The sequence below is a fragment of the Methanobrevibacter thaueri genome (genome assembly GCF_015062915.1).
GTDB classification, from domain to species: Archaea; Methanobacteriota; Methanobacteria; order Methanobacteriales; family Methanobacteriaceae; genus Methanocatella; species Methanocatella thaueri_B.
This window is the reverse complement of the sequence record NZ_SUTJ01000010.1, coordinates 1-55,966: the sequence shown is the minus strand read 5'-3', so window position 1 is coordinate 55,966 and position 55,966 is coordinate 1. Positions and strand designations below refer to the sequence as shown.

Genomic DNA, 55,966 nt, shown 5'->3' with positions numbered 1-55,966 from the left:
CTTTATTATTAGAATCTTCTTTAATCAGTCTATTTTTTGTTTCTTCATCAATTATGAAAGCTTTATTAAAACCTGTTAAAACACCTCTATTGATTTTAACATCTAAATCCTTTAAAGGAATTCCTAAACTTAGAATTTTATCTCTTAAATTAAGCACTTCTGGACTTTTAAATGTGAAACTATTTTTATTAAGTAATTTTTGTTTCAAATAATAATTATTATCAACATAAATTTCATTATCATTTTTAAAATCTTTTTTGATTTGAATCACACATGTATCTACAGATGCTTCCTTAAAAACTTTAACTCCTGTAAAATCATAGTAAATTTTCAATTGATTTTCTAAAATTAATTTCCTTAATTTTTCACCATATTTTGCTTTTGCAAATTTGTTAGAACAAATAAAAGCAAAAATACCTTTTTCTTTCAATACATTCAAACCTTTCTCAAAGAAATATTATTTATGAATTATTATTATGTTATCATGATTGCTCAAGATATAAAATTATTAGATGAAATATCACAAACTAGAAATTTGGCTTTTAAAACAAAACAAAGTTATAAAAATGCTTTAAAATTATATGTTTCTTTACAAAATAAATCGTTTATAGATTTATTAAAAGAAGCAGATATTGAAGAAGAAATGGGAGTTCGTTGGAAAAATAGGAAACTAAAATATAGATTAATTAATTTCAGATTGTTTCTTCAAAAGAATTATCTTGTGACTACCTCAAAAGTTTATTTTCAAAGAATTTTAACTCTATATAGACATTTTGAAATTGAAATTCATGATCTGCCTCCTACTAGTAATAAATCTGTAAAAATGTCAAAACCAATTACTTTTCAAGATCTTCCAACTAAAAAAATTATTAGAGATGCTGTTGAAATAGCAAATCCTATAATGAAGGCAATAATTCTTTTTATTTCTAGTAGTGGTTGTGCTAGAAGAGAAACATTGAATTTAACTGTTGGGGATTTTATTGATGCAACCTATGAATATCATAGAACAGATAATATTAAAGAAGCATTGGATTCTTTAAAAGAATTAGATTTTATAATTCCAATTTTTAAAATTAGAAGACAAAAAACCAATAAATTTTATTTCACTTTTTGTTCTCATGAGGCTTCAAAATTTATTGTAGATTACTTAATTAATTTAGATTATGAATTAACTCTTGAGGATAAACTTTTTAATTTGAATTTGTATTATTGGAATAAGTATTTCAATAACATTAACACGCAATTAAATTTAGGTAAAGTTGGTGAATATAATAAATTTAGAAGCCACATGCTTAGGAAATTTCATGCATCTTCATTATATAATGTTAATGGAGGATTAACATTATCTGAAATCGATGCTCTTCAAGGAAGGGGTAAAAATAGTACTCATGCTTCTTATTTTATGGAGAATCCTCAAAATCTTAAAGAGAAATATATTAATTCTTTAAAAGCAATAACTATTTTTAGTTAAGAATAGTTTATTTTTCATGAGTTGATATAATGACAAAAATGTGGATGGTTAGATCTGGTTATGAATCATTTTTAATAGATGATTTTTTAGAAAATAATCTAGTTGCAATTGGTTGGGATGTTGGAGATTTAACAGGTAAATCACAAGAGGATATAAAAAGTTTAATTAGAAAAAAAATTAAGAATAAATCAAAGAGTATTAGTGCATCATCACAGCTAAATAGATTTATTTTTGATATAAATATTGGAGATTATGTTATTTCACATAATTATGGAGATAAAACTTATTATTTAGGTAAGATTATTTCTGATTATGAATATTCAGATATAATTACTAAAGTTGATAAATTTGGTGATCATTATTGGGATGTTCGAAAAGTCGAGTGGTTAGCTGAAATTCCAAAAACTAAACTTAAAAAATCTACTCAAGGAACTTTAAATACTTCTATAACAGTTTTTCATATTAATGAAAATGCAAAAAATGATATTTTAAATAATTATCACGAAACTTATAGTGCTAATGGAAAAATTTGGTCGATGAATATTTCAAAAAATAAAGATTATGATGAAGCTTGGAGGCTTTTTAAAGAAAAATCATGTGTAAGTATTGATTATTTCTTGAATAATAAAGAAGAAGATTATAGTAATTTTTCATCAACCGATGAGCTTAGAAAATATTTAAATGATGAAAAATCTATTCAACCTGAATTAATTAATCGATTTGTTAATAAAATCGATAAAGGAGATATTTTTATAGCTCATAAAGGTAAATCTACTTTAGCGGGTGTTGGAATTATTTCAAGTGATTATATTTATCAACAAAATGATGATTTAAAACATATTAGAAAAATTGATTGGATTTACACTCCTGATAATATGGAACTTAAAAAGGGTTCTTTTTTCAAAACAAATAATATTGTTAGATTAGATGAATTATATTCAAAATTTGTTAATGAAATATTTGCAAGAATTGCGGGTAAAGATGAAAATGTGAGAAATAATCTTTTTAATTACCTTTTTAACCAATATTTTGATAATTATCATTCCACAGATGAAGGAGAATGGCATTTTAATGAATATTCTATTGAAAGAGAACATATTCAAAAATATTGGAATATTATTAAAGAAAAAGATTCAAAAAATGAATTTTTTGCAGATATTATTTGGGATGAAATTTTTGGACGAGATGTGGGTATTATACATGTTGGGGCTAAAAATTTACGTAACATGATTCAAAAAAGTTATGGATTTAATGATCAGGAAATGAATGAGTCTGCAATCTTATTTTATAATACTATAACTGACATGTTAAAGCATACAGGTTCGGAAGATGAGCAAAAAAGAATACTTGAACACTATTCACAAAATAAATTAAGTAAAGGCATAAGTTTAGGTCGTTTTACTCCAGTATTATTTTATTTAAATGATTTTTATGCTCCAATGAATAATAAAACTTTAAAAACTTTTAGATTTTTATCTTTAGTATTGGGTAGTGAAGAAGAATTATCAAATAATCTTGATGATTATACTGAAAATAATTTTAAATATAAAAAATTATTAAAAGAATTATCTAACTCATTTGCTTTTGATAAATTTGATATTTCGGATGTAAAAACTTTTGATGAATTTAGTCATTGGGTATGTGCTGTTGATGATTATCTTTGGTCAAAAAAAGTTAAAATGTTGCCCGTAAGTTTGTTAAGGTATGAAGTAAAAACTAAATTCGAATCAAATAAAAAACGTAATAAAATTTACTTTGGAGCTCCTGGAACTGGAAAATCTTATAATTTAAATCAAGATAAAGATAACTTATTAAAAGATTTCCCAGAAAACTATGAAAGAGTAACCTTCCATCCAGATTACTCTTATGCAAACTTTGTTGGAACTTATAAACCTGTCCCAGAAGGTACTTCAATTACTTATAAGTATGTTCCAGGACCGTTTATGAGAATTCTTAAAAAGGCAGTTAATAATCCAAGTGAGCCTTATATTTTAATCATTGAAGAAATTAATAGGGCTAATGTTGCAGCTGTTTTTGGAGATGTCTTCCAATTATTAGATAGGAATGAGGATTATGAATCTGAATATTCAATTGAAGCTTCAGAAGACATGAAAACATATATACACAAATCAAAAATTAGTCTACCATCAAATTTATTCATTTGGGCAACAATGAACTCTGCAGATCAAGGTGTTTTCCCAATGGATACTGCATTTAAACGTAGGTGGGATTTTAAATATTTCAGTATAAACAATAATGAAAATAAAATTGAAAACACACATGTCAATATCAACAACAAAGTGCTAAAATGGAACGACCTCAGAAAACAAATAAATCTTGAATTATTATCATACAAACTCAATGAAGATAAACTACTTGGACCTTTCTTTGCATTTAATCAATTCATGAATGAAGAAATACCTAAAGAAACTTTCAAAGATATATTCAAAAACAAAATAATTATGTATTTGTTCGAAGATGCTGCTCGCTCAAGAAGAAATGAATTATTTAGAGGGGGCTTGTAATATTAAAGACACAAAAAATATCACCTACTCTGAAATTTGTGAGTTAATCGATGAAGATGAAATACTAGAAATTTTCCCTGATAGCTTCCAGGATGATGAAGAGTAATGAAGGAAATATTTATTAAAGAGTTAGAAGAATATTCTAGGGAATATATTCTTCAATTAATGAAAAAAGATTCATTTAACAAACTCCTAGAGTATGAAATCATCAAAAGAGATAATAATATTTTCAAATTTAATTTCGTAGGAGTGATAATAGTTGATAATTACATAATTAATTGTTATCCTAAATATATTCCTAATGAAGATAACATTGAAAAGGATTTCAAACAGATTATAAAAGTTATTAAAAAATATAAAAACCTTAATGATGATTTCAGTTGGGAAAATGAAAATTTAGATGACGTTTCATTTAATAAGTTATCTATGATGATTTTCTTTTTAGAAGATTACTATCAAAATGGAATATACACCAAAATTCAGAATATTCGAGAAATTAATGGAAGTGGTGAAATTGACTGGGATAGAACAATAAATAATATTGATCCTATCATAAAAGATAATAAACCATATTATGGGGAATTATACACCAAGTACAATATCAATGATTTATATAATTATTTTAGAATGCTTCATGAATACATTATTACTGAATGCTCAAAAATCCTTGATGAAGCTGGTTTAATTGAATTATTTGATTTAACTCCAATTGAATTATCTGATAAATCTTTGTTTGATTTTGGCCAAAAAGAAGTTATTCTGGAAAAGCTGGAAAAACAATTAAAAGTTGAGTTTAACTCCCACAAACAAAAACTTCTAAAATCAATGCATGCATATATTTCTAATAAAAATTCATTTACAAATGAAGACTTTTTGACAATCTATGGAACAAGCACTTATCATGTAATTTGGGAAGAAATGTGTAGGAAAGTATTTGGAAATAAATTAAATAAACTTAAAAATGTTATTAAAAAACCAGTTTGGTATTTAGATGAGGGAACCTTTCAAGTTGACACTTTCAGGCCCGATTTGATAACTTTTTGGAGAAATTATTTTATTATTTTAGATGCTAAGTATTATAAATTAAAAATAACTTCTAAACTTGAAAAACAACCGGGATTAAGTGATGTAACAAAACAATATTTATATCAACTTGCTTTTAAAGATTTTATTGAGAAAAATGAATTTAAAGGAGTTAAAAATGCATTTTTACTTCCAAAATACAATGGAAAAGTTGAAAATAAAGGATATGTTGAAATAGGAATATTACATGATTTGGGATTGGAAAATATTCAAATAGTGATGCTTCCAGCGGGAGAGATAAATAAATTATATTTAGATAATAAGAAAATAAATATTTCTAGGTTAAATCTTTAGTTTAGCTATAATAAACACAATTTTAATATACATTTAATTTTAGTATTATTAATAATTTATTCTCAATTAGTGATTAAAATGCAATTTAAAAAATATTCTGAAGGGAAATTAGATTTTATTTCAGTTAATGTAGATATGAAAAAAGGTGATAAATCAAAACAGATCTTTATTGAAAAATTAAATAATTTGTAGTAACCTTGTTGTAATATTAAAATATTTTAAATAAGTTGTTTTAATCGAGTAATTGATATTTAATTAATGAAGATTCTCATAATTAATTAAAAAAACATGCAAATGGTGATTTTATGGAAAAATTAGTAATGGAAATTAATGATTATAACTCAATTGAAAATGCTGAAATTGAAATAAACAAAATCAATGTAATTGGTGGAGTAAATGGTAGTGGTAAATCTACAGCAAGTAAAATTTTATATTCTTTTTTAAAGGGAAATTCTATTAAACGAAGAGAATATGCTCTTCAACATGTAGCAGATGATATTAATAGAATTATAGATAATTTAGATTATGAAGGTAATGATTATAATCTTCCCGAACATCTTAATTTTGAAGATGAAGATACAGTTTTTATTGAAAAATATAATGCAATGTTGGAAATATCTAAAAAACATGATGAATTGGCTAAAGTTAAAATCAAAGAGTTAGGTGATGAAATCACACGATTTATTGATGAAACTTCTCAAAAATTAATTGAAATGGGAATTAGTTTAGAGGGGTTGGAATTAAGTGATGATATTTCAAGTAATGCTATTGATTTTGAATATTTTCTCTCTCAACTTGATTCTTATGATTTTACTGATGAAGAGTATACAATTAGTGAGTTAAACAATGAATATATGTATTTTTATAATTTTAATAATATTCACTTTTTATGTTCACTTGATAATAATATAATGAATTATCTTTTCATAGAAGATTCTTATAAATTAAGTACAGCTAGTGAAATGTACATCCATAAAAAGGAATATCTTAGAGATATTAATTTCGAACACGCTAGATTTTATATAAAGTCTTCTGATACAAAATATGATCCATATAGCTACTTTAATATGACTGATTTAATAAATAGTGTGTATTATGTTGACAATGTGTCTATTTTAGATTTACTGATTCCCGATGATTTTTTCTCTAAACAATTATTCCACATGACTGAGATAATTGAGGATTTATTTGAAGTTGATGAGGATATTGAGCTTGAAGATGATGTTAAAATCATTTTAGATAAAATTGAGAAAATCATTAAAGGAAAATATAAAAAGAATAGGCCTGTTTTTGAATCTAATAAAATTGATAAAAATGATTTTAGAAAATATATTAATTTGGATGATTTAGAAGATAATTCTTTTTTAAGAAAAATTTATGAACAGAGGTCCCGTGTAAATACATATAATTTCAATACTCCTTCTGGAATTAAACAAATTGGTGTAATTCAATTGTTATTACTCAATAATAAACTCAAAAAAGGAGGGTATTTGATAATTGATGAGCCTGAGGTTAACCTTCATCCTGAATGGCAAATTAAATTTGCAGAAATTTTAGTACTAATCGCAAAGGAATTAAACATCACATTATACCTGAACTCCCATAGTCCAATGTTTATTGAGGCAATGTCTCTTTACACCCAATATTATGATTTAATTGAGGATACTAATGTTTATCTCACACAGGAAGTTGCTGATGATAAATATATCTTCAAAAAAATTGATTCCAAGAATATGGGCGAAGTTTATGAAAACTTAACAAAACCATATGATGAACTAGATAAACTCAAAGCTAAAATTATTTTTAAGGAGTAATTTCCATGACTTATACAAAAGAGGAAAGTCAATTTATTGAATTCTTAAATTCATTTCCTCAGTTTTACAAGGAATCTCATAAAATTGCAGAAAATAAAAATGGAATTTCCATCCTTCCCAAAGGTAAAGGTAGAAATGAGTTTAAAATGTATTCCTTAGATGATATTTGCCATTCCTGTAGTATTTTTAAAGAAGGAGGATTATTATTCACTCCTAAAACTACTGATGCAATTTGGTATAAAAAAGAAAATAATAATTTTTACATATTTTTAATAGAATTTAAAGGAGATTATTTGTGTAAAAATTCAAGTAAATGTAAATTAGTTGATCTTGCAGATACTTTAAAAATTAAAAATGAACATTACAATAATGAATTTCAGCATGAAATTAAAGATTTGGATAAGATTATTTTAAAATATTCAGATAAAATGCTCAATGGTCTTGCCGCAAAACCTCTTGAAACAGTTACAATTGCGCTTCCTTTAATTTATGAAGAATACTATCAAAAAAATAAAGATAATATTGAATATTTGGATATTAGAAACTTTTTATCTAACTCTAGAATAATTTACCGTGTTGTATCCATTTCAGAGGATTATGAACCTAATCGTCAAAGAACACGGGGAAGATCATATAGATGTTCAACAATGATTCCAACTTCTTGTAAAAAACTTGCTCGTGAAAAACATGACCGTGAACTTGAAGCATCGTATGAATCCAGTTTACAAACTTATCATAAAAGATATGAAAAAGCAGGAATAGTTTATAGTGCAGGTTTTGTTGATAATACTGCTTTTAATAATTTTATTGATAATTATTTAAAATAAATTTATTCAAAATATTAAATATTAATAATAATATTTACAAAATATAATTATTGTAATTTCTTTGTATTGAAATGGTGAGATTCATGTCTATAAATTGGAAAGTATGTGCTGATTGTGGTAAAAAAGTTAATGAAGTTGCTGAAAAATGTCCTTATTGTAGTTGTTCTTCCTTTGAGGATTATGAAAATATCAAAGAGGATAATTTGAAAAATGATGATTCTCCTATGAAAGATGATAATGCTAGTAATAATGATTCTTTGGAAAAAATTAAAGGAGATATAGATAAATTTTCAAATGATGCTAAAAAAATGGGTAATGATTTTATTTATGATAATTTACCTGAAGAATATGCTGATAAATTAACAGAAGACATTTCAAATTTTTCCAAGACTGCCCAACAAAAAACAAATGAATTTTTCAATGAAAATGAACAAGTAATCAATATTAAAAAAGGAATTAGTGATTTTTCAGAATCTACAATTGCTGCTGGTGAAAATTTCTTAAATGAAAATATTTCACAGGAATCTCAAGAAAAGATTAAAGAAAGTGCAGTTAATTTTTCAAAATCCACTAAAAAATTTGTAGGCGATGCAAGTTCTGTTTTAGGTAATATCCATTCTCACAGGAAAAACAAACGTGAAATAAAGAAAGTTCAAAAGAAAAAAGAAAAAGAAGAGAAAAAACGGAAAAAAGAAGCTGAAAGAAAAATTAAACAGGAGCAGCGTGAAAAAGACTGGGAAAAAAAGAGGATTGAACGTGAAAAACGTAAAAAAGAACTGCATCAAAGGACATTAGAAAAATTAAGGCAAACAAAATCCACTCAAATAAGGTTGCCCGTTAAGAATCCTCATTCAAAAGACATGATGACTGGTGCAATTGAAGGTCAAATGATGGGTGCTGGTCTTGGAATGGCAATTGATGGTTTAAAAGGTTCTGATTCTCTTTCACATACTGCAAATTCAGGTTTGATTTGGGGTGGAGCTGGTGCTGTTCTTGGAGGTCTTGCTGCTGCTAGTGATGATGGAATTAGATGGAAAAGTGAATTGTTGCACATTGGTGAATCTGAATTGATTGTTGCTGGGAAATTTGTTATTCCATATGATCAAATTAAACTTATTAGTTTAGGTAAATATAGTTTTAGGGATTTGATTATCATTACATTACCATCTCAGGGGATTGAATTTAGCCATGATGATGTAAAGGCTTTAAAAATAGTTATTGAGGAAAGTATTGAAGAATATAAAAATAAATTTTGATAAATTTATCTTTAAATTTTTTATTTACATTTTTTCTAACGTATAATACATTGAGGATTATACGTTATTCTTTCTTATTTTCAAAATAATTGACATCCTAAACTTATTTTTATATTTAAGAAGTTTAAGATATAAAATAGAATATTTGACTATCATGGTCTTAAAATGAGAGAAGATATTCATATTTTAGGCTCCAGAAATAACAAATATTTTAACTATAAAATTAAAAAGTATAATTCAGGTGTGAGGTTATGGATTCCTGGAGAAAACATTTTGAAGCCAAAATCCTTGATAGGGGTCTTGACTATTACGAGTCAAAAGCGGTTAGCATATACTCATCATCACATGATCATGTTGAGGCGCAGGTTGCCGGATCAATAATTTACGATGTCCGAATTAACTTTGACGATGGTAAAATCACTTCCATGTACTGTGACTGTCCATATTACGATAACTGCAAGCACATGGCAGCGACACTATACCATATCGAGGAGCATCCTGAACTTTTAAAAAAACAGGAGGATGTTTTTGATATGGTGCTGGCAATGACTCCAGATGAGTTAAGGGCTTTCCTATTAGAGGAAACTATTCACAATCCGGATTTGGCCAATAGGCTGAAACTGTTCAAAAAAATGGATGTTGATGAGGAGTATTATATCAGCCGTCTGAACGCTTCGTTTTCAAGTTCCTTTGAAATATTGAAGTTCATGGATGAGGGTTTTGAGGAATTGATTAGATATGGCCGCTATGATTTGCTTTTCAAATTATCCAAACTGCTGATTGACCATATCAATGAGGAGTTGAGGTATGGGGAGTTTTCCCATTTGGAGGATATAGTCTATAGGCTGGATGACATCACCACCCAGCTGAGGGATGTTGATGAGGCCCATGAGGGAATCTGTGATTTTTTAGAGTATTCCATAACAAGCAGTGACGATTATCTTATATTGGATGTTTTAACCGATGCGATGTCTCGAAACGGGGATATGAGTCGATTGTTTGACGGTCATGATGATGAGCTTTCTTGTTAGTGATGTCATTGGGCAATATTATTTATCACTTTAAATAAAAATTTCTTTTACAAAAAATAGTAGAATAATCCATATTCCAAACGAAGGGGCGCTTAAAGGAATATGGATTAGTCGTGGAGATCTAGTTCTACCTTAAATGGTTTTCAACATCATTAGCCAGATTTCCAGTGTAGATATAGAAGAGGCCATATCATCATATGATTGTATTTAATATTGATGGCGGTGCAAAACAGCTGTCACCTTTTCACCGTTTTGCGCTACAAGGTTGCTTCATTAATCGTATCAAACGGGTCCGCCATCAATCACATTTAGGGTAATAAGAGTACTGACTCTTATTGTACTTGATTATAATCCCATCGCTTATAAACTGGCCCTTTCGCCTGACTGTTGAGTCTTATTCAAATTGTCTTTGCCGGCCTTGACAGTTTTGTTAAAATCGACTATTATTTATATGACCTGAAGTGTAAAGTAACTATTAAAGAATACTCATGGGGGGTTTTAGGATGACAGGCTACAGGACACAACTCATCGAGGCCAAGAGGGCCTATAAGGACAAGGACTATGAGAAGGCATATGAAATCTACACTAGCTTATATGGCAATGCTCCGTTCGACAATTCGGCCAAGTACTCATATGCATGGGCAATCTACCAGTCAAGAATCAAGGATTACACCTCAAAGGAGCAATTATTAAAGGATGCTGAACTGGTCAGTGAGCTCACCAAGCAGCATAACCTGAACTATTCTAAAATGTGCGTCTACACCATGAGCGTGATGAAGGTCATAAGGCTTCTTTACTATGACAGGGACTATGATGACCTGCCCCATTGGCTTAAAAAGATCAACCCCGACTATCTTGACCAGGCAAGGTACAGGAAGGATGATGAGGTCTACCCTTCCAATATGGAGCATTATTACGTGTGGGCGTCAGTCACCTACCTGAACCTCGGTGAGTATGAAAAATGCATCAAAACCACAAGAGCAGCATTATCAAAGCTCAACAAGTTCACAGGAAACAATGGCGACTTTTTCATGTGGAGACTTGCAAAGTCTTTAAGGCAAATCGGTGACTATGAGCAGGCATTGAAGTTTTTAAACATTCTCCAGCTGGATGAATGGTACGTTCAAAAGGAAATCGCCGAGAACTACTATTACCTGGGTGATGATGAGAATTGTTTAAAACATGCATTAAATGCTGCGATTAAGGACGGTCCGATGGACATGAAGTTCAATCTCTACACCCTTTTAAGCGAATTGTTATTTAAGGATTATCCTGATTGGGCCGAAAAGCACGAGGACCTGTGTGAGATGATTCGAGAAGAGGATAATGAGGGTAAAGGTGAACTGGAATATGAGCTTAACGAGTTCTGGAAGGAACTTTCAGCCAAGCTCTCCTGATTTTCAAAAACTTTTTTAATAACCTCAACCCTATGAATTAATTACTTATAACGTGAGGCATTAACCATGACCGTAAAATATATTTCAAACACAACCAGGCAACCTAACCGTCGAATTTACCAAAAAAGAGGTGAAGCATTATGATTTGCGCCAACTGCGGAGGAACCATCCACATCAATGAGAACTGTGAGGACTGCGGAATCGAATATGATGAGATGCTAGAAAACATCACTCCCCCGGAGATGAAAAGCCTCTTTAGGAAAATCGAGAAAATCCAATCCGAGAAGGGTGACCTGTCCATTGAGGAGTCCCTCATGGCCTGTGAGCTTGTAAACTCATCATTCATCATCCCCGCCAATGTCAAGGATGAGTCAATCAGCTTTCTCAGGCTCCCCGGACCTGATGATAAGCTCTATTATGTTGTATTCACTGACATGAACGAGTACAATGAGGCCATTGAGGAGATTGGAGTGATGCTTAATGGATTTGAGGAATGCGACATCTTCATCAAGAACTCAACACCCCTGACCAATTCATGGAAAATACTGTTGACATTGCTTGAATATGACAGTGACGGTTTTTTTATCAACATGGCAAGCGACGGAGTCTTTCTTGGAAGACCATTCATTGAGCAGTACTTCCAGGAAGACATTGAAAGCTGAAAAACAATAATTCATTTTTTTTATACACAACTTTTATATTTTTTGACCAATAATACATTTACATATGGAGACTAATTATTGCCCTGAATGTGGGAATAAGTTAAGTGAAAACACTGTTTTTTGCCCTGAATGCGGCACTAGAATAAGCGAAACAGAAAAGAAAACAAAATTCTGCAGCCACTGTGGTGAAAAAATTGATGCAAATGCTGAAATTTGTCCAAATTGTGGAGTTAGGCTCTTAAATCCAATAGCTAATTCTGCAGGTAAGGCATTAACTCAAGGCGTGGCTAAAACTGATGATTTCATTCATAAGTATGTGACTGCAAGAAATATCATAATAATCTTTCTGATTTTAATCATCATAGGATTGGTGGTTTCTGCCCCGTCAATCATTGAGCAGTTGACACCTTACAAGCAAGTTGACGAATCATACATCTCAAATCCTGTTGCCGGTGAAAAGGTGCAGTTCGATGCTGAATACGTTGGTCCAACAACCTGGGGCGGCGGATATTATTACTTTGTATATTCATATATCACCAACAATGACATTGTTCGAGTGGGGGATGAGTATGTGATCCTTCAAGGGGATTATTTGGACCATGACTTATACGGCAATGAGGGAAAAACAGTTCATCTTGAAGGCAGATTTGCCAATGGAGGCAAATCCAAGGAACCATTAGGTGACGATTATATTTACGGTCATTGGTTTGGAGCCGAAAGCATTGAAATTATAGGTTAGTGATGCAGATGTATCAATGTCCAAGCTGCGGTGAAATCGTGATGGAGGGAGACCCCTACTGCCAGCACTGCGGATCACACCTCAACTGGCCCGGAAAAACCGAAAACACTTATGAAAGAAATGATGTCCTGAGCGTTGATGATATTATAGACGGCATGTACATCAACAATGCCCAAAAACAGCTTTTAAAGTTGAAGGTCAATGAGTATCTAGCTTCCAGGGACTGCAATTCACTTGAAGTGATAAATCATGATAACTATAGGGACTACACTTTCGTCTTCACACGTGAAAACGAGTATGTAAGGACGGTTGACGAGTTCGACTATGATGCGAAGTATGTGAACTTGACAAGGGTTTTCAGGGAATGCTACCAGTCACACTATCATGACAGGCTCGAGGCAAACCCCAGATTCCAAAAAATGATTGAAAAGATCGGCTTGGATTTTCTCGGATGCAGTGGTGGGTACGGCATCGACTACAGCACTGCAGATGATAGGTTCCGGATGACCGGTGAAATCAGGATAACCGTTAGCTTTAAATCAGGCTCCAAGAAGAGAATATATGACCTTGACTTGGACAGGATGGAGCTTGGCAGGGATTATAGGGAATGGGACTTGTAATCCTCATCAACACGTTTTTATATTATAGTCTCATATATACTAACTAGATGCGTTTAATGCAATTCACGCCAACAATTTTCAAAAATTCCCGTTAGACGCTATATAAGGTGATTTAATGGATAATGAGAAGATTGTTTTAAGTGTGATTTGCCCCGTAAGCGTTTTTCTATTCACTTTTTTTGTTCTTGGATTTCTAATGCTCGGCAATGTTCCGGGAGTCGTGTTTTTCATTCTTGGCTTAATCTTAGCATATGCCTATTATCATGTCATCAAAAACGAGCTTGACTCAAGAGTTCCGGCAATAATCATGAGCATATACCTGATAATCGCATTTCAGGCACTGATTCTAATTGCAATATCCATTGCATATGCTGCATTTCCAATTAATGCAATCATATACATGATATTATGGCTGATACTGGCATTCATAGGATTTTATGGTGGTGCAAGATTCTATGAGACTGTCAAGTCAAAACAACTTGAAACAAACATTAGAGTCTCCAAGCAAAAAAGATCTGACAAGTACCTGAGTGAATTAAAGCAATATTCCAGTGAATATCAGTTCAAATACTATCCAGTCGTATTTCTCACAATCCTTTTGATATTCTGGATTTTATATCATTTCAACCTCACACTTGGCCTGGACATGTGGGATTTGGCGAGGGCGGATATCATGATCACCCTATGGATTGGAGTGTATTTCAAAAATAAGTTGGCCTTCAAATGGATAAGCATGTTCATCACTGCATTGGTCTTAATTCTTTTTTCAGTGGACTATCTTGAAAGGAACATGTATTTCGGATTGGGATCACCCAACACCCTTCGCGCCATCATTCTAATCGGAGGAACCACATTGGCTCTTGTTTTAAGCATGATGTGGTACAAGTGGAAAATGGGTGAGTTCTAGGAATTTCCTTTTGAAGTCAATATTGTTTTCAACGCATAATATTGCATTGACAATATACAGTGTAATGATTATTCCAATATGAATATTAACATTGCATCATCGCTAGATTTATATATGAATAAAATATACTTGTAATTGTGGCAGGCGAAACATTTTCCATAATGGAAAATTTAGATTTTATATGAACGAAAAACGGTGATTACATGGTAACAAGATTGGATTTATTTAAAAAGGAAATGGAACCCGCTAAGGAGTTATATACTCGTGAAATTGTTAATTTCACTAAAAAATATGATTCCTTGGGGAAAATGACTCTTGTGGAAGAGCCTGATATTGATACTCAGGAATACATCTATTCATTCGAAAAACTGAATGGAACTTCCCAAAAGGAACTTGATGAAATCTTTTTAGAAATCTCTGATCATATGGAAGAGTTTTCTAAAATCCATGGAATCGAAAGATTTTGTAGATTGGCTTGCATTTGGTTGTAACTGAGGTACTATGGACATTTCTAAATATCCTCAAATTCAATTATGCCTGTTGACTTTACATCATTTGATGTTGAAAAATCAAATGTTTCAATGTTCATCAAGGTGCTAATACTTAAAATTATATATAATGAAAAATACATTATACTACAATATATAATGAAAAATTAATTATATAATGAAAAATACATTATACTACAATATATAATGAAAAATTAATTATATAATGAAAAATACATTATATAACAATACATAATGCAAATTACATTACATGAGGTTTTCATATGGATGAAATTGCAAGCATTACAGATACAAATTTGACTGAAACACAATTCTACAATAGGACAGATGAAATAAATATGCTGTCAAGCTTATTGAGAAGTACAGAATTCAATTCCTCTCCCACTATTCTATTAACTGGAATAAGGGGAGTGGGAAAGACTGCACTCATCAAAAAAATCAAGGATAACTTTGACAAGGAATATCTTGTCGTGGATATTGATTTGTCAAGAAGTAATGCATACCAACAAAAAAATATAACTCAAGGCAGTATAATCAAGATAATCTATGATGAAATTATGAAAGCTTCGAAGAAATTCGGTTTAAGGACAGTTGACAAGAAAATAGAAAAATTCTTTAAAACAAATAACTTCAAGATAGATAATATTTTATCCTATGAACATATTCCCGTACCGATTTTTGAAAGTGAGGAGAATTATTCAAAATTAGCGGATTTTGTAATGGAATTGCCCCAAAAAATTTATGAAGACAATAAAAACAAATTAAAAGGAGTATTTATTTTCATTGATGAAATCCAATTGATTAAGGAATTGGATAATGTCGACAAATTTTTATGGTATATGCGTAGCTTCATTCAAAACCAAAAGAATGTTGCATATTTATTTTGTGGAAGTATGAGTTTGAAGGATAGTTTAATAAATGATTTAAATGGAAGGGATGGAGCATTTGGAGGAAGAATGCTGACTATTGAAATACATCCATTTTCAAAGCAAACCACAAGAGATTATATTGAATCAATGCCTAGAGACATATTAATGGATGATAATGGTTTTGAAAGGTTTTACAAATGCACCCGAGGCATACCATATTATATTAATATATTTGCAAAAATTCTTCCAGAAAACATTACATTAACAGAACCTGACATTATTGGATTATTCAAGGATTCGATTGATTATCTTGCAGTGCATTTTATATTCATGTGGTCTAAATTAACATTTCAAGAGCAAAAAATAATAATTTCTTTGCTTGACAATCCTAAAAAAAGAATTGAAATAGCTAACTCATTAGGAGTCACTAGTGGGTCACTTAACAGGCCATTGAACCGCCTTCTTGACTTTGACTTAATTGAATATGTAAATGACAAATATCAAATCACTGATCCGATACTTTCTTACTGGCTAAATAACAGTTATGAAAAGAATGGAATATATCCTTTTAGAAGCATTTAGGATTGCATGATTATGTTGAGGGAAATTTGGAGTAAAGCTTGAAGTTTAAATCTAAACAGGAATTGTAAAAATATATAAATAAGGATAACATGGCAACAGGATTGGACATGTTTAAAAAGGAGATGGAACCTGCAAGGCAATTATATACTCGTGAAATCATCAGGTTCACTAAAAAATATGATGCCATAGGGGAAATGTCTGTGAGGGAGTTTCCGGATATCGACACTCAGGAATACATTTTTTCCTTCAAGAGATTGGATGGAACTTCCCAAAAGGAACTGGATGAAATCCTTTTGGAAATCGCTGATCATATGGAAGAGTTTTCTAAAACTCAGGGAATTGAAAAGTTCTATCAGTTCACCTGTATCTGGCTGTAACTGGATATTTTTTGGTTTTTAATATATAATGCCGACGTATATTATGTTAAGGATTATACGCTTAAAAATTATTCATTATTTTTCCCATAATTCTATAGGATTGTTCATGAAAAAATGGCAAAAAATTGAAATTATTATCATATTATTTTGGCAATTTTGTTTTTTAAGGCACCATTTTGTAGAGTCTGAACACTTTTAACCCGATGAAATTCACTTTTTACAATCGTTTTATATATACTCCAGTTTAAAATCTAATCTAATTTTCAAAAACCTTTCCGTTAATGTAAAATACAATCAATTAAATCAAAGTTTGGAATATAACTATCAATTATATTGGGCATTAATTATTGTAAATAACCATTGGATGACAAGTCGATTCCAGTCACGAGATGATATGAAAAAAATTAACCCATATCAGATGCTGTTAATTTCCAACCAACCACATGTTTCAATATAAAAAAATCGTAGTGATAAATATGTACTAATTTTATTCAATTATTTGTTAATTTTCTGAATTATTTAATAATTATATATATTTGTTTTTACATAATTATGAATGTAGAAAATATTTGGTGTTATAATGAATTTGAGAAAAAAGATTTTTATCGTCAGTTTGATCATGTTCATTTTAATGAGCCTAACGTTTGTTAGTGCTTCTGAAAATGAAACGGCATTGACTGATGATGCAAGTGATGTTTTAACCGTAGATGAAAATGTTGAGGTTGAAACACAAGTAAATGACGAGGATACCTTGTCTGAGGAATATGAGAAAGGAACTTTTGGGTATTTGAATGAAAAATTTAATGGGGCTGATAAATTTGAATTTGATATGAATTATACAGCTCAAAGTGGGGATTCTCAAATAAATATATTCAATACTATCACTATTGATGGAAAAGGTTACACAATCGATGCAAAGGGCCATACTGGAATTTTCCAAACAGATAATGATAGGTCTAACTACATTCATGTTACAATCAAAAACCTGATATTCAAGAATGCAAATTCTAATAAGAATGGTGGGGCCATTTTGGTAGAATCAGAAGCACGTAATATCCATTATACATTAATCAACTGTACTTTTGAATCCAACACTGCCGATTGTAAGGGTGGAGCAATATATTTTGACCCAGATGAAAAAAACGGTGAATTGGAAATCATCAACTGTACATTCATTAAAAACAGTGTGTGGGCTGACAATACCTGGAAGGATGATGACGGTGGAGCAATTTGGGTCGGTGATGACTCCAAATTAAGTATTGTAGGATCTAATTTTGAAAGGAATAAGGCAAAACATTATGGTGGTGCGATATATTCCAAAGCCAAGGAATTCACTATTGTCAACTGTACTTTTGATCACAATGAAGCCTTTAACAAGTATGGTGGTGCGATATATGTTGATAAGAATTTAAAAAAGATTGAAAATACAGATTTCACTGGCAATTTTGGAAGAAGTGGTGGTGCAATCTATATTAATAATAATGATAATAAGTTAGATATTACAAGCTGCAATTTCAAGAATAATAATGCACAGGGACCATATTCAAACGCTATGGGCGGTGCCATCTACAATGTGGGCAGTGAATTATATGTCTCTGATTCAAATTTCACAGCAAACCATGCGGGTAGTTTAGATGATGATGAGCAAACCTCCAAACCATTTAGAGGTGGAGCAATCTACACCACCAAGGAAATTTATGTCGACGGGTCCAGATTCCAGGACAATTTCGCTTATGATGATGGAGGAGCAATTTACGCAAACGACGGAATACAAATGGGTTACGATCCTTGCTATTTCCTAGGCAACTATGTTTATGACTCAAATCCCACATATGCAAACAAGGGTGGAGCAATATATACCACTAAATTCATCAATGATTGTAAGGGAGCCGTTTTCATTTGGAATAGGGCTCAGTATGGTGGTGCAATCTACATCAACAATAAGGTCGACATGACTTTCGACACATGTTACTTCACAGACAACCGTGCAATGCATAAGGACGGCAAAACCGGTTGTGGAGGTGCAATATACGTTGACTCATCCAGTTCCAAAATATCATTAATCAATAATGTTTTCAGTAATAACCAAGCTCATGAGGGTCAGGATGTGTATAACTGCGGTTATTACCAGACAGTGAAAAACAACTGGTGGGCAACCAACAACCCTGACTTCAGCCAGGACCGTCTTATCGAATGGCACAAGATTGGAAGTAACTCCAAGATTTCAGATTCAGATCCTTTAAAAATCGTATTTGAAACAATGGACAGGGATAATCCTCCTAAATTTTATGATGCTACTTTGATTTTGAAATTTGTAGATGGTGCAGGTTATCCAGCAGGTAAAATAATCAACTGGAATGCAACCTTTAAGGCAAATAAGGCTGCTAATTTCACTTTCCATAAGTTAGGAGACAATAATGCTACAATTGTATTCACACCTACCGATTCAGGGGACTATGAAATTACTGCAAAAGTGATTTTATTTGAAATAAAACTTAATATTCGTGTACAAGGCGATTTCGGTACATTACAGGAATTGATTAATGACACTGAAAGTGGTACAACCCTTAATTTGACACGTGACTACACATACGGTATAGGCGCAGACACAATACGCGATGGAATTGTAATCGACAAGCCACTGACAATCAACGGTAACGGCTTTACAATCGATTCCAAAGGACAATCATCAATCTTCCAGATACTTTCTGATAATGTAGTCATAAATAATCTCACCCTCATTGGAGGTTCCCATGAAGGTGAGCCTTATGATGATGATGGTAATCCTACAATATATACAAATAATGTAATTGAGATTAAAAATGCAAACAATACTCTGATTTCAAACTGTATCATTACAAATGCCACTGATTGTGCCGTTACTTCTGAAGGAGGAAACAATACCATAGTGGACAATTGTACATTCACACATAATAGTGGAACTTGGTCAGGAGCATTAAATTTAACAACTCCAAATACACTCGTTAACAATTCAAGATTCTACTTTAACTATGGTCAAGATGGTGGTGCAATCTATACTACTGCGACTTCACTTAGAATTCTCAATTGTGAATTTTTAAACAACACTGCATCTTCTCGTGGGGGTGCAATAAGGGGTTCAGGTGAAAATGCCATTATTGATTACTGTATTTTCGAATATAATAATGCTCAAGCGAGTTATGGTGGAGCAGCCATCAATTGGGAAGGTGAAAATGCAACAATCCGTAATTCAAAATTCCTGAACAACAAGGCAGTTTATCCAACTTTAACTCAAAATGCTGATAATCCATTGATATTCACTTTAACCGGTGAAAACAACTATATCAATGCGATTCGTGCTGACCATGTCATAAAATTTGAAAACGTGACCTACTGGAATGGAATTGTGGTTACAGGAAATGACCCTGTCAAAACAGAAAACATAACCGGCATTTACGTTACAATTGATATCTTTAAAAACGGCACTCTTGTCAAAAAGGCCGAAGTGATGACCAACGCTTCAGGTCAGGCAAAATATGACTACTATGAACTTGAAGACGGAAACTACACCTACAAGGCATATCATGCAGATGACAACTATTATGGTGTCACTTTACCTGGAAAAGAAATTGAGGGAAGTTTCACTCTCAAAAGACAACCTTCTTCAAACCCAGTAACTATCAACATTACTGATGAGGAGGAATTTGAATTCGATAACTGTACCATTCCATTCATAGGTGACTACGATTCCGTCAGGGTTGTCATAACCAACGCAAGCTCAGGTGCAATTCTTATTGATGGTTACACTGATAATAAGAATTATACTGTAGGATTGTTTGCTGGTACATACAATATCACTGTATATAGTTCCGGTGACAGTCAGCACTACCCAAGCAAGGATTCCAAGCTCTTTATAATCAAAAAGATAGCTGCACATATTGAAGTAGATCCGATAAGTGATAATCTCCAGTTCGGTGATAACATTAATGTAACATTCAAAGGCAGCACCAATTCATATAGGGTTGAAGTCGAAAGGCACGGCAATAACATATTCAATCAAACAACTTCCAATCACTATATGGTCCTTCCGACATTGGGTGCTGGAAATTATAGTCTATTAATATATGACCTTGGAGATGGAGGAAGAGTTGGAGTCTATGTTAATAAAACATTTACTATCCATAAAAAGGAAAACAATGTCAAAATCGATGTTGAAGATGTTGAACACGGTCAAAACATAACCATAACCGTCAGGGCTGATGGTGACGGAGAATACAAGTTGATAGTTACGAATTCAACAGAAGGAACTGTAAAAGAGGTAACTTTGAATGTTGTAAACGGCACTGGCAGTGCTACATTATCCTCATTGAATATCGGTAAATATTCAGTTAAAGTAACATCAGACATTGAAAATTATGACACTAAACCGGCAAATGCAACATTCAACGTATTGAAAGTAAAATCAAACGTTGCCATAATCTATAATCTTGAAAATGTGACCGTTTATGATATAGTCACAATCTATATATACGATGACCATCCTGCCCAATATAACATTACAATCAAGAATAACAAGACAAATGAGACTATAAACAGTACAATTATTGACGGCGATACATATCAGCTTCCAGAATTGGATGTCGGCACATACATCCTAACTGTAATCAATTTGGGTAATGAGAACATTGCATCAAGCAGTGATTCAGTTGGTTTCAACGTCACTGCCGACAACAATGTTGAAATCCATGTGGATAATGTTGACTATGGCAGGGACGTTTTCATATACATGTATGCTGATGTTGACGGCATATACCATATCAACATTAACGGAACAAAATTTGATATTGAAGTGGAAGACGGTGTCGGATACTTTGATGACGACTTAGAATTGATTCCGGGCAATTACAGCGTAAATGCAACATTTGATGATGATAGATATGTAAACATCATTCAAAACGCAACATTTGAAGTATATAAGGGACAGTCAAACATCCACATTGAATCCTTAGGCAATGTGACCTATGGAGAGAACATCGTCCTCAAATTCTACGATGACTATGCAACAGAATTCGAGATTACAATTAAAGACGATAAAGATGCTGTTGTATTGAATATCATTACAGATGCATTCACACTAAACCTGTCCAACTTTGATGCAGGAGAATACACAGCATTTGTAGCCAACGATGGAAGTGAGTACATAATCGGTGCAAATGATACAATCAAGTTCAACATCCTAAAAGCTGAAGAGTATCTCTTTGACGTTGATGTGGTTGGAAAGACTGTTATTGTGACCGTTCCAAGTACTGCTACAGGAAACATTACCCTGAACATTTCAGGAAAAACCTTCAATCAAACACTAAAAGAGGGTCAGGCAATCTTCAATCTTGAAAACATGACTTATGGCAATTATACTGCAAGCGTTTCATACATTGGTGACAAGAACTACATGCCAATGTCTCTCAACAAGACAATTACAGTTGAAAAACTCACCATCGTTGCTTCCGATGCAAGCTACGGCTGGTCAAAGACTGTTGATTATCAGGTGAAACTCATTGACGATAAGGGCAATGCTGAAAGCGGTGTTGTAATCACATTTACCGTTAACGGCAAAACCTACAATGTCACAACCGATGCAAACGGTACTGCTAAAGTAACACTCTCCCTTAATGTTGGAAAATATGACATTACAGCAACCACAATCAATGGAGATGTTGCAGTCAAGAAAATCACTATTGTAAACAGGCTGATTCAAAACGCAAATGTCAACATGTACTACTTTGACGGAACCTCATATAAGGTAAAGGCCATTGGAGATAACGGTAAGGCTGTTGGAGCAGGTCAGATTGTTGTAATCAAATTCAACAAGAAAACCTACAAGGTCAAAACCGATAAGAACGGAATTGCCAAACTTAAAATACCAAAAACCGCAAAGGTCGGCAAGTACACAATCACTGCAACCTACAAGGGCAAAACAGTCAAGAACACTGTTAAAGTGAAACAGAACTTGAAGCTCAAGAAGGTTAAGGTCAAAAGATCCGCCAAAAAGCTTGTCCTCAAGGCTACCTTGAAAAACGGCAAGAAAGCGGTCAAGGGCAAAAAGGTAACTTTCAAATTCAAGGGCAAAAAGTACACCGCTAAAACCAGCAAGAAGGGTGTTGCTAAAGTAACCATTAAAAAGAAAGTTCTCAAAAAGCTCAAAAAAGGCAAAAAGGTCAAATATCAAGTGACCTACCTTAAAAACACTGTCAAAAGAACAGCTAAGGTAAAACGTTAGGGATTACACTTCCCTAACACTTCTTTTTTTTTAAAAATTTTACCCATACTCTTTTTTTAAACCAGTCATCAAAACATTAATATACTACTTGAAAGCATTCTAATATCAAGGTGATAACATGATAACATGCGGAGTATGCGGACACTTGAACAGTCCCGAAAGGGTCACATGTGCTGAATGCGGTTCTGACTTATCAGACAGTCCAGACTGGGACATATACGAGATTGATGACTTTGGAGACGACATGCTTGACTTCGACGATGCCGAAGAGCTGGGATATGTTGATCCCGACGACTATGAATGAGGTGATGACATGTGGGAATGCGATTATTGCGGTGAGATGAACGACGACGATACAGATGTATGCGAATACTGCGGCGCAATCAATGGAGTTAACATGGGTTGGGTCGGCGAAAACTACGGGTAATTGATAATTACTCACTCTTTTTTTTAATTTTATTTATTAACGTGTAAAATCACTTAAATGAAATGCGTATAATCACTTAAGTAAAAAGTGGATAATCACTTAAATGAAATTCGTATAATTACTTAAATGGATTTGGTATAATCACTTAAATGAAATTCGTATAATTACTTAAATGGATTTGGTATAATCACTTTAATAACTACTAATTTTTTTAAGAATCACTCATTTTTGCATTAATTATAATTACTTACAGATTAAACATAGTAATAACTACTTGTTCAATTCAAAGCGGGAGATAATATCATGATCAGTGATGAGGAAAAAAATAAAATCAAAGAGGAAATAGTTGCCAAAGTCAACTCTGTTTTAGAGAAAAACAACGAATCATACAGGATGGACCAGGTGAATATCCTGAAAACCAAGGATAAGGTAAAGTTCATGGGAAACTACAGGGTCTATGACAGGAAAAACTACCATGAGGTTTCAGGTGAAATCAACACTTTTTTAAAGGAATACGGCAATGTGGACATCAAATCCAAGAAAATCCGTGACAGCGGAATGAAATTCACTACTGTCAGCTTTAACTTTGAACTATAATCATGCAGGTTGCATCTTCCATGCAATCCCATGACCACTTTTTTGGCAAGTGACAAAAACTGTACATTCACTTATGCAAATGATATCTAAAACATAATTATTTTTTTATCATTTTGTTCAATTTTATAATTTTTTTCATTATGCAATAGTATATTTATCTGAAAAAACTAACTATTACCATGGAACTTAAAAATTTTTTTAAAAATTCTTCAAACGATACCTACAATCAAAACATGGATCTTTTGGAAGACTATGATTTGATTACACCATTGGGGTCACCGAACAAGCTCTTTTTAAAATTCCTAAAATCAAAAAAGCTTGAAATCAAAAACGATGAGATAACCCCGGAGATAATTGAAGAATTTGAAGATTCCATAGACTCAATCAATCTGAAGCAGGCCAAAATACATAAGGAAAAGGAAAGCATCTTCAAGCAGGAAAAGGTATGGATAAACATTCTTCAAGGGGATGAATGGGTTGGAAGCGACATGCTGCTTGAGCATGACGGTGTCACAATAGAGAAAAGCAATGAAAAACTCCTCTACTCTGAAATGGTTGAAATCAACATATCACAGGGTGGATGGTCAAAAAACAAGATTACAATAGACACCTATGATGATGAGTTCGTCTTTGAAATCAATGAGGCCAAGGCCATACCGTTAAAGGAGATACTTGAGGACAACATAGACAACCAGAACCGTGACGAGTTTGATGATCTTCTTGACCTGTACAATCTCTTTGAGAGGGGACTGATTTCAGAAGAGGAGCTTGAACTCAGAAAGGCCCTGATTTACAGTGACGATAGGTACTGCACCAATTGCGGTGAGAAGCTTGACGGGGACTCACAGTTCTGCTCCAACTGTGGCCATGAGGTTGAGGATTAATAACCGTTATCCGCACTTATTTTTACGTATATTTTAGGTCAGAATATACATAATACGGTTCATATTCTCATTTGTGAATTTTTAAAAAAGTTTATCAATTTTAGGAAAATATTAGTAGTTACTTAAAGACTAATTAACAAAAATAGCATGACTATTGATTTGTGAATCAAATGGATTCACAAATAGTCATTTCAATACCTAAAATATGTAAAAACATATTGTGATACATTAGGTGTTGAAAAATTTATTCATTCAAATGTTAGAATTTGAAATCCAAAATATGTGGATTATAAACTCTGATTGTAAATATGAAGCAAACAATATATAAAGTTTTTCATTTTGTATTTATAAACCATAGGAAGTGTCTTTTATGATTAAACAAATCCAAATATGGTCAATTAAGGCCATTGAAAACAATCCTCATAAAATTCGAAGATTCCTATGATTTAAAGGAGAAATCAATATTGGATTGGATTATTTATAAACAATCCATATGATATGGAATGCAAAACACCACGAAATGATGGTTATTATGAGCATTCCGGTCCAAAATTTCTTTTGGAAACTCATAAGGATTCCTCCATTTGAATGAATAAATATGCCAAATGTAGTATTCATTAAAACACATGTTTTAAATCCTAACATCGGCAATATTATTGTATCACGAATAATACCACCTCCATCTGGATCAAGGATTTGATTATTTAGTATATTTGATTTTATTTGATATATACTTTTTTTTATTAATATAAAGAATAATATTCTTTTTAAATAGAAAAATAAGAATTTAACGTATCTTTTCTTTTCTATCATACGTTAATTTTTAAATTTCACTATTAATGTTGAGTATATATTACACACAATTAACAACAAATTTAAATACAACCACCATCTAATAATAATGTACCAACATTATTTAGGGAGGTTCAACCATGACCAAAGAGATTAGAAAAGAATTAATGGAAGCAAAAAAACTTTACAAAGATAAGAATTACGAAGAAGCTTTGTCTATTTATGAAAAACATTATAATGAGAATCCTGAAGTCTTAAACGACTGGGATAAAATTTTTTACTGCTGGTCACTATACCAACTCTACATCAAGGACGGATACGATGAGGACAAACTCTTCGAGTCAGCAGAACTCGTCACCGAACTCATCAATCAGGACGATTTGAACGAGAAGCCTGTATGTGCATACACACAATCAGTCTTCAAGGTATTGGACCATCTTTACATGGACAAGGACTACTACAACCTTCTTGCATGGCTTGACAAGATTGACCCGAAACTCCTGGATGAGAAAAGGTTTGAAACCGAGGAAAGGGTTTACAGGTCCAAGAAGGAGAAATACTATGATTATGCCACAAAGACCTATTTTGAATGCGATGAATTTGAAAAATGCATTGAAACATCAAAGGAAGCCCTTGAATCATTGACCGTGTTTACAAGCAACAGTGACGTCTGGTATAATTGGAGAATAGCCAAGTCCCTAAGGGAACTTTCCAGAAGCGAAGAGGCTTTCGAATACCTGGAAAAGGTTGCCAAGGTCAAGAAGGACTGGTTCGTTCAAAAGGAGATTGCCGAAAACTACTATCTTTTAGGTGAGAATGAAAAGGCAATGGACTATATTGGCCCTGCAGTTCTTACAAGAGACCCTAGCCTCATCAAGGTAAACCTTTACTATCTTGCATATAAGATCTTGAAGGACATTGAACCTGAATTGGCATTGAAACATGCTGAACTCTTCTACGCAATCAAGCTTGAAAACGACAAGCCTATTCCTGATGAGATTGAGGAATTGGATATTGATGAGGATAACCTTGACAAGCGCGCATTGGAAAGCGAGCTTAAGAAATACTGGTCAGAGTACAAGTTCAAGGACCAGCAACTCCAGTACGGTACAATAACCAAAATATTTGAACATGGAAAGTCAGGATTCATCACATCAGACAGTCATGAATCACTATACTTCAATGTGTTCGAATATAAGGGGGATAATCTCAATGTAGGGGAATACGTATCTTTCTACACTGAGAAAAGCTTTGACAAGTCCAAGAACAGGGAATCAACCAAAGCGGTCAATATCAGGAGCGCATTATAGATGGCCAGAGGAGGCTATTACGCAGGAAGCGATTATGTGCCATACAAGTCTGGCGCATTATCCCAATCTTCCGCAAACTCCTTGAATGAAAGGAAAAAGCCTAAAACAATTAAATGCCCATATTGCGGAAGGGTTGTCCCATTAAAAAGAGTCTGCGTTTTCTGTGAAAAAACACTAATCAGATAATAAAATCAAACGCCACGAGGTAAATTAACATGTATAAACCATTCATCAGACATGATAATCTAAGAAAAACAATTGAGGAACTTTTAAGCTACAGTTATGAGAACACTCCCGATGAGGTCTTTGAAAGATTCATCAATGAACTGAAGCATTCATACTTGATCATTGCAGCTGATATGTCAGCAGATGGATTAGACTTTCAGGGATTTGAGGATGAAGGCAAGGACTATGGAGTATTGTTCACTGATATGGATGAGTTTAGAAAGACATTCAGTGATGATGAGAGCGGATCTCAACCATTTGTCTTTGAAGTATACAAGAGCATGGTTGAAGGGAATTTTATTGACGGATTTATCATAAATCCTGGCACAGAATCATTTCTCATGAAAAAGGACCTCTTTTCATATATATCCGACTTGCCGAAATTCGATTACAATTCGGATGACGGATACAGCACAGAGGAGCTTATCAAAATCAGGGACTCAATTGACAACACAAGCCTTGAGCGCTTCATATCCGACCCTTCAAACATCGGAAAGTATGAGGAGCTTTTCGAGTGCATATCAAAATCCGTTCTTCTCACACTTATGGTGTCAAGAGAGGACATGAGTGGCTCTGCAGTTGACGGTGTAATTAAAATTGAAGATCCGGACAATCCCTCCACACTTTATAAGGATAAGATTGGGGGAAAATACGCTACCGCTTACACTTCACAAAAAAAGATGGAGCATGTTGAAACAGGCATGAACAATTATTATCAGATAATTAACTTCTCTTTCATGACCAATTTCGTGTTGAATGAGGATATGGATGGAATAATAATTAATCCAGGTTTGGAAAACATCATACTGAATCGTGATGTTCTTTTGGAGTACTCATCACTGCTTGAGAAAACCTGTGATGATTCCCGGTTGAATTCAGGCATTTTCCATTTGTTCATGATGGAATGCTAACCGTTATTGTCTATCAGTTTCAATATCTTTGACCCTAGTTCGGTGTGCTGGTAAATCCTACCCTTGCGGGCATCCTCGTTCCTGCACACCACCAGATTCTTTTCCTTTAAGTCATGCAGTGCATTTGAAATCTGTGTTGTTCTGATGTTGGTTCTTTTGGAGATTTCAGTCGGCATGAGATATTCGTTTTCAAGTGCCTTAAGAGTCTGGTATCTGGTCTGTGAAACTTTGATAAAGCCAATGATGGCCCATATTTCATCTTCATTCAATGTATCCATGTATGTAATTTTTATTTAAGCTTAATAACATCATTGTTTACGAGATTATTAAAATATTATTTACACTTATAACTTTATAGTAACAATTTATATATAGCATAATACTCTTAAATTATTAATAAATCAAAATCCAATGTATAAAATAAGTGATAGTTATGGAAAGAACTTTTGTAACAAACAATTATTTAATGAATAAAATCAATGAGATTGGAAAATATATTCTGAATGATGAAGAGGCTCCAGAGGATGTTTTCATCAGTTTCATCAAGGAATTAGGCGTTTCCAACTTGCTGGCACCTGGAATAGTTGATGATGAAGCAATCAATTTTGAAGTGCTCACATCAGATGATGAAAGCGTCAATGCTCTTCCAGTATTCAGTGACGATGATGCATTCATCGACTACTACGGTGAGGACAGTGATTTAGAGGCAATTTCCAATGACATCAGGGTCTATATTGAACTTATGGGTGAAAGTGAGATTGACGGATTGGTGATAAATCCGGGCAATCTTGAATTCTACCTTGAAAAGGAAGTTCTTGAAAACCTCCCATTGAATCCAGTAATTGAAATCAAGGATGATTTTGAAGGATATGGACCGGACCAACTCCAAAACATTGCCCAAAATGCCACTAACGAATCACTTATATCCTTCATGAATGAAGGTGATAATCATTTTGAGGCACTTATGCTTGAGCTTCAAAAGGCCACACTTCTTGATGCTGTTGTAAGTGAGGAAGACCTCTCACAGCATGCTGAAAACGGCATAATCTCACTGGATGAAACCGGCACTCTTCCATTGTGCACAACCGGTGACGATGATGTCCAGTTAGGTGTTCTATTCACAAGCCCTGATAAAATCAGGAACGCCATCGAGGAAGACTCCGAGCTCAACTATTACTATCAAATCGCCTTGCTGGATGATTTCATTGAATTTGTCCTTAAAAGCGACATGGACGGTATCATCATAAATCCAAGTGAAGAGGATTATGTGATTGGCCGTGACGAATTGCTAGAAGCATATGGCGGATTGACATACAACAATCCAAGCTTCAAAAAGGCAATCGACTATGCATTCATATTGTAGATTAAATCTACAATATTCTTTTTTTATAACAACTTATATTACTTAATTTCAATATACAATCTATTATGATAGAGTGGACAGTTTGCAACAAATGCGGAAAAATCCTAGACAACTCCCAGACTACATGCTCAACATGCGGTTCTGAGGTTGTAAAAATTGGCATGGACTATTTGACTAATGAATTATCTAAACTGAAGTTCCTGGTTAATACGTTAAACATTTTCAAGCCATACTGCGAGTCAATAAGTGACTTGAACGTATCTCTTGAAAGCATAATCACGGATGATCTTTTCAAATGGTTCTCATATCTCGGATTAGGCGATGATGTCATAACAGACAATGAGCTTGAATTCATAAACACCCTTCTTGATGCAAACTACACAAAGGATGACATTTATGATTTGACAGACTTAAAGCTCGACTCCACTCAACTCCTGTCATTCAAATGCCTTACAGAACTTGATTCCTTTGGAAAAAGCTTTGACATGAACAATATCAACTCCGCAAATGAGCTCTATGAATGCTACAAGCTTTTCGGAAAATTCTTCATAACCGTGGACAACCAGCTAGACGCTAATGTCCTTGACAAGTATAATGAATACGTTGCGTTTTTAAAGGAGGAGTATGGAAACATCACTGAAAAGCCAATTAAACTGGACCTGCCTCAAGAGGAAGAGGAAAGTGTTGAAGAGGAAGAGACTGTTGAGGATTATCTTGAGCAGTTAAACAAGTTGATAGGTCTTGAAAACGTTAAAAAGGATGTTAACTCATTGATCAATCTTGTTCAAATCAGAAAGATTCGTGAATCAAGGGGAATAAAGCAGCCTTCAATGAGCCTTCATCTGGTATTCAGCGGCAATCCGGGAACAGGAAAGACAACTGTTGCAAGACTGCTTGCAAAAATCTACAAGCAAATCGGTGTCTTAAGCAAGGGCCATCTGATTGAAACCGACAGGTCAGGTCTTGTGGGAGGATATGTCGGTCAAACCGCAATAAAGACACAGGAAGTGATTCAATCCGCAATGGGCGGAATACTCTTTATCGATGAGGCATACAGTCTTGCATCAAGAAGCGAAAACGATTACGGTCGTGAAGCGATTGATACTATACTTAAGGCAATGGAGGATAATCGTGATGATTTCATTGTTATTGTTGCCGGATACACTCAGCTTATGGATGATTTCCTTCACTCAAATCCGGGTTTGGAGTCACGTTTCAACAAGTTCCTGGAATTCAAGGACTACACCGCCGAGGAGCTCTATGACATATTCATACTGATGGCTGATGAGGCAAATCTCTGGGTTGACAAGGCAGGCTGCAGGTATCTGGAGGAATACTTTGACAGGCTCGTTGAAAATAAGCCTGAAAACTTTGCAAACGGCCGTGCGGTGAGAAACCTCTTCGAGGAAGTGTTGACTGCACAGGCAAACAGATTGGCTCCTCAAAAGGAGATAACAGATGAAGAACTTAACACATTAACATATGAGGATTTCCTGGTTGATGAAGATGAAGACTAAAACATGTGCTAAATGCGGAAACGAGGTTGACATGGCAGGAAAATTCTGCCCTAAATGCGGAAGCAGTGAATTCAGGCAAACCGCAGTGGTTGTAAAAGAGGATAATCCAACACTGGTTCACAAACTGTTCTATTGGAATTATGACGGTTATTATATGCTTGCAAAATCCAAGCTTGCAGGTATTACTTCATTCATATTTTTTGCATCAATGGTATTCCTTGCCGGTGCACCACCAATGATGTTTCTTTTTGGAGCGGTAATTGGTGCGTTAGTGTTTTTGTTGGGAATTGGACTTCACAATCTGGTTTCAAAACCATCAAAAGCAAAGCGGGAATATAATGATTACGGTTTCATTACCGACTTGAAACATTTCCTGCTGTTCTGGCAGGACAAAAAAACTGGCCAATACGTGCTTTCAAAAACAAAAGTTATTTCCCATTTGGTATTCATGCTCTTTGCAATTATTGCATCATTCATGCCTTTGGGACTAAATATCTTTTCAATAATACTATTCGGACTCTTCTTTGAGGTTCCTGCATTTTTAATCGGTACTGGAGTACATAAAATCACAAAACCCTTCACTCCAAAACCTGAAAAGGAAATATCAAGGCCAAAACAAATACCTAAAACCAAACCGGTGGTTGAAAAGCCAATTGAAACACCGGTTGGAACTGAACTGTATTCAGGGTATAAGAATCAGATTGAAAGACTCATTGAGGAGTATAACGTTAAGGAAAAGCATACTCGTGATTTGATTGCAAAGCGTTTCGAACCGCCTCAATTGACCTACACCAGATTCATCGGGGTTGTGGACAAGTCAACTCAAATGTTCACTCACCAGGCAGACTCAGCATTGACAATGATCAATCTGGCTAATGAGTATTCCGTGAAAATTGAAGAGGAAATCAAATCAAAGATTACTATCATGAAGAATATCACCTCAAAGCTGGATGACTTGACAAATGAGCTTGTTTTGACAATCGACAAGTCCGATGACGAGGACATAAACAATCTCTTTGATGACATGTCCAATTTAATCAAATCCGTCAGTGATTATGATTAGTTTCCAAATGCTCTCGCCTTAAAAGTATTATATAGGAAATCATATACTAATCATAATAATGATTTTTTTTTCGTGATTGAATTATGCAATGGCAGTACAGCAACTATTCAAAGGTAAACCCTAAAGTAATCAAGCACTTTCCGTTTGACAATCCCAGGGAAGCGCAGATTGAGACAATATCCGAAATACTTGAAGCGATAAGCAAGGGATACAAGTATATCGTTCTTGAAGCGGGAACAGGAACCGGAAAGTCAGCGATAGCAGCAACACTAGCCAATATGCATGACTCATCATATATACTAACCATTACCAAACAGCTGCAGGACCAGTACCTCAAGGATTTCAATGACTTCAAGCTGGTTAAAGGAAGATCAAACTTCAAGTGCAAAAGCTACGCTAAGGATGAAGTTTGTCAATCATGCGATGAGGGAAAATGCATTGTTGAGGGATTTGACTGTCCATACTCAATCAAGAACGAAAACCCTCCCACATGCCCGTATTATCGCCAGAAATTCATTGCCTTGAACTCCCCTAAGGTCATTGCAAACTACCATTACATGTTTTTGGAACTGAATTACGTTGAGGATTTCACAAGAAGAGACCTTCTAATCTGCGATGAGGCCCATAATCTCGAGTCCATGCTTATGAATCAGCTGAAACTTGAATTTTCAAAGAGCGACCTTAAGGAATACATCAAATACGATTTGAAGGATGATACAATAGAAGACCTTAGCCGGGCAAGCTACAGTGACTGGGTATTGTTTATTGAAGAAATCAAATCCTCCTATGTTGAGGAGCTCTCCAAAATAGAAAACATTGCAAAGCCTGAATTACTTGAAAAGATTTCAGCCTTAAAGCGCAAGATTAACGACTGCAACAGGTTCATCTCAAACATATCCTATGACCCTGACAGCTGGATAATTGATTATGATGAGGAGTTTGAGGTATTGGAGTTCAAGCCGATAAAGGTTGACGGTTATGCCGTAAACACATTGTTTGACTTTGCAGACGTGTGCCTCTTTATGAGTGCAACAATACTTGACTATGAGCTTTTTGCAAAGTGGCTTGGAATCAAACCAAGTGAAATCTATGCAATCAGGAGAAAAACACCATTTGACAATACAAGAAACCCGATAGTCGTTTCCAACAAGTACAATCTTTCAAGATCATACATCAAATCCAATGCACCGAAAACATTGGAGCTGATTGAGGGGATTTTAAATAATCATAAGGATGAGAAGGGCATTATCCATACGGTCAGCGCAGAGTGCATGAGATTCATAATTGACAATGTAAAAAGCAATAGGTTGATTGCCCACAATACCAAAAACCGCTCTGAAGTTCTAAGCGAGTTCAGGGAAAGTGATGATGCATTGGTATTGGTTTCACCGTCAATGGATGAGGGTGTGAACCTGCCGGGGGATGAGTGCAGGTTCCAGATAATATATAAGATACCATATCCTGATTTGGGAAGCAAACAGGTCAAGTCAAGGATGATGATTGACAGCGAATGGTATGACTACAAGACAAGCCTGCGCCTAGTGCAAACCCATGGAAGGGGAATGAGGTATGAGAGTGACTATTGCAAAACCTATTTCATAGATAATCGGTTGAGAAACTATTCCCTGACAAGCAAATTCATTCCAGATGATTTCAAGGAGCTTTTAAGGTCAAAAGTAGATATTAGTGAAGGCATTAAATATCTTGACAGTAATGATTATGAAAAAGCAATATTCTTCTTTAAAAGATTGGTTAAGGATAATTCAGATGATTACAGGGTTTATCTCAACCTCTCTAAGGCATATCATGAAAGCAACCTCTTTGAAGAGGAACTGCAAACCATATTGATGTATCTGTCCAAATATCCTGATGATTTGAAGCATTTCAAAATGAGTCTTGAAACCCTTGATTCGATGGGTTATTTTGATTTTGCACAATTGGAGCAGTAGGATTCTAATTTTTGATTAATGTATAAATATCATCTTCAACAAACTACTATCAATGACTAGTCACAAACATTTGAGAGTTGTAATAGAAGATATATACTCTAATGGCAATCAGCTTAATGAAAATCTGGCTTTAAAGCTGATTAACGAGTTCAGGTACTCAAACTTATATATTGCGGCTCGAAAGGAAAACAATACCCTGAATTTCATAACCTATGATTACAATGACATGAAGCTCACTGCACTGTTCACAGATCCCGATGAGTTCAACAAGTTCCATCATGAGGATGATGTTCAGCTGCTTCAAAATTCCTTTGAACTTTATCAAAACATTCTAAAGACCACAGACATTGAAGGCTACATTTTAAACCCTGCCTCTGAGAAATACCTGTTTACAAAGGAGTTCATACTAACCATTACAAACCTTCCAAAGACCAATTTCTACACCACCGATGCCTATACCGGTGAGGAATTGCATGACATCTTCAAGGGCATAGACAACAGCGAATTGGAAGAGTTCATCTCAAACAGGGATAATGTAGGGGATTATGAGAGACTCTTTGAAAGCCTATCACAGTCAAGTCTTCTTGCACTGATGGTAAGTGACCTGGAGCTTGAAGGAGACATCATTGACCTTAAAAAGACAGGTCCTGTTGCCGGAATGTACACTGACAAGGTCGGAGGAGTTTACGTCACCATGTTCTCATCAGCTGAAAAGATGGGCCTTGTCAATACGGACAAGTTCAAATATGCTCAGGTCATCAATCTCGCAATGCTTGTCAACTATGTGCTGAGCGAGGATCTGGACGGCATTGTCCTTAACGCTGACAGCGACAACGTTCTCATTCCAAGGTCAGTTCTCTTGAGATACTCCCTTGGATTTGAAAGGTATGCAAACGATGCAAGGCTCTGCGATTCAATGTATTACATGTTCCCGATTTAGTGAAAAATTTTAATACTTTCATTTCAAATAGTATATATCATGTCCGAACTATCCGAGCTAATCAAAATTAATAAGAATATTGAAAAACAAAATGAGGAAATCATTCGCCTATTGAAAAAGATTGCAGGCGAAAAGGAAGATGACAACCAGTTTTCCTTTGAATACGTTACATTGGATTCCCCATATGATGACGTTGACTTTTCTGATGATGAGGATTTGCCTCAAGTTCTTGACGACTCACTTGATGTTGGTGAGGTGTTCTTCATGGAGGAAGATGCCTTCAAGTTATCCATCAAGAATAATGAATTAACCATCAATAATTTAACAGGTGACGCTGAATGTATTGATTATTCTTTAGCTGAAATCATAGCAAATGAATCCATCAATAACAATCAAGGTTTGGAGGACTCTACAGTTATACTCACCGAGACAACTAATGGAAAGTTGCCTCAAACAATCAAGAAATGCATTGACTGCGGTGCGAAAAAGGCATACCTGCCATGGAAACAGTCAATGGAACTTCTCTCTGCACCGCCACAATTGCAGGAAATGATTCAAATAGACTTATACAGGACCAGCGATCATTTGATTGAGAAACTATTTGATAATGATTAGAAATTTTTTAATTGTAAAATTCATATTTAAGGAGAAAATAACATCATGTCTAAATTCTGTCCAAAATGTGGGGAAAAACTGGTGGATGAGGCTAAATTCTGCAAAAACTGCGGAGCAAGTCTTGAAAGAATCCCAAACCCACAGCAAAATACCAATAATTACCAGGTACCAGTAGTTGAAAAAAACCATGACCTTGCAATCATAGTAGGTTACATTCTGGCGATTCTAATCCCGCTCTTTGGTATTATAGCTGCAGTATACCTATTGACTCGTGACTCCGCAAAGGCCAAGAGGCACGGTAAGTACGTCATAATAGTTGCAGTGATTGTCTGGTTCATATCATTCATGATGATGTGGTAGGTGTTTTGAATGTTAAGTGACTTATCAAGATTTTTAAAAGTGGATACAGAAAAGCAGGCATTGATTGATGATATATTAAATCCTCCAGTTGTATTTCACAGCAAGAAACATGTATTAAGGGCTCCAGAATTTGATTTTAGTGCAGATTTATATGAAGCGGATGCCTGTTACTCTTTAGCTGAGCCGGACACCAAGTTCTGTCCCCAATGCAACAGGAAATACCCTGAAGAGGAGAATGTTTGCTATGACTGTCTTGTCGCATTGAAGCCACTTTCTGATAGGATACCTATAGAGGATATCAAGGCCAATCCATCATTTAAGGTAAATGGTGCCAACAGATACGCTGATTTTAAGACAATACTGACAGAAGAGAATGTTGAAATCATAGATGAGTTTGCATTCAACCTTAAGGATTACAGGAAAATCATCAGAAACATCAAGTTATCATCACTGCGCTGCCTTGACGACATGATCAAGGACAATTATGTTGACATGAATGACATTAATATCCTTGAAAAGGTTCTGCTTTTTACAAAATCATTCGTCGATGTCGATTACAAGTCATACGGACGTGAATTGGGATATTACGAATCACAAACTATTACAGTGGATGACAGGCAGACCGATTGCCTGCAGATTACCACACTTATACATGAGCTTTCACATTTCATACTGAATGAAATAATCACTGAAGTGCTCTGCAAGCTGCTTGACTGTGAAAGAACCCCAATAGTTGAAGTTATAGCTGCTCATATACTCTCATGCAGCAATTTCGCATGCCTGATTGACGAGTACTCAGCCCACTGCTGCGAGGGGCGCTTCACCGTTTACGGCTATCAGGACTACTCATCATTCTTAAACATCATCCAGGAGATGGACGGGGAGATGACTGCAGATGAGATTGAGATTACCAAGTCAATCGGAAACACCTTTGCAAATTCAATAAAGGGCATTCTTGAGTCATTCATTGACAGGGATCTTTTGAGGGATATCAAGAAGGAATTCTTGAGATATCATGTTGAAAATCCCAATTATGAAATGCTGAAACTGGAAAACTGTCAGGTCTTGACCGGTGAGGGTTTCCTAAGGGCAATATGGCTGATTGTCGTTGACGGGTTCAAGTCAGCCGTCATGAACCGTGAAAGCTTGGAGAAATATTACAATGGAGATAACATATGAACATTAAAGATAGGATTATAGAATTAAACAGACAACATGCTGATGCGGAAATAGAAATTGAAGAAGCGTTACTGACAATAATCACCAAGTTCCAGCTCTTCGAGCCATGCCGTTACCTTTCAGAGGATGAGGACTGGCTGAACGTTGCGATAATATCCCTTGAGGACAACAGCATCTCACAGCCCCTATGCATCCGTAAAAGCGAAATAACAACATTCGGAATATTCAACCGTGAAGAGGTTGAGCTTAACATAACCCCTCAGCAGGACTCACAGGACTTGTATCAATGAAGGAAATCGTTTTCTATGATGACTTTGACGTTGATGATGCCACTCTTAAAATCAACAGCGTCATGTCAAGATGGTCCGTTCACTTCCTGGACATTAACGGCCCTAACTGGATAGTATATGACTATGAAATGGAGGTCAAGTGCGTTTTCCAGTTCCGGGTTGATTTCTATGACCTTGAAGCTCGAATAAAACTAGAGGACTTGAAATTGAATGTCATTCATCATATAGAATCCCTGAAGGATGAAACAACATATAGGGATAATCTGACAAATGCAGTGTTTTTTGATTAAAAAAAGAAGAAAAAAGAATTAAATGAGTTTATTTAATTCTTGTATTGTAATATCTTACACCATCAGTATCGTAAGTGTACCATCTGTCCACTTCATCATCATAACCTTCACCGATAACGGTTACATAGGAGTCTGATTGAGGATTGTAGACTCTGTAGGTAGCATTACTTGTGTTGGTGTCGTTTCTTGGTGAATTATCTCCAACAGTGTCGTTTTCATCAATCATGATGACATTGGTGGTGTTGTTTGCAGTATTGTTTGCACTTGTTGTGTTGGCAATGACTGTATCAGGATTACTGTCGGTGACGATAATGTATGCACCAATAGCTATAAGAGCAACCACTAAGATGGCAATTGCAATTAAAATGATATTTTTTGTTTCCATATTATCACCTTATAATTTAATATTAGTCTTTCTAGTATATATTAATCACTAACATCATAATCATCAATCATGACGTAGTTGAATTCCGGATGCTTTTTCTTGATTTCACTTAATATTTTCTCTTTAACTGCTTCACGGTCGGCATCGAAATCAACGATAATGTCGAATGTGATTAGCTTTTCAGCCTCATAGACCATGAATGCATGAATCTCAAGAACCTCTTCATATTTGGAAGCTATCTCATATAAATCATTACGTATTTCCTTATGGGAATCATGGTGAGCATAGATTCCAATTGTCAATATTATTGAGAATTCCTTATATATCTTAAGAGCAATCTCTCTTGTGAGCTTATGGATATCCACTGCAGTCAGGTTGTCATCGATTTCAACATGAACTGAACCCTGCATGTCTTCAGGCCCGTAATTGTGAAGAGTCAAGTCATATGCACCGTAGACTCCAGGAACCTCAAGTATTGAGTCCTTTATTTTTCTTGAAAGCTCTGAATCGACCCTGGCACCGATCATGCTGTCAAGGGTTTCTCTTAGCATATCTATACTTGCCTTTATGATTACAATTGAAATGATCACTCCTAAAATCCCCTCAAGTGAGATGTGGAAGAATATTGAGATGATTGCCGCAACCAGTGTGGACAGTGAAAGTATTGCATCAAATAATGCATCGCTTCCTGATGCAACAAGAGCCTGTGAGTTAATGCTTTCTCCTGTGCGCTTCACGTATTGTCCCAATAGAATTTTCACAACAACCGCCACTGCAATGATTACCAGTGAAACGGTGGTGTAGTTGGTAACGTCAGGGTGGAATATCTTAGGCCATGACTCCATCAGTGCAGTGATACCTGCCCAGAGAACTATTGCTGCAATGATTACTGATGAGAAATACTCAATACGTCCATATCCGTATGGATGGTCCTTGTCAGGTGCTCTACCCGCAAGTTTTGCTCCGATTATTGTGATTATTGATGATAAAGCATCGGTCAGGTTGTTGACCGCATCCAAAGTAATCGCAATGGAATTGGTGACAATCCCCACAACAGCCTTGAAGGCCACCAGTATGAGGTTGACAACAATGCCGATTATGCTTGTTTTAACAATCTTGTCTTGTCGTGTCATGTATTTTATATTAATTTTTAATTAATTTAAATGTATTTTTTAAAAATTGTTTGATTCATATAAAGTATTATTAACTATGAAAATGAATATATAATTATTTAGATATTAGGTGCAGTTATGTATAAAAAAATTTTATTGCCAACAGATGGTTCAACATATGCAGATCAAGAAGTGGATAGGGTTACCGATTTAATTGCTGATGATGGGGAAATCATTATTTTGTCCGTTGCTGGTAAATTAACATCAAGTGCATTTCAATCACGTAGAAAGGTTAAGAAAGTAAATGAAAGAATGAAAAAGGAAGCTGAAACTGCCGTAAAGAATATGGCTGCCAAATTCGATGATGATTTGAATGTTAAGACAGTTGTAAGAGCTGGTTTTCCGGCCGAAACCATCAATCAGGTGGCCAATGAGGAAGGAGTTGGCCTGATTGTGATTTCATCATCAGGTAAAAGCGGCCTTCACAGGCTGGTTCTGGGCAGTGTGACCGAGAAGGTTTTAAAGACAGCTGACGTGGATGTGCTGCTTGTACATAATGATTAGGTGAGGATAATGGTTAATGCAAAGACTATTGCAGTTCCAATCATAATAATACTGATTGTTGCGATTGGAGCTTTTGCCTTCATACAATCAAATTCCCACAACACCAAGGTTGAGGTGACAAGCAATTCAACATTGAAAAATGGGGATGCGGTTACTGTTGTATTGAAGGATGAGTATAGGAACGTTTATCCTGGCGAACAGATACATATAAAGATTTTGGATGATTCAGGATGGGCTGACAATTATGATGTCATCACCGATAATCAGGGTGAGGCTTCAGTTGTATTGTCCACTTTTGAGAATGGAAATTACACCATTCACACCAACTACAATGGAACCTTGTTCAACAAGGCTTATCATGGTGTGGATTCATTAGTTATTGATGATGGATACTCTTCTTATTAGATTCCATCATTACTTATTTTTTTGTGATAATCATGGGTTTTAAAACTAAATTGCGTAACTTCAAGGATTGTGCTGTCAATTCAATGATTTATAAGGCATATTATGATGATGGCCTAGATGATAATTTAGTTTATTTTGAATCCCGTGACGGACTTGACTTTACAGGAAACATCTTCAGGATTGTTGAAGAGCTTTCCACCGGCAAGTATGGCAATTTCAAGATACATGTCCATGCAAAGCCTCAGGTAGTTGATAAAATCAAGGCATTTCAGAAAAACTACAACCTTAAAATAGACAAGATCATTACTAAAGAGGCACTTGCAACAAAAACCTTAGAAAAGGCCAAATACATATTCACTGACTCAGGAATCCGTCCCAAATACGTCAAAAAGGATGGTCAGGTATTCATAAACACCTGGCACGGAACACCTTTGAAAGTGATGGGAAAAGACAACATTGCAGAGGAGCACCGTTTGGGCAATGTCCAGCACCCTCTTCTTTCAAGCGATTACCTTTTATATCCTAATCGTTTCATGAAAAATAGGATGCTTGAGGGATATATGATTGAAAAGATTTATCCCGGCAAGATATTGCTTGAGGGATATCCAAGAAACAGTGTGTTTTTCAAGGATGCATGGCTAAAAGAGAAACTGGGATTGGAGGATAAGGAAATATTCGTTTACATGCCCACATTCAGAGGCATACTGATGGACCGTGATGATGACGGGCAGAAAAGGGATGTTGAAGAGATATTGACTGAGTTGGATTCCAGATTAAAGGATAATCAGATACTGTTTGCCAAGTTGCATGTTTTAAATGAGTCCCAAATTGATTTTGAAAAATTCAGTAATATTATGCCGTTTCCGAAAGGCTATGAGATATATGATGTTTTGAATATGGCTGATGTATTGATTACTGATTATTCTAGCGTATTTTTTGATTTTGCCAATACTGAAAGAAAGATTATACTGTATAATTATGATGAGGAGGATTACATATCCTATAGGGGATTTTATCGACCTTTAAGTCATCTTCCATTTCCTAAGGTTCAAACAATTGATGAGCTTGTGGAGGAATTGAACACTCCAATTAATTATAATTTCGTCAATTTCAACAAGGAATTCTGTGAATTTGACAATGCCGATGCGACTGAAAGATTATGCAGACACATATTCCTCAATGAAAAAATATGTGTTGAGGAAAAAGTTAAAAATAACAATCCCAACATCCTCATATTTGCAGGTGCATTATACAAGTTCGGAATAGCTTCAGCGTTATTCAACCTGTTGAATTGCGTTGACCGGACAAAATACAACTTTTTCATTACCTTCAAGCAATGGGAAAACAACATTCTTGAAAATCACGAGGAAATATTCAAGCTTATACCTGAAAACGTTGAGGTATTGCCGATAAGGTTCAATTTAACCCCAACAATTAAGGAAAAACTCAGCTACAACAAGTTTTACCTCTCTGAAGACAAGATGGATTGTCCCGATGAATTGCATAAACTGTTTAAAAGATCATTTGACAAGCAGTTTGGATGCGTCAAATGGGATATGGTGATTGACTTTGACGGATATAATCATGATGAGACATTGATGTTTACCTCAAGCGGCATTAAAAGCAGCGTTTGGGTTCACAATGACATGGTTGCTGAAATAAAAACCAAACATAATCAAAATCCGAATATACTGAAAGAGGCATATTCATCTGCAGACAATGTATGTGTCGTGTCCTCAAGCCTGATAGAACCGACCAGCACCATAAGCGGTCGAAAGGACAACATTCATGTAATACATAACCTGAATGACTATGACTCAATACTGGAAAGGGCTGAGGATGAAGTGCATCTTGATGAAAACACTGTTGTCTACAATAATAATCTGGATTGTGTCTTAAGGAAAAATGCATTCAAGTTCATCACAATAGGAAGATTTTCACCTGAAAAGGGTCATGAAAGATTAATCAAGGCATTCAATGAATTCTGCAGGGAGTTCAACGATGCACAACTCATAATCATTGGAGGATATGGCGTTGAATATGAAAGGACATGCCGATTGGTGGATTCCATTGAATACTGTGACAATGTCACTTTAATCAATAACGTTTCAAATCCAATGCCAATATTTAAGGAATGTGATCTCTTCATATTGTCCTCATATCATGAGGGATGGCCTATGGTGCTTATGGAAGCGGATACCTTATGTATTCCTATCATATCAACAGATATTGCCTCAACCCGTGCAATGGGAGATTATGCAGGTTATATTGTTGAAAATTCCGAGGAAGGAATACTTCAGGGAATGTATGATTTTGTAGACGGCAAGGTCACATGTGCCAATTCCGATTTTGAAAAATACAATGATATTGCAGTGAATGAATTTTATAGCTTATTGAAGTAGGAGAAAAAGATGTTTTTTGATAAATCTGATGATAAGATAAACAAGGATGATTTGATACCTCGCAAGGATTTTGAAAAGCTCCAGCAGGTTGTTGACGTTCATCAGGATTACATTAACAATCTTTACGTTTTTTATAAATTAAAACCCACTCCGTTTCTCGAGTGTGTCAGGAATTTGTCCTATGAGTTCCTTCGTTTCTTTGATGGGCTTTGTGAAGGGCATGAATTGACCTATTGGCTTGATTATGGAACCCTTTTGGGATCTGTCAGGCATGATGATTTCATTCCATGGGATGACGATCTGGATGTTGGAATGATGAGAGAGGACTATATGAGGCTAACTGAAATATTGGATTCAAGTATGGTCGAATTTGAAAATATGTCCGTTGACAACTCTGGCAATTGGATAATGATTAATTATGATAGTGATGAATTGGGCAAAACCGTCATGAGCATTAACGTATTTCCCTATGACTACATAGAAGGCAATCCAATGGATAATTTTGAGGAAATGTATAATCAGTTAAGGGAAAACATCAGCAGTATTGATGTTGATGGCATGTATGACAGTTTAGGCCTCACATTTAACAAGAATAAATATTACATTGCAGGCATTGAGGGAATCAGGGGAAAAAGCAAGATGCATTCTTTCAAGATACTTGAAAGCGATGGATTGTTTCCGCTTGTGAAATCCAGGTTTGGAAAGTATGATTTTCCCGCACCAAATGATTCAATATCATATGCCAGGGACATCTATGGCAAACGGTTCATAAAGATTCCTAAAAAGAAACCTAAACAGACTAGATTAGCACGTCTAATGGAAATTGAAAACATTGAAGAGATTTTAGAAAGGTCCTGTGAGGACTTAAAAGGACTTAATGATAATTATGATTTTTGATAGATTCACCAGGGATGAAAGTGAAGAAATAATTTCAGATGAGGAGTTTGTTTCAAGAAAGGAATTTAAAAAGTTAAAAAGACTCATAAACGCTCATCAGTACCACATTGATAATGTGTACATGTTCTATAACCTGGAACCTACTCCAATCTTAAAAGATATGCTTGATTTATCCTATGGACTGCTGGCTTTCTTTGATAATGTGTGTCGCAGTCATGATATCCTCTATTGGATTGATGATGACACTCTTTTAAATGTTATAAGAAACGGGCAGCTGATGGCTTTCAGCGAAAAGATTAGCGTTGCCGTTATGAAATCTGATTTGGATAAACTGAATTATGCAGTGAAACTGGAAATAGGCCGTTTAGGCTTGAACAATCTTAAATATGATCATGATAAGTTGGAAATGTCATTGGTGTGTCCTGAAATCGAGGCCAAATTGCTCAGTGTTGCAATTTCTTCACTTGATGATATTGATGGAAGCATAGTAAAATCATCAAAGAATAATAAAACAGAAAGGAATAATGTGTTTCCACTTGATGAAATTCACTTGAATGAGCATTCATTCATGATTCCTGCTCATCCGAATGATTATTTAAGGCAGTTGAATGGTAAAAACTACATTAAGGCAATATCTGAACTTCATGATTCAGGCAAGTTGAATCAGCTTAAAAGCAATGAAGACATCCTGAAGAGTCATATCTCAATTTTAGATAATGCCAATGAAAATTTTGAATAGTGTGGTGTGTATGTTTAATAGATTTAAGAAAAAAAGCTCTAAGAAAAGTGCTTATCCAACCAAAAGGGAATTCAAAGAACTTCAACAGATGGTGGACAGGCAACATGATTACTTGAATAACATTTTCGTTTACCATGAGCTGGAATTGACTCCATATATGGATTTAATGAGAACAATCTCCTATGAGCTTTTGAAATATTTCGACAACATCTGCACCAAATATGATGTGGAGTACTGGCTTGATTTCGGAACCTTGCTTGGTGCTGTAAGGCATGAAGGGTTCATTCCATGGGATGATGATTTGGATGTTGGAATGCTGAGGGATGATTATTATAGATTTTTAGATGTTTTCCCGGCTGAACTTGAAAAAAGTGGCATGAAAAATGTTGTTGCATGGTTCAAGGAGCCTTCATGGGATGTTGGTTCAATAAGATGGTATCAAATCAACTGCAAGTACCCTGAATTCAACGGGAAATATGTTGGAATTGACGTTTTCCCATATGACTACATCACCTATTTCGATGATGATTATATCCCAAGATTCCATAAGCGTCGCCCTGAATTCTTCAAGGCTTGGGACGGTGAGATAGACCATTTGAAGGATGCAATCGATTCAAGCTGCACTCATTTGAACCTTAGCCTGTCAAAGACTGATCATTTCATTGCAGGCGTTGACGGGGGCCGTTTCATGACAGGTTCTGTTTTCAAGATTTTGAAAACTGAGGACTTGCAGCCATTAAAAAGAATCAAGTTTGGCAAATACGAGTTTCTTGTTCCGAACAACACCGATAACTATCTTAGCGAGATATATGGTAGAAACTATATGGAAATAGGAAGAAGCAGCAAGGACCATGGTCGTTTGACCAGATATAAGAAATATCCAAATATTATGGAAAAGTTAACTGAAGCTAAAGATGAACTAATCACAGCTAATGAGAATTTTGATTGAATTCATTTTAAATTGCTTATTTTTTTAAAAAATTCCCTTAAAACTTATTTTAACCCTAACTTTTATATAACTTATTTTATAAATATTTTTATGAATAAATAAAATATCATGAGGGTTTAAAGTGGTTAAGAATAAAATTAAAAGAAAAATGGCTAAATTACTGGGAGTGGATAAGCAGGAGGAAGTCACCCGTAAGGAGTTCAACAGACTTCAAAGGCTAGTTGATACTCACCAGGATTACTTGAATAACATTTATGCATTCCATGATCTCCAGCCAAACAAGTATCTGTCCTTAATGCAGGAATTATGCTATGAAGTCATGCTGTTTTTTGATAATGTTTGCAAAAAGCACGGCATTGAATACTGGATGGATTATGGAACATTGCTTGGAGCATATCGCCATGAAGGACTGATTCCATGGGATGATGATTTGGATGTAGGAATGATGAGGTCCGATTATATCAAATTCATTGATATTATTCAGGATGAGGTTGACAGATGTGGAATCCCTGAAATCAAGGCTGATTTGAAAGTCGATAAGCACAACCGCAAATCAGTAAGATGGTATCAGTTATCCTATTATTATCCAGGATACACAGGTAAATTCATCGGTCTTGACATTTATCCATATGAATATCTCAAAGATTATGACGGAAAAGATTTAGAAAACGATTACATGTTATTTTCAAAAGAATATTACCATAACCCTGATGATCATGACTTGGAAGAGACCGTGTATGAGTTTTATGAAAAGTTCAACTGCACCCTTGAAAGGGACACTCATATGATTCCAGGTGTTGAGGATTCCAGAAACAACTTAAGGCAATTTTCTGTTTATAAATTTGATATAGTTGAAACTGACCAGGTATTCCCATTAATCAGGCTTCCTTTCGGACCTTATGAATTTTTAGCCCCTGCAGATTCAAGACAATACCTAATTGACATTTACGGCAAGAAATTCCTGCAGATTCCTAAAAAAATAAGAGACCATGACAGGCTCAATAAGTTTAGACGCAGAGAGGGCATTATGGAAAAACTTGAGGAATCAGTGGAAAACCTTAAAAGGGCAAATGAAAAATTTTAACTGATATACATGACATTTTTAAGCATTATTATTCCATTTGACACTGTTGAGAGATATCTCAAGGACTGTCTAGACAGTCTAACTGAACAAAACATTGATGATAGTGAAATCATTCTCATATTGAATGGAATCAAGGAGGATGTAGCTGATTTAATCGCTAGCTATGACAATCTAAACATCATTGTAAAGTCATTTGATGAACGTTTAGGTGCAGCCAGGGCCAGAAATGAAGGATTGAAAATGGCAAGCGGAGAGTATATATACTTTATCGACAGTGACGATTACCTTTATAAGAATGCATTGGAAAAACTGGTTAACACCGCTAAAGCCACTCATGCTGATTTCATTAACGGGGAAAGGATGGCTACACCATTTATCCGTGAAAGATTTGAGGAAAGGTTCAATAAAAAAAGCAAGTACCCTATGAAAAAAGGCAAATTGTCAGATATGGAATTTGCAATGAGGCTACTGGTCGGTACAAGAACCAATAAGAAGGAGATATTGTCAGTTCTTCATTCATTGATTAAGAGGGGTATCATAGCAGATACATTGTTCGATGAAAATGATCGGTTCTATTCAGATTACTTTTTCATCACTTCAATCTTCCCAAGAATAAAAACCTTTATAGGGGTTGAAGATGCTGTTTATGCGAAAAGAAACAGGGACGACCCTATTAATCTGACTTCACTGAATCAGGAAGACCATGGGGATGCATTCCTTAGTTATGCAACAGCATATTATGATGTTTTGGAAATTGTAAATGAACACTATGATAAGACCCATGAAGAGAAATACAAACTGCTTAAGGATGAAATGGCATACACTTTCTTTGATTATTACTACAAGGTTTTCGGACCTAATTTCTTATACAGTGATGATGAAAACTGGAGAGGTCATGTTTTTGAAGTCATGCAAAAGATTTCATATGAATTTAACATGAACTACTTGTCCTTTATACAGAAACAGGAAATCAAGGCTTTTCAGGATAATAACATTAATAGACTAACCAAATTCATCAAGCTAAGAGTTAACCTTAAAAAGACCATACGTGTCTTTAAAAGCAGATGGAGATTCAAGACATTCATATACTTCAGATATTATAACAAAAAACCTGTAAATGAAAAGCAGGTCATGTTCTGCAGTTTCTTGGGCAAGTTCTATTCAGACAGTCCGAAATACCTGTATGAATACCTCTACAATAAGTATGGCGATGAGCTTGATTACATATGGGTGATTAATGATAAGAGTGTTAAGATTCCGGGAAACCCTAAAAAGGTTAAGAGATTCTCCCTTGCATACTATAAGGAATTGGCCAAGTCTAAATATTGGGTAATCAACGGTCGCCAGGCATCCAGACTTCATAAGAGAGGTCCGCAGAAGATTGTTTCCACATGGCATGGAACTCCACTTAAAAAACTGGGTCTTGACATTGGAAATGTTCATACAAGGGATCCTAATATCAAGAAATCCTATATTAAGGTTGCTAAGGAATGGGATTATCTTATCTCACCGAACCGTTACACTACTGAAATCCTTCGCAGTTCCTTTGCCTATGATGGTGAAATACTTGAAACAGGTTATCCTCGTAATGACATTTTATACAATGCAACACCTGAACAGGTTCAGAAGATTAAGGATGACTTGAATTTGCCTTCTGATAAGAAGATAGTGTTGTATGCTCCTACCTGGAGGGATGATGAGTATTTCGATGCAGGTAAAATGCATTTCACCTTGAAGCTTGAATTGGATAAGCTGCAAAAGGCAATCGGTGATGAATATATCGTTCTTGTAAGGACACATTACTTCGTTGCGGATAAATTGGATTTATCCCCTTATGAGGGTTTTGCTTATGATGTGTGTAGGTATGATGATATTGCAGAGCTTTATCTGATTAGTGATATTTTAATTACAGACTATTCAAGCGTGTTCTTTGACTATGCAAACTTGAAAAGACCAATCCTTTACTTCACTTATGATTTGGAAAAATATGAAAACGTCTTGAGAGGATTTTATATTGATATTCACTCAGAAGTTCCAGGACCATTATTAAAGACAACTGATGAAGTGATTGATGCCATTTTAAATATTGATGATTTGAAAGAGGAATATGCTGATAAATACGATGAATTCTATGAAAGATTCTGTAGCTTTGAGGATGGTAATGCCTCAAAAAGAATTGATGATGCAATAAGAAAATAGGTGTTCTATGGTTAAAATTTCTGTTATAATGCCCGTGTTCAATGTGGAATCCTACATTGAGGAAGCGCTTGATTCACTACTCAATCAGACAATGATTGAGGACATTGAAGTGATAATGATCGATGACGGTTCAACAGATGATTCCAGGTATATAATAGATGAATATGCAAGTAACTATGAGAATTTCCATGCTTATCATAAAAAAAGAGAAGGTCAGGGAATTGCCCGTAATTATGGATTGACTTATGCAAAAGGGGAATATGTCCATTTCATGGACTCTGATGATTACTTACCTCCAAAGGCTTATGAAAACCTATACAATTTCAATGCCGATAATGATTTCATTGTCGGTAATGTAATGAAATTTGGCGAGTTTAATATTTGGGAAAATATTCTATTCAAAAAGGCATTCCGTGATTTTGAAGGAAATGCCAAGTCATTTACAATAGGCGAGTATCCTAATTTATTATGGGATACCATTGCATGCAATAAACTCTTTAAAAGGGAGTTTCTAGATAATCATAATATCAGATTTATTAATGAGAATGTATATTATGAGGATTTGCTTTTTTCTTTTGAGGCTTATGTTAATGCAAAATCCATTGGTTTTTCACAGAATATCTTTTATTTCTGGAGACTTAGAAAGGAAAAGTCATCAATAACACAAAGGCAGGATGACATTCGAAATTTCACCGATCGCATTAACATTCTAAAACGTTATCACTCATCAATGTTAGAATATGGTTTAAGGGAAGAGTTATCCAATGTTGTGTATGACAAGTGGTTGAGGCATGACTTGAAGACTTCACTTAAAAAGATAGGAAATTATCCTGGCAAGCATTACAATGAGTTGCTGGAAGGCGTTTGCGATATCCTTGATATTATTCCAGACCATTTGAAGGATGATTTGGATTCTTATCTAAGGGTTTTATATTCCATGGTTGAAAATCGCGATATTGCCTCATTACTGTCATTTGCTCATTTGGAAGAGGAATTCAAGTTAAATCCACAAATGGAGTTGGATATTGACGAGCGATACTTGGGATTGATTGGCACCGACAGTGAAAATGGGGACCTTCAGTTTAACGTTAGAGTCAGTGATGTTTATAATGATGAGGAAAATCTCTTCATTGATGTGGCTGAAGAGTTAATAGGAATTCCCAAAAAAGATTCCTATGAAATAATTGCACATTTGCTTCATAAAAATAAGGAATTTCCATTGAACCTATCAAATAATAAATTGATTATTCCATTAAGTTTAATTAAAGATTTGGACCATTCAAAAATCAAACTGACATATAAGTCAAACGATTTTAATCATGAAGTTCTTCTAAAAAATTATGGGCGCCACTCAATCAGATATGCCAATTACGACATTGACTTGGGAATAGGCATCAACAATATACTATACCTTGACGTCAAGAAAAAGACTGAAAATGAAATAATTGTTGAAAACATAGTCCTTGATGGCGGACAGTTCATATTCAATTGCAGGTCAATCCGTGAAATCAGGAATATGGTTCTTACAAACTTCGTCACATACAGGGAAACTGCATTTCCAGTGACTTATTTGGAAGATTCCACTTCATTTACTTTTGCAATACCATATCACGATCTAACAAGATACATAATAAAGAAATATGAATTGAACTCCCCTGAATCATTCAATTCAATCAGGCTCGTTAAAGAATTTAAATTTACTTTTAAAAACAATGTTGTGAAATTCAAGAACAAGAGAAACAAGATATATATCTCAAACAAGTCAATTCACAGCTCAGACAATAAACTTGAAGACTTGATGAGGAAAAATGAAAAACTGGTTAACGAGAACAATGCCCTTAAATCTAAAAACTCCAAATTAACCAGGACAATTAACCAGTACAGGTCTCGCAAAACTGTTAAGCTAATTGATAAGATTAGGGGAATACTCAAATAGCGGTGATTTTTTGGCTAAAATATCTATCATCATACCAGTCTACAACACTTCCAGATATCTTGATGAATGCCTGGGAAGTGTGTTGAACCAAAGCTTTCAGGACATTGAAGTGATCTGTGTAAATGATGGATCAACAGACAATTCACTTGAAATTCTTCGAAATTACCCTGTAAAGATTATTGACCAGGCAAACCAGGGACTGTCAGCTTCACGCAACAACGGTTTAAAGGAAGCCACTGGTAAATACGTGCTATTTTTGGATTCTGATGATTATCTTGAGGATAATGCACTCTCTGAACTATATGGGATTATGGAATCGAAATCCCTTGACTTGCTGATATTTAAGATAATTGACTTTGACGATGAGACAAGGGAAAAGTCAAAATATTCCTATTTTGAAATGGATTTGCTTAAAAGCCATGTTAAGGACGATGTATTTTGCTATGATGATGTAAAGCATTTGCTGTTTAGAATATCCGTCACTGCACCAGGCAAATTATACCGCAGGGATTTGATTGAAGGCATGAGCTTCAAAGAGGGCTTGATATTTGAGGACAATCCATTTTTCATCGAACTTTTTCTAAAGGCGAAAAGAGTGCTTTTCAAGGATGAGTATTATTATTTCAGGCGTATTCATAAGAATTCCATTACCAATTCGAATTTTGACAAGTTCAGTGATGTTATAACCATCTACAATATAATAGATGATATAATTATCCAATCCGGCGAGTATGAAACGGTCAAGCATAAGCTTTTCAATAGGCAGTGCAGGGATATATATTTAAGGTTTTCACAGGTTCCGGATAAATTGAAGGATGATTTCTTTTTAAAAATTCAAAATGACTTCAAAGCCAAGAAGGAAAGATATGAATCAGATGGAACGCTGGAACTTGCAAACAAGAGGAGTCGAAAGATATTTTTAAAGGCAATAACCTCCAAAAATTACCATGAGTTCGAATCATCCATTGAGAAATTTGACTTGAAAAGGAAAAATAAAAAGAAAAGTAAAAAAACAGATGCAAAGCCTAAAGCTTTTAACCGCTTAAAAAAACTTTTTAAACATTGAAATAAAAATATTTTAATATGCAAAAAGAGTGTGATGAATTAGTTATTTCATGTTTATTTCCACCTTCCAATTATGTTTCAGGAATAACCGTTGCTAAAAGAATAATTGATGCAGGTCATCCTGTTGACGTATTGCAAGCAAGAAGCAATCTGGATGATAATGAATTTAGCCTGAAAGTCAATGATTACATTAACAATAGGATATTAGTTGACGTGTCCTGTGATAATGACTGGTGGGAATGCATTGAAAAGTTCATCAGAAAGGGAAAATCGGCTATTAAAAATGATTACAAAAGAATCTATTCCAGGTCATGGCTTATGGCCAATCATTTCCTGGCCTGTGAATATAAATTACAGAACAGTTCCACATTCTGGACTGCTGAATTTTCAGACCCACTCATTTATGATTTGTCAAACAATGAGAAAACATATAAGCAGATGATTGTTGATGATGACGCATATATAGACATGCTCAACAGCCATATTTCTAATTTTAATAAGGATTTTCCATTGATTGAATATGAATCATCCGCTTATTTTATAGCAGAGTATCTGGTTTATCTCTTTGCCGATAAGGTAATCTTTACAAATGAAAATCAAAGGCAAATCATGCTTGACCAGTTTCCCGTTGATGTTCATGACCATGTCATGGCCAAAAGTGAAATCATGCCTCATCCCACACTTCCTGATGAGTATTATCATTTGAAGAAATCCAAATTGAAGCTTGATGAAAATTATGTCAATATCGCCTATTTTGGCAGTGACTATTACGGCAAGCGTCATTTTGAGGGACTTTTTAACGCATTGGAATCACTCAATCATAAATATAAGGATAAAATCAGGTTATACATATTCATCAACGATAAGAAATTGATTAAAAGATTGATTTCCACTTTGGAGTGTAAAGGCAATATCAAGATTAAAAAGCCATTGGAATACATTGAATTTTTAAATGCCACAACAAGATTCGATGTTCTGGTTGTAAATGATGCAAATACAAAAGGACATTACCCAGTCAATCCGTATCTTCCATCAAAATTCTCAGATTATCTTGGATCTTCATCTGACATTTGGGCAATCTGTGAAAGCGAAAGTACACTATCCAAGAGTGATGTGAAATATAAGTCAGATGTTTCAGATTACCCCACTTCATGTGAGGCTCTCGCTGAGATTCTCAATGACAATGGTTATGTTGATGAGGATTACTCATTCAGTGATGATTACTATCAAAAAAGATTAACAAGCTTAAATGAACTGTTTGAAAGTGAATTCAGGAAAAACCAAAGGTTGAAAAAGCAGTTGAACGAAAAATCCAATAAGAGATTTAAGATATTTTAGTGATGTTCATGGTTGCCATTTCAGTGATTATACCGGTTTATAATGTTGAGGATTATCTTGCACAGTGCTTGGACAGCATACGCAATCAAAGCTTTAGGGACATTGAGATAATCTGTGTCAATGACGGTTCAACAGATCGCTCCCCTGAAATATTAACTCAATACTCCCTGAAGGATGAAAGGATATCAATAATCAATCAGCATAATCAGGGACTTGCTGCAACACGAAATAATGGGCTTAAAAGAGCAAAAGGTGATTATGTCTACTTTATCGATTCCGATGATTATCTTGAGCTTGATGCATTGGAAAGACTCCATGACAACATCGTTTCAAATGATTCGGATATGGTGCTTTTCAAGTTCCAGACAGTTGATGATTCCCATAATGTCCACAAGAGAGGTGTGGAATTCAAGATAGACAAGATTTTCGGCGATATTGATTATGACAACTTCACATTCACATATGGAGATGTTAAAAGGCATGTTATGAATTCAGCATTTTCCGCATGCCTCAAGCTATATAAAAGGGATTTCATCAAGGACACCATATTTCCAATCGGCTTGAACTTTGAGGATGTTCCAGTGCATGTTAAATTGATGCTTGAAGCGGAAAGGTTGTCCTTTGTTCCCGAATCATTCTACAATTACCGGTCAAATCCAGATTCAATACTCAATTCCTCAGCCAACGGCTTTGACATATTCAAGGTAATTGACATGGTCGAGGATTATATCCGCCAGAACGGTTATTATGAGGAGCTTGAAAACGAATTCATCTTCTTTAAGATTGCCCAGATATTGGTTTACCTTAAAAGTGAAGATTCAGATGAATATTTCCAAAAGGCAAAAGGGGAATTTGAAAAAATCACCATCAAGGATAAAAAGACCATTAAGAAATATGCACGGAGAGGCTATGAACTTGTTTTAAACTCCCGCGACATAGTTGAATATCATTCAAAAAATAATAATAAAAAACCTAAAAAAAATAATAAAAAAACAAAATATTCCCTAAAAAAAGTATTTAATTCAATACGAAACATCAAATTTTGAAAAATCATAAAGCAATAAATAAATATGTTGAAACATAAAAATTATGTTGGTAGACAAAAACTTCTACCCATAGTTATAACTATTTGGTGTTTTTTATGAATAAAAAGATAGGTTTAATATTAGCTTTAGTATTAGTAGCTTTCTTAGTTATGGGTACTGCAAGCGCTGGTTTATTTGACTTTTTAGGAGGGGACAATTCCGGCAATGCAACCACCAACGATGAAGACACTTTCATTGTAGGTTTTGATGCTGAATTCCCACCTTACGGATATAAGGACGACAGTGGAAACTACACTGGTTTCGACTTAGACTTAGCAAAAGAAGTATGTGACAGAAACAATTGGACATTTGTAGCTCAACCTATTGATTGGGATGCAAAAGATGCTGAAATCGATTCCGGTTCCATCGACTGTATCTGGAACGGATTCACCATTGACGGTAGGGAAAACGATTACACCTGGTCTGACCCTTACTTTGACAACAAACAAGTATTCATCGTAAGAGCAGATTCCGGAATTGACACTATCGACGACTTAAATGGAAAAACCGTTGAAACACAAAAAGACTCTTCAGCTTTAGCAGCTCTTCAAGGAGACAACAAGACTATCGCTGACAGTTTCGGAACCTTAACTGAAGTGGCTGATTATAACACTGCATTCATGGACTTGAAATCAAGTGCATGTGACGCTATCGCAATGGATATCGGTGTTGGTGAATACGACATCAAAAACCAAGACAATCCTGACGACTTCAAAGTGATTGATCAGTACATCACTACAGAAAAATACGGTATTGGATTCAAAAAAGGCAACGATGACTTGAAAAACCAAGTACAAGACACCTTAAACGAAATGTTTAAAGACGGAACCGTTGCTAAAATCGCTGAAAAATACGGAATTTCCGAAGACGCATTAATCCAACCATAAACACATTTTAAGTTAAAGAGGGGAGAATTATTAAATGATATTAAGTAATGTTATTTCACAATTGCTTGGAGGTATGGTTACCTCAATTGAAATATTCTTGCTTACACTATTATTCTCTCTTCCTCTCGGTTTAGTCATAGCCGGAGGAAGAATGAGTAATTTCGCACCGCTCAGGTGGCTGATGAAGATATATATTTCAATAATGAGAGGTACACCATTGATGTTGCAGTTAATTGTAGTGTTCTTCGCACCATACTATGTCTTCGGCATAAACCTATCAGCGGATTATCGTTTTTATGCTGTCATAATAGCATTTACTATAAACTATGCTGCATACTTTGCTGAGATTTACCGTGGTGGTATCGAATCAATTAACAGCGGACAATATGAAGCGGCCCAAGTATTGGGTTATTCAAGAATTGAAACATTTTTCATAATCATCATGCCTCAAGTGTTTAAGGTAATTCTTCCTTCCGTAACTAATGAGGTCATAACCCTCGTAAAAGACACATCATTATCATTTGTTATCGCAATACCTGAAATGTTCACAGTAGCTAAACAGATTGCAGCTGCAGACGCATCAATTGCAGCATTGCTCGTAGCCGGTGTATTCTATTATGTATTCAACATTATAGTGGCATTTGTCATGGAATACCTGGAAAATAGAATGGATTATTATGAATAAGGGGGAAATATTATGAGTTTGCTAGAAATTAAAAATCTCAAGAAAAGTTTTGGAGACAATGTGGTTTTAAAGGATATTTCTCTCAGCGTTGAAAAGGGTGAGGTTTTAGCTATTATAGGACCGTCAGGTTCAGGTAAATCAACATTGCTCAGATGCATTACAGATCTTGAGCAGGAAGACAGTGGAGAGATAAATTTTGACGGAACATTCGGTTTGGTGTTCCAGAACTTCAACCTGTTCCCGCACCACTCTGTAATGAAAAACATTACCAATGCACCATTGAGAGTTCAGAAAAGGGACAAG

51 protein-coding genes are annotated in these 55,966 nt (G+C 34.8%); 47 read left to right on the top strand and 4 right to left on the bottom strand.

The window, feature by feature from the left end:
- On the bottom strand, nt 1-430 hold a 430-nt coding region (locus tag E7Z78_RS07430), incomplete at its 3' end, for an Eco57I restriction-modification methylase domain-containing protein (protein ID WP_303724531.1).
- Between the two features lie 54 nt (nt 431-484).
- On the opposite strand from E7Z78_RS07430, the gene E7Z78_RS07425 reads away from it, so the two are divergent.
- The 22 genes from E7Z78_RS07425 to E7Z78_RS07320 all read left to right on the top strand — a co-directional run bounded on the left by E7Z78_RS07425 (nt 485) and on the right by E7Z78_RS07320 (nt 28,365).
- Nucleotides 485-1,471: a site-specific integrase gene (locus tag E7Z78_RS07425; RefSeq protein WP_303724530.1), complete on the top strand. Its 987-nt coding sequence runs from the start codon at nt 485-487 to the stop codon at nt 1,469-1,471.
- Nucleotides 1,472-1,509: 38 nt separating this feature from the next.
- A complete protein-coding gene (locus E7Z78_RS07420) occupies nt 1,510-3,996 on the top strand; it encodes an AAA family ATPase (protein WP_303724529.1) in 2,487 nt (828 codons plus the stop codon).
- A 105-nt stretch (nt 3,997-4,101) separates the two neighbouring features.
- A complete protein-coding gene (locus tag E7Z78_RS07415) occupies nt 4,102-5,373 on the top strand; it encodes an LlaJI family restriction endonuclease (RefSeq protein ID WP_303724528.1) in 1,272 nt (423 codons plus the stop codon).
- Between the two features lie 305 nt (nt 5,374-5,678).
- Nucleotides 5,679-7,187: an AAA family ATPase gene (locus E7Z78_RS07410; protein ID WP_303724527.1), complete on the top strand. Its 1,509-nt coding sequence runs from the start codon at nt 5,679-5,681 to the stop codon at nt 7,185-7,187.
- A 5-nt stretch (nt 7,188-7,192) separates the two neighbouring features.
- Nucleotides 7,193-8,014: a hypothetical protein gene (locus E7Z78_RS07405; RefSeq protein ID WP_303724526.1), complete on the top strand. Its 822-nt coding sequence runs from the start codon at nt 7,193-7,195 to the stop codon at nt 8,012-8,014.
- 83 nt (nt 8,015-8,097) lie between these two features.
- The gene (locus E7Z78_RS07400) at nt 8,098-9,270 is read left to right on the top strand and encodes a hypothetical protein (RefSeq protein WP_303724525.1); all 1,173 of its coding nucleotides are present in this window, start codon (nt 8,098-8,100) and stop codon (nt 9,268-9,270) included.
- Nucleotides 9,271-9,521: 251 nt separating this feature from the next.
- Nucleotides 9,522-10,301: an SWIM zinc finger domain-containing protein gene (locus E7Z78_RS07395; protein WP_303724524.1), complete on the top strand. Its 780-nt coding sequence runs from the start codon at nt 9,522-9,524 to the stop codon at nt 10,299-10,301.
- A 503-nt stretch (nt 10,302-10,804) separates the two neighbouring features.
- Nucleotides 10,805-11,698: a hypothetical protein gene (locus E7Z78_RS07390; protein WP_303724523.1), complete on the top strand. Its 894-nt coding sequence runs from the start codon at nt 10,805-10,807 to the stop codon at nt 11,696-11,698.
- 140 nt (nt 11,699-11,838) lie between these two features.
- The gene (locus E7Z78_RS07385) at nt 11,839-12,360 is read left to right on the top strand and encodes a hypothetical protein (protein WP_303724522.1); all 522 of its coding nucleotides are present in this window, start codon (nt 11,839-11,841) and stop codon (nt 12,358-12,360) included.
- 64 nt (nt 12,361-12,424) lie between these two features.
- On the top strand, nt 12,425-13,099 hold the full coding sequence (locus tag E7Z78_RS07380; RefSeq protein WP_303724521.1) for a zinc ribbon domain-containing protein: 675 nt from the start codon (nt 12,425-12,427) through the stop codon (nt 13,097-13,099).
- An 8-nt stretch (nt 13,100-13,107) separates the two neighbouring features.
- Nucleotides 13,108-13,719 (top strand): hypothetical protein, encoded by a 612-nt coding sequence (locus E7Z78_RS07375; protein ID WP_303724520.1) that lies wholly within the window; start codon nt 13,108-13,110, stop codon nt 13,717-13,719.
- A 115-nt stretch (nt 13,720-13,834) separates the two neighbouring features.
- On the top strand, nt 13,835-14,626 hold the full coding sequence (locus tag E7Z78_RS07370) for a hypothetical protein (RefSeq protein ID WP_303724519.1): 792 nt from the start codon (nt 13,835-13,837) through the stop codon (nt 14,624-14,626).
- Nucleotides 14,627-14,829: 203 nt separating this feature from the next.
- A complete protein-coding gene (locus tag E7Z78_RS07365) occupies nt 14,830-15,117 on the top strand; it encodes a hypothetical protein (RefSeq protein ID WP_303724518.1) in 288 nt (95 codons plus the stop codon).
- A gap of 281 nt (nt 15,118-15,398) precedes the next feature.
- Nucleotides 15,399-16,586 (top strand): ATP-binding protein, encoded by a 1,188-nt coding sequence (locus E7Z78_RS07360; RefSeq protein WP_303724517.1) that lies wholly within the window; start codon nt 15,399-15,401, stop codon nt 16,584-16,586.
- A gap of 89 nt (nt 16,587-16,675) precedes the next feature.
- Nucleotides 16,676-16,963 (top strand): hypothetical protein, encoded by a 288-nt coding sequence (locus E7Z78_RS07355; protein WP_303724516.1) that lies wholly within the window; start codon nt 16,676-16,678, stop codon nt 16,961-16,963.
- 580 nt (nt 16,964-17,543) lie between these two features.
- Nucleotides 17,544-23,219 carry a right-handed parallel beta-helix repeat-containing protein gene (locus tag E7Z78_RS07350; protein WP_303724515.1) on the top strand — a complete coding sequence of 1,892 codons (5,676 nt, stop codon included), beginning with the start codon at nt 17,544-17,546 and terminating at the stop codon, nt 23,217-23,219.
- A gap of 118 nt (nt 23,220-23,337) precedes the next feature.
- Nucleotides 23,338-23,523 (top strand): hypothetical protein, encoded by a 186-nt coding sequence (locus E7Z78_RS07345; protein WP_303724514.1) that lies wholly within the window; start codon nt 23,338-23,340, stop codon nt 23,521-23,523.
- Nucleotides 23,524-23,949: 426 nt separating this feature from the next.
- On the top strand, nt 23,950-24,243 hold the full coding sequence (locus tag E7Z78_RS07340; protein ID WP_303724513.1) for a hypothetical protein: 294 nt from the start codon (nt 23,950-23,952) through the stop codon (nt 24,241-24,243).
- Nucleotides 24,244-24,422: 179 nt separating this feature from the next.
- Nucleotides 24,423-25,127, top strand: coding sequence for a zinc ribbon domain-containing protein (locus E7Z78_RS07335; RefSeq protein WP_303724512.1), 705 nt, complete (start codon nt 24,423-24,425; stop codon nt 25,125-25,127).
- Nucleotides 25,128-26,059: 932 nt separating this feature from the next.
- Nucleotides 26,060-27,229, top strand: coding sequence for a hypothetical protein (locus E7Z78_RS07330; RefSeq protein ID WP_303724511.1), 1,170 nt, complete (start codon nt 26,060-26,062; stop codon nt 27,227-27,229).
- Nucleotides 27,230-27,415, top strand: a complete 186-nt coding sequence (locus E7Z78_RS07325; protein WP_303724510.1) for a hypothetical protein — start codon at nt 27,230-27,232, stop codon at nt 27,413-27,415.
- Nucleotides 27,416-27,444: 29 nt separating this feature from the next.
- Entirely contained in the window at nt 27,445-28,365 is a 921-nt protein-coding gene (locus E7Z78_RS07320) for an SseB family protein (RefSeq protein WP_303724509.1), read from the top strand.
- Here E7Z78_RS07320 and E7Z78_RS07315 read toward each other — a convergent pair.
- Nucleotides 28,362-28,643: a helix-turn-helix domain-containing protein gene (locus E7Z78_RS07315; RefSeq protein WP_303724508.1), complete on the bottom strand. Its 282-nt coding sequence runs from the start codon at nt 28,641-28,643 to the stop codon at nt 28,362-28,364. The genes E7Z78_RS07320 and E7Z78_RS07315 overlap by 4 nt on opposite strands.
- A gap of 155 nt (nt 28,644-28,798) precedes the next feature.
- Here E7Z78_RS07315 and E7Z78_RS07310 point away from each other — a divergent pair, with 155 nt between their 5' ends.
- The 10 genes from E7Z78_RS07310 to E7Z78_RS07265 all read left to right on the top strand — a co-directional run bounded on the left by E7Z78_RS07310 (nt 28,799) and on the right by E7Z78_RS07265 (nt 37,931).
- A complete protein-coding gene (locus E7Z78_RS07310) occupies nt 28,799-29,728 on the top strand; it encodes an SseB family protein (RefSeq protein WP_303724507.1) in 930 nt (309 codons plus the stop codon).
- A 65-nt stretch (nt 29,729-29,793) separates the two neighbouring features.
- Nucleotides 29,794-31,245: an AAA family ATPase gene (locus E7Z78_RS07305; protein WP_303724506.1), complete on the top strand. Its 1,452-nt coding sequence runs from the start codon at nt 29,794-29,796 to the stop codon at nt 31,243-31,245.
- Nucleotides 31,235-32,308 (top strand): hypothetical protein, encoded by a 1,074-nt coding sequence (locus E7Z78_RS07300; RefSeq protein WP_303724505.1) that lies wholly within the window; start codon nt 31,235-31,237, stop codon nt 32,306-32,308. The genes E7Z78_RS07305 and E7Z78_RS07300 overlap by 11 nt, the downstream gene beginning before the upstream one ends.
- Nucleotides 32,309-32,391: 83 nt before the next feature.
- Entirely contained in the window at nt 32,392-34,257 is a 1,866-nt protein-coding gene (locus tag E7Z78_RS07295; RefSeq protein ID WP_303724504.1) for a helicase C-terminal domain-containing protein, read from the top strand.
- A gap of 52 nt (nt 34,258-34,309) precedes the next feature.
- Nucleotides 34,310-35,197: an SseB family protein gene (locus E7Z78_RS07290; RefSeq protein ID WP_303724503.1), complete on the top strand. Its 888-nt coding sequence runs from the start codon at nt 34,310-34,312 to the stop codon at nt 35,195-35,197.
- 39 nt (nt 35,198-35,236) lie between these two features.
- Nucleotides 35,237-35,812: a hypothetical protein gene (locus E7Z78_RS07285; RefSeq protein WP_303724502.1), complete on the top strand. Its 576-nt coding sequence runs from the start codon at nt 35,237-35,239 to the stop codon at nt 35,810-35,812.
- Nucleotides 35,813-35,857: 45 nt separating this feature from the next.
- Entirely contained in the window at nt 35,858-36,172 is a 315-nt protein-coding gene (locus E7Z78_RS07280; protein ID WP_303724501.1) for a zinc-ribbon domain-containing protein, read from the top strand.
- A 9-nt stretch (nt 36,173-36,181) separates the two neighbouring features.
- Nucleotides 36,182-37,351 (top strand): hypothetical protein, encoded by a 1,170-nt coding sequence (locus E7Z78_RS07275; RefSeq protein WP_303724500.1) that lies wholly within the window; start codon nt 36,182-36,184, stop codon nt 37,349-37,351.
- On the top strand, nt 37,348-37,641 hold the full coding sequence (locus E7Z78_RS07270) for a hypothetical protein (protein ID WP_303724499.1): 294 nt from the start codon (nt 37,348-37,350) through the stop codon (nt 37,639-37,641). Before E7Z78_RS07275 ends, E7Z78_RS07270 begins: the two co-directional genes overlap by 4 nt.
- Nucleotides 37,638-37,931, top strand: a complete 294-nt coding sequence (locus tag E7Z78_RS07265; RefSeq protein ID WP_303724498.1) for a hypothetical protein — start codon at nt 37,638-37,640, stop codon at nt 37,929-37,931. Before E7Z78_RS07270 ends, E7Z78_RS07265 begins: the two co-directional genes overlap by 4 nt.
- A gap of 28 nt (nt 37,932-37,959) precedes the next feature.
- Here the strand turns inward: E7Z78_RS07265 and E7Z78_RS07260 are convergent, their stop codons facing one another.
- A complete protein-coding gene (locus E7Z78_RS07260) occupies nt 37,960-38,316 on the bottom strand; it encodes a hypothetical protein (protein WP_303724497.1) in 357 nt (118 codons plus the stop codon).
- 41 nt (nt 38,317-38,357) lie between these two features.
- On the bottom strand, nt 38,358-39,449 hold the full coding sequence (locus tag E7Z78_RS07255) for a cation diffusion facilitator family transporter (protein WP_303724496.1): 1,092 nt from the start codon (nt 39,447-39,449) through the stop codon (nt 38,358-38,360).
- Nucleotides 39,450-39,566: 117 nt separating this feature from the next.
- Here E7Z78_RS07255 and E7Z78_RS07250 point away from each other — a divergent pair, with 117 nt between their 5' ends.
- The 15 genes from E7Z78_RS07250 to E7Z78_RS07180 all read left to right on the top strand — a co-directional run.
- Nucleotides 39,567-39,992, top strand: a complete 426-nt coding sequence (locus tag E7Z78_RS07250; protein ID WP_303724495.1) for a universal stress protein — start codon at nt 39,567-39,569, stop codon at nt 39,990-39,992.
- A gap of 9 nt (nt 39,993-40,001) precedes the next feature.
- Entirely contained in the window at nt 40,002-40,397 is a 396-nt protein-coding gene (locus tag E7Z78_RS07245; RefSeq protein ID WP_303724494.1) for a hypothetical protein, read from the top strand.
- Nucleotides 40,398-40,429: 32 nt separating this feature from the next.
- A complete protein-coding gene (locus E7Z78_RS07240; RefSeq protein ID WP_303724493.1) occupies nt 40,430-42,799 on the top strand; it encodes a CDP-glycerol glycerophosphotransferase family protein in 2,370 nt (789 codons plus the stop codon).
- 9 nt (nt 42,800-42,808) lie between these two features.
- Nucleotides 42,809-43,696 (top strand): LicD family protein, encoded by an 888-nt coding sequence (locus tag E7Z78_RS07235; protein ID WP_303724492.1) that lies wholly within the window; start codon nt 42,809-42,811, stop codon nt 43,694-43,696.
- Nucleotides 43,686-44,435: a hypothetical protein gene (locus E7Z78_RS07230; RefSeq protein WP_303724491.1), complete on the top strand. Its 750-nt coding sequence runs from the start codon at nt 43,686-43,688 to the stop codon at nt 44,433-44,435. The genes E7Z78_RS07235 and E7Z78_RS07230 overlap by 11 nt, the downstream gene beginning before the upstream one ends.
- A gap of 10 nt (nt 44,436-44,445) precedes the next feature.
- Nucleotides 44,446-45,384 (top strand): phosphorylcholine transferase LicD, encoded by a 939-nt coding sequence (locus tag E7Z78_RS07225; RefSeq protein WP_303724490.1) that lies wholly within the window; start codon nt 44,446-44,448, stop codon nt 45,382-45,384.
- A 121-nt stretch (nt 45,385-45,505) separates the two neighbouring features.
- Nucleotides 45,506-46,468 (top strand): LicD family protein, encoded by a 963-nt coding sequence (locus E7Z78_RS07220; protein WP_303724489.1) that lies wholly within the window; start codon nt 45,506-45,508, stop codon nt 46,466-46,468.
- 9 nt (nt 46,469-46,477) lie between these two features.
- The gene (locus E7Z78_RS07215) at nt 46,478-48,667 is read left to right on the top strand and encodes a bifunctional glycosyltransferase family 2 protein/CDP-glycerol:glycerophosphate glycerophosphotransferase (RefSeq protein WP_303724488.1); all 2,190 of its coding nucleotides are present in this window, start codon (nt 46,478-46,480) and stop codon (nt 48,665-48,667) included.
- A gap of 7 nt (nt 48,668-48,674) precedes the next feature.
- Nucleotides 48,675-50,603 carry a glycosyltransferase family 2 protein gene (locus E7Z78_RS07210; RefSeq protein ID WP_303724487.1) on the top strand — a complete coding sequence of 643 codons (1,929 nt, stop codon included), beginning with the start codon at nt 48,675-48,677 and terminating at the stop codon, nt 50,601-50,603.
- Between the two features lie 10 nt (nt 50,604-50,613).
- Nucleotides 50,614-51,669 (top strand): glycosyltransferase, encoded by a 1,056-nt coding sequence (locus tag E7Z78_RS07205; protein ID WP_303724486.1) that lies wholly within the window; start codon nt 50,614-50,616, stop codon nt 51,667-51,669.
- A gap of 17 nt (nt 51,670-51,686) precedes the next feature.
- Nucleotides 51,687-53,006: a hypothetical protein gene (locus E7Z78_RS07200; protein WP_303724485.1), complete on the top strand. Its 1,320-nt coding sequence runs from the start codon at nt 51,687-51,689 to the stop codon at nt 53,004-53,006.
- Nucleotides 53,007-53,014: 8 nt separating this feature from the next.
- The gene (locus E7Z78_RS07195; protein ID WP_303724484.1) at nt 53,015-54,052 is read left to right on the top strand and encodes a glycosyltransferase; all 1,038 of its coding nucleotides are present in this window, start codon (nt 53,015-53,017) and stop codon (nt 54,050-54,052) included.
- A 95-nt stretch (nt 54,053-54,147) separates the two neighbouring features.
- Entirely contained in the window at nt 54,148-54,978 is an 831-nt protein-coding gene (locus E7Z78_RS07190) for an amino acid ABC transporter substrate-binding protein (RefSeq protein ID WP_303724483.1), read from the top strand.
- A gap of 34 nt (nt 54,979-55,012) precedes the next feature.
- On the top strand, nt 55,013-55,663 hold the full coding sequence (locus E7Z78_RS07185) for an amino acid ABC transporter permease (protein WP_303724482.1): 651 nt from the start codon (nt 55,013-55,015) through the stop codon (nt 55,661-55,663).
- Nucleotides 55,664-55,675: 12 nt separating this feature from the next.
- Nucleotides 55,676-55,966 (top strand): ATP-binding cassette domain-containing protein (locus tag E7Z78_RS07180; RefSeq protein WP_303724481.1); only part of this gene is annotated, 291 nt, incomplete at its 3' end.

Excerpts from the sequence above, each read along its gene's own strand:
- E7Z78_RS07285 (WP_303724502.1), top strand. The coding sequence starts at position 35,237 with ATGTCCGAACTATCCGAGCTAATCAAAATTAATAAGAATATTGAAAAA.
- E7Z78_RS07250 (WP_303724495.1), top strand. The coding sequence starts at position 39,567 with ATGTATAAAAAAATTTTATTGCCAACAGATGGTTCAACATATGCAGAT.
- E7Z78_RS07190 (WP_303724483.1), top strand. The coding sequence starts at position 54,148 with ATGAATAAAAAGATAGGTTTAATATTAGCTTTAGTATTAGTAGCTTTC.
- E7Z78_RS07410 (WP_303724527.1), top strand. The coding sequence starts at position 5,679 with ATGGAAAAATTAGTAATGGAAATTAATGATTATAACTCAATTGAAAAT.
- E7Z78_RS07385 (WP_303724522.1), top strand. The coding sequence starts at position 11,839 with ATGATTTGCGCCAACTGCGGAGGAACCATCCACATCAATGAGAACTGT.
- E7Z78_RS07200 (WP_303724485.1), top strand. The coding sequence starts at position 51,687 with ATGCAAAAAGAGTGTGATGAATTAGTTATTTCATGTTTATTTCCACCT.
- E7Z78_RS07395 (WP_303724524.1), top strand. The coding sequence starts at position 9,522 with ATGGATTCCTGGAGAAAACATTTTGAAGCCAAAATCCTTGATAGGGGT.
- E7Z78_RS07415 (WP_303724528.1), top strand. The coding sequence starts at position 4,102 with ATGAAGGAAATATTTATTAAAGAGTTAGAAGAATATTCTAGGGAATAT.
- E7Z78_RS07375 (WP_303724520.1), top strand. The coding sequence starts at position 13,108 with ATGTATCAATGTCCAAGCTGCGGTGAAATCGTGATGGAGGGAGACCCC.
- E7Z78_RS07290 (WP_303724503.1), top strand. The coding sequence starts at position 34,310 with ATGACTAGTCACAAACATTTGAGAGTTGTAATAGAAGATATATACTCT.
- E7Z78_RS07275 (WP_303724500.1), top strand. The coding sequence starts at position 36,182 with ATGTTAAGTGACTTATCAAGATTTTTAAAAGTGGATACAGAAAAGCAG.
- E7Z78_RS07240 (WP_303724493.1), top strand. The coding sequence starts at position 40,430 with ATGGGTTTTAAAACTAAATTGCGTAACTTCAAGGATTGTGCTGTCAAT.
- E7Z78_RS07230 (WP_303724491.1), top strand. The coding sequence starts at position 43,686 with ATGATTTTTGATAGATTCACCAGGGATGAAAGTGAAGAAATAATTTCA.
- E7Z78_RS07305 (WP_303724506.1), top strand. The coding sequence starts at position 29,794 with ATGATAGAGTGGACAGTTTGCAACAAATGCGGAAAAATCCTAGACAAC.
- E7Z78_RS07295 (WP_303724504.1), top strand. The coding sequence starts at position 32,392 with ATGCAATGGCAGTACAGCAACTATTCAAAGGTAAACCCTAAAGTAATC.
- E7Z78_RS07280 (WP_303724501.1), top strand. The coding sequence starts at position 35,858 with ATGTCTAAATTCTGTCCAAAATGTGGGGAAAAACTGGTGGATGAGGCT.
- E7Z78_RS07185 (WP_303724482.1), top strand. The coding sequence starts at position 55,013 with ATGATATTAAGTAATGTTATTTCACAATTGCTTGGAGGTATGGTTACC.
- E7Z78_RS07265 (WP_303724498.1), top strand. The coding sequence starts at position 37,638 with ATGAAGGAAATCGTTTTCTATGATGACTTTGACGTTGATGATGCCACT.
- E7Z78_RS07310 (WP_303724507.1), top strand. The coding sequence starts at position 28,799 with ATGGAAAGAACTTTTGTAACAAACAATTATTTAATGAATAAAATCAAT.
- E7Z78_RS07365 (WP_303724518.1), top strand. The coding sequence starts at position 14,830 with ATGGTAACAAGATTGGATTTATTTAAAAAGGAAATGGAACCCGCTAAG.
- E7Z78_RS07390 (WP_303724523.1), top strand. The coding sequence starts at position 10,805 with ATGACAGGCTACAGGACACAACTCATCGAGGCCAAGAGGGCCTATAAG.
- E7Z78_RS07320 (WP_303724509.1), top strand. The coding sequence starts at position 27,445 with ATGTATAAACCATTCATCAGACATGATAATCTAAGAAAAACAATTGAG.
- E7Z78_RS07360 (WP_303724517.1), top strand. The coding sequence starts at position 15,399 with ATGGATGAAATTGCAAGCATTACAGATACAAATTTGACTGAAACACAA.
- E7Z78_RS07235 (WP_303724492.1), top strand. The coding sequence starts at position 42,809 with ATGTTTTTTGATAAATCTGATGATAAGATAAACAAGGATGATTTGATA.
- E7Z78_RS07260 (WP_303724497.1), bottom strand. The coding sequence starts at position 38,316 with ATGGAAACAAAAAATATCATTTTAATTGCAATTGCCATCTTAGTGGTT.
- E7Z78_RS07315 (WP_303724508.1), bottom strand. The coding sequence starts at position 28,643 with ATGGATACATTGAATGAAGATGAAATATGGGCCATCATTGGCTTTATC.
- E7Z78_RS07255 (WP_303724496.1), bottom strand. The coding sequence starts at position 39,449 with ATGACACGACAAGACAAGATTGTTAAAACAAGCATAATCGGCATTGTT.
- E7Z78_RS07420 (WP_303724529.1), top strand. The coding sequence starts at position 1,510 with ATGTGGATGGTTAGATCTGGTTATGAATCATTTTTAATAGATGATTTT.
- E7Z78_RS07425 (WP_303724530.1), top strand. The coding sequence starts at position 485 with ATGATTGCTCAAGATATAAAATTATTAGATGAAATATCACAAACTAGA.
- E7Z78_RS07270 (WP_303724499.1), top strand. The coding sequence starts at position 37,348 with ATGAACATTAAAGATAGGATTATAGAATTAAACAGACAACATGCTGAT.
- E7Z78_RS07215 (WP_303724488.1), top strand. The coding sequence starts at position 46,478 with ATGACATTTTTAAGCATTATTATTCCATTTGACACTGTTGAGAGATAT.
- E7Z78_RS07195 (WP_303724484.1), top strand. The coding sequence starts at position 53,015 with ATGGTTGCCATTTCAGTGATTATACCGGTTTATAATGTTGAGGATTAT.
- E7Z78_RS07325 (WP_303724510.1), top strand. The coding sequence starts at position 27,230 with ATGGCCAGAGGAGGCTATTACGCAGGAAGCGATTATGTGCCATACAAG.
- E7Z78_RS07345 (WP_303724514.1), top strand. The coding sequence starts at position 23,338 with ATGATAACATGCGGAGTATGCGGACACTTGAACAGTCCCGAAAGGGTC.
- E7Z78_RS07400 (WP_303724525.1), top strand. The coding sequence starts at position 8,098 with ATGTCTATAAATTGGAAAGTATGTGCTGATTGTGGTAAAAAAGTTAAT.
- E7Z78_RS07330 (WP_303724511.1), top strand. The coding sequence starts at position 26,060 with ATGACCAAAGAGATTAGAAAAGAATTAATGGAAGCAAAAAAACTTTAC.
- E7Z78_RS07380 (WP_303724521.1), top strand. The coding sequence starts at position 12,425 with ATGGAGACTAATTATTGCCCTGAATGTGGGAATAAGTTAAGTGAAAAC.
- E7Z78_RS07225 (WP_303724490.1), top strand. The coding sequence starts at position 44,446 with ATGTTTAATAGATTTAAGAAAAAAAGCTCTAAGAAAAGTGCTTATCCA.
- E7Z78_RS07245 (WP_303724494.1), top strand. The coding sequence starts at position 40,002 with ATGGTTAATGCAAAGACTATTGCAGTTCCAATCATAATAATACTGATT.
- E7Z78_RS07335 (WP_303724512.1), top strand. The coding sequence starts at position 24,423 with ATGGAACTTAAAAATTTTTTTAAAAATTCTTCAAACGATACCTACAAT.
- E7Z78_RS07355 (WP_303724516.1), top strand. The coding sequence starts at position 16,676 with ATGGCAACAGGATTGGACATGTTTAAAAAGGAGATGGAACCTGCAAGG.
- E7Z78_RS07210 (WP_303724487.1), top strand. The coding sequence starts at position 48,675 with ATGGTTAAAATTTCTGTTATAATGCCCGTGTTCAATGTGGAATCCTAC.
- E7Z78_RS07300 (WP_303724505.1), top strand. The coding sequence starts at position 31,235 with ATGAAGACTAAAACATGTGCTAAATGCGGAAACGAGGTTGACATGGCA.
- E7Z78_RS07350 (WP_303724515.1), top strand. The coding sequence starts at position 17,544 with ATGAATTTGAGAAAAAAGATTTTTATCGTCAGTTTGATCATGTTCATT.
- E7Z78_RS07405 (WP_303724526.1), top strand. The coding sequence starts at position 7,193 with ATGACTTATACAAAAGAGGAAAGTCAATTTATTGAATTCTTAAATTCA.
- E7Z78_RS07340 (WP_303724513.1), top strand. The coding sequence starts at position 23,950 with ATGATCAGTGATGAGGAAAAAAATAAAATCAAAGAGGAAATAGTTGCC.
- E7Z78_RS07370 (WP_303724519.1), top strand. The coding sequence starts at position 13,835 with ATGGATAATGAGAAGATTGTTTTAAGTGTGATTTGCCCCGTAAGCGTT.